The 56965-nt window shown below is 70.6% G+C and carries 56 protein-coding genes and 1 tRNA gene (1 of these 57 cut by a window edge); 44 read left to right on the top strand and 13 right to left on the bottom strand.

Annotation, left to right across the window (positions count from 1 at the left end):
• On the top strand, positions 1-539 hold the 3' portion of the coding sequence (locus DEI91_RS12995) for a histidine phosphatase family protein (RefSeq protein ID WP_111052689.1). Its footprint begins 64 nt before the window's first position; only the last 539 of its 603 coding nucleotides appear in the window; the start codon falls outside the window, past its left edge; its stop codon occupies positions 537-539.
• 36 nt (positions 540-575) lie between these two features.
• Here the strand turns inward: DEI91_RS12995 and DEI91_RS12990 are convergent, their stop codons facing one another.
• The gene (locus DEI91_RS12990; RefSeq protein WP_111052688.1) at positions 576-1079 is read right to left on the bottom strand and encodes a GNAT family N-acetyltransferase; all 504 of its coding nucleotides are present in this window, start codon (positions 1077-1079) and stop codon (positions 576-578) included.
• A 22-nt stretch (positions 1080-1101) separates the two neighbouring features.
• Between DEI91_RS12990 and DEI91_RS12985 the strand changes: the two genes are divergently transcribed.
• Both DEI91_RS12985 and DEI91_RS12980 read left to right on the top strand, forming a co-directional pair.
• Positions 1102-1848, top strand: a complete 747-nt coding sequence (locus DEI91_RS12985; protein ID WP_111052687.1) for a 4-hydroxy-tetrahydrodipicolinate reductase — start codon at positions 1102-1104, stop codon at positions 1846-1848.
• Positions 1849-1896: 48 nt separating this feature from the next.
• Positions 1897-2304, top strand: a complete 408-nt coding sequence (locus DEI91_RS12980) for a tetratricopeptide repeat protein (protein ID WP_111052686.1) — start codon at positions 1897-1899, stop codon at positions 2302-2304.
• A gap of 15 nt (positions 2305-2319) precedes the next feature.
• On the opposite strand, the gene DEI91_RS12975 is transcribed toward DEI91_RS12980, so the two are convergent.
• Positions 2320-3222 (bottom strand): TIGR01777 family oxidoreductase, encoded by a 903-nt coding sequence (locus DEI91_RS12975; RefSeq protein WP_111052685.1) that lies wholly within the window; start codon positions 3220-3222, stop codon positions 2320-2322.
• A gap of 111 nt (positions 3223-3333) precedes the next feature.
• Between DEI91_RS12975 and DEI91_RS12970 the strand changes: the two genes are divergently transcribed.
• The 15 genes from DEI91_RS12970 (at position 3334) to DEI91_RS12900 (ending at position 18965) form a co-directional block, all read left to right on the top strand.
• On the top strand, positions 3334-4137 hold the full coding sequence (locus DEI91_RS12970) for a thymidylate synthase (protein WP_181439601.1): 804 nt from the start codon (positions 3334-3336) through the stop codon (positions 4135-4137).
• Positions 4137-4679 (top strand): dihydrofolate reductase, encoded by a 543-nt coding sequence (locus DEI91_RS12965; protein ID WP_111052684.1) that lies wholly within the window; start codon positions 4137-4139, stop codon positions 4677-4679. Before DEI91_RS12970 ends, DEI91_RS12965 begins: the two co-directional genes overlap by 1 nt.
• Positions 4680-4770: 91 nt before the next feature.
• Entirely contained in the window at positions 4771-5748 is a 978-nt protein-coding gene (gene dapA / locus DEI91_RS12960; RefSeq protein WP_111052683.1) for a 4-hydroxy-tetrahydrodipicolinate synthase, read from the top strand.
• A gap of 48 nt (positions 5749-5796) precedes the next feature.
• Positions 5797-7473, top strand: coding sequence for a ribonuclease J (locus DEI91_RS12955; RefSeq protein WP_111052682.1), 1677 nt, complete (start codon positions 5797-5799; stop codon positions 7471-7473).
• Positions 7474-7570: 97 nt separating this feature from the next.
• Positions 7571-10522, top strand: coding sequence for a DNA translocase FtsK (locus tag DEI91_RS12950; RefSeq protein ID WP_111052681.1), 2952 nt, complete (start codon positions 7571-7573; stop codon positions 10520-10522).
• Between the two features lie 4 nt (positions 10523-10526).
• Entirely contained in the window at positions 10527-11159 is a 633-nt protein-coding gene (gene pgsA, locus DEI91_RS12945) for a CDP-diacylglycerol--glycerol-3-phosphate 3-phosphatidyltransferase (RefSeq protein WP_111052680.1), read from the top strand.
• The gene (locus DEI91_RS12940) at positions 11132-11662 is read left to right on the top strand and encodes a CinA family protein (RefSeq protein WP_258374425.1); all 531 of its coding nucleotides are present in this window, start codon (positions 11132-11134) and stop codon (positions 11660-11662) included. The genes pgsA and DEI91_RS12940 overlap by 28 nt, the downstream gene beginning before the upstream one ends.
• A gap of 154 nt (positions 11663-11816) precedes the next feature.
• Positions 11817-12125: a helix-turn-helix domain-containing protein gene (locus tag DEI91_RS12935; protein ID WP_110823882.1), complete on the top strand. Its 309-nt coding sequence runs from the start codon at positions 11817-11819 to the stop codon at positions 12123-12125.
• A 67-nt stretch (positions 12126-12192) separates the two neighbouring features.
• On the top strand, positions 12193-12417 hold the full coding sequence (locus DEI91_RS12930; protein WP_111052679.1) for a DUF3046 domain-containing protein: 225 nt from the start codon (positions 12193-12195) through the stop codon (positions 12415-12417).
• 285 nt (positions 12418-12702) lie between these two features.
• Positions 12703-13761 carry a recombinase RecA gene (gene recA / locus DEI91_RS12925; protein WP_110823884.1) on the top strand — a complete coding sequence of 353 codons (1059 nt, stop codon included), beginning with the start codon at positions 12703-12705 and terminating at the stop codon, positions 13759-13761.
• Complete coding sequence (locus DEI91_RS12920) at positions 13758-14804, top strand: regulatory protein RecX (RefSeq protein WP_111052678.1); 1047 nt, start codon at positions 13758-13760, stop codon at positions 14802-14804. Before recA ends, DEI91_RS12920 begins: the two co-directional genes overlap by 4 nt.
• 148 nt (positions 14805-14952) lie before the next feature.
• A complete protein-coding gene (miaB, locus tag DEI91_RS12915) occupies positions 14953-16449 on the top strand; it encodes a tRNA (N6-isopentenyl adenosine(37)-C2)-methylthiotransferase MiaB (protein WP_111052677.1) in 1497 nt (498 codons plus the stop codon).
• Positions 16450-16528: 79 nt separating this feature from the next.
• The gene (miaA, locus tag DEI91_RS12910) at positions 16529-17473 is read left to right on the top strand and encodes a tRNA (adenosine(37)-N6)-dimethylallyltransferase MiaA (protein WP_220038091.1); all 945 of its coding nucleotides are present in this window, start codon (positions 16529-16531) and stop codon (positions 17471-17473) included.
• Entirely contained in the window at positions 17470-18360 is an 891-nt protein-coding gene (dapF, locus tag DEI91_RS12905; protein ID WP_111052676.1) for a diaminopimelate epimerase, read from the top strand. The genes miaA and dapF overlap by 4 nt, the downstream gene beginning before the upstream one ends.
• Positions 18361-18404: 44 nt before the next feature.
• Entirely contained in the window at positions 18405-18965 is a 561-nt protein-coding gene (locus tag DEI91_RS12900; RefSeq protein ID WP_111052675.1) for an MOSC domain-containing protein, read from the top strand.
• A gap of 18 nt (positions 18966-18983) precedes the next feature.
• Here DEI91_RS12900 and DEI91_RS12895 read toward each other — a convergent pair whose 3' ends face one another.
• Entirely contained in the window at positions 18984-19595 is a 612-nt protein-coding gene (locus DEI91_RS12895) for a class I SAM-dependent methyltransferase (protein WP_111052674.1), read from the bottom strand.
• Positions 19596-19656: 61 nt separating this feature from the next.
• Here DEI91_RS12895 and hflX point away from each other — a divergent pair, with 61 nt between their 5' ends.
• Positions 19657-21201 carry a GTPase HflX gene (gene hflX / locus DEI91_RS12890; protein WP_111052673.1) on the top strand — a complete coding sequence of 515 codons (1545 nt, stop codon included), beginning with the start codon at positions 19657-19659 and terminating at the stop codon, positions 21199-21201.
• 141 nt (positions 21202-21342) lie between these two features.
• Here hflX and lexA read toward each other — a convergent pair whose 3' ends face one another.
• The gene (gene lexA / locus DEI91_RS12885; protein ID WP_111052672.1) at positions 21343-21987 is read right to left on the bottom strand and encodes a transcriptional repressor LexA; all 645 of its coding nucleotides are present in this window, start codon (positions 21985-21987) and stop codon (positions 21343-21345) included.
• A gap of 259 nt (positions 21988-22246) precedes the next feature.
• Between lexA and DEI91_RS12880 the strand changes: the two genes are divergently transcribed.
• The 17 genes from DEI91_RS12880 (at position 22247) to DEI91_RS12800 (ending at position 37435) form a co-directional block, all read left to right on the top strand.
• Positions 22247-22609 (top strand): LysM peptidoglycan-binding domain-containing protein, encoded by a 363-nt coding sequence (locus tag DEI91_RS12880; protein WP_111052671.1) that lies wholly within the window; start codon positions 22247-22249, stop codon positions 22607-22609.
• A gap of 107 nt (positions 22610-22716) precedes the next feature.
• A complete protein-coding gene (locus DEI91_RS12875; RefSeq protein WP_111052670.1) occupies positions 22717-23823 on the top strand; it encodes a histidinol-phosphate transaminase in 1107 nt (368 codons plus the stop codon).
• Entirely contained in the window at positions 23820-24422 is a 603-nt protein-coding gene (gene hisB, locus DEI91_RS12870; RefSeq protein WP_111052669.1) for an imidazoleglycerol-phosphate dehydratase HisB, read from the top strand. The genes DEI91_RS12875 and hisB overlap by 4 nt, the downstream gene beginning before the upstream one ends.
• Positions 24419-25057 carry an imidazole glycerol phosphate synthase subunit HisH gene (gene hisH, locus DEI91_RS12865; protein WP_111052668.1) on the top strand — a complete coding sequence of 213 codons (639 nt, stop codon included), beginning with the start codon at positions 24419-24421 and terminating at the stop codon, positions 25055-25057. Before hisB ends, hisH begins: the two co-directional genes overlap by 4 nt.
• 20 nt (positions 25058-25077) lie before the next feature.
• On the top strand, positions 25078-25824 hold the full coding sequence (gene priA, locus DEI91_RS12860; RefSeq protein WP_111052667.1) for a bifunctional 1-(5-phosphoribosyl)-5-((5-phosphoribosylamino)methylideneamino)imidazole-4-carboxamide isomerase/phosphoribosylanthranilate isomerase PriA: 747 nt from the start codon (positions 25078-25080) through the stop codon (positions 25822-25824).
• A 3-nt stretch (positions 25825-25827) separates the two neighbouring features.
• Positions 25828-26649 (top strand): SseB family protein, encoded by an 822-nt coding sequence (locus DEI91_RS12855; RefSeq protein WP_111052666.1) that lies wholly within the window; start codon positions 25828-25830, stop codon positions 26647-26649.
• Between the two features lie 103 nt (positions 26650-26752).
• Entirely contained in the window at positions 26753-27631 is an 879-nt protein-coding gene (locus tag DEI91_RS12850) for a ParA family protein (RefSeq protein ID WP_110900771.1), read from the top strand.
• Complete coding sequence (locus tag DEI91_RS12845; protein ID WP_258374424.1) at positions 27615-28508, top strand: ScpA family protein; 894 nt, start codon at positions 27615-27617, stop codon at positions 28506-28508. The genes DEI91_RS12850 and DEI91_RS12845 overlap by 17 nt, the downstream gene beginning before the upstream one ends.
• Positions 28498-29253, top strand: a complete 756-nt coding sequence (scpB, locus tag DEI91_RS12840) for an SMC-Scp complex subunit ScpB (protein ID WP_111052665.1) — start codon at positions 28498-28500, stop codon at positions 29251-29253. The genes DEI91_RS12845 and scpB overlap by 11 nt, the downstream gene beginning before the upstream one ends.
• Positions 29240-30124 carry a hypothetical protein gene (locus DEI91_RS12835; RefSeq protein ID WP_220038090.1) on the top strand — a complete coding sequence of 295 codons (885 nt, stop codon included), beginning with the start codon at positions 29240-29242 and terminating at the stop codon, positions 30122-30124. Before scpB ends, DEI91_RS12835 begins: the two co-directional genes overlap by 14 nt.
• Before the next feature lie 521 nt (positions 30125-30645).
• A complete protein-coding gene (locus DEI91_RS12830) occupies positions 30646-31398 on the top strand; it encodes a pseudouridine synthase (protein ID WP_258374426.1) in 753 nt (250 codons plus the stop codon).
• A gap of 94 nt (positions 31399-31492) precedes the next feature.
• Positions 31493-32644, top strand: a complete 1152-nt coding sequence (locus tag DEI91_RS12825; RefSeq protein WP_375537690.1) for a prephenate dehydrogenase — start codon at positions 31493-31495, stop codon at positions 32642-32644.
• Between the two features lie 164 nt (positions 32645-32808).
• Positions 32809-33504, top strand: a complete 696-nt coding sequence (cmk, locus tag DEI91_RS12820; protein WP_111052713.1) for a (d)CMP kinase — start codon at positions 32809-32811, stop codon at positions 33502-33504.
• A gap of 72 nt (positions 33505-33576) precedes the next feature.
• Entirely contained in the window at positions 33577-35097 is a 1521-nt protein-coding gene (gene der / locus DEI91_RS12815; RefSeq protein ID WP_111052664.1) for a ribosome biogenesis GTPase Der, read from the top strand.
• Between the two features lie 57 nt (positions 35098-35154).
• The gene (locus DEI91_RS12810) at positions 35155-35820 is read left to right on the top strand and encodes a hypothetical protein (RefSeq protein WP_146244295.1); all 666 of its coding nucleotides are present in this window, start codon (positions 35155-35157) and stop codon (positions 35818-35820) included.
• 127 nt (positions 35821-35947) lie between these two features.
• A complete protein-coding gene (locus DEI91_RS12805) occupies positions 35948-36478 on the top strand; it encodes a hypothetical protein (RefSeq protein WP_258374423.1) in 531 nt (176 codons plus the stop codon).
• An 81-nt stretch (positions 36479-36559) separates the two neighbouring features.
• A complete protein-coding gene (locus DEI91_RS12800; RefSeq protein WP_111052661.1) occupies positions 36560-37435 on the top strand; it encodes an oxidoreductase in 876 nt (291 codons plus the stop codon).
• Between the two features lie 79 nt (positions 37436-37514).
• Here DEI91_RS12800 and DEI91_RS12795 read toward each other — a convergent pair whose 3' ends face one another.
• Together DEI91_RS12795 and DEI91_RS12790 are read right to left on the bottom strand one after the other, a co-directional pair.
• On the bottom strand, positions 37515-39653 hold the full coding sequence (locus DEI91_RS12795) for an ATP-dependent DNA helicase RecQ (protein ID WP_181439600.1): 2139 nt from the start codon (positions 39651-39653) through the stop codon (positions 37515-37517).
• Between the two features lie 71 nt (positions 39654-39724).
• A complete protein-coding gene (locus DEI91_RS12790; protein WP_111052660.1) occupies positions 39725-41188 on the bottom strand; it encodes a hypothetical protein in 1464 nt (487 codons plus the stop codon).
• 69 nt (positions 41189-41257) lie between these two features.
• Between DEI91_RS12790 and DEI91_RS12785 the strand changes: the two genes are divergently transcribed.
• The 5 genes from DEI91_RS12785 to DEI91_RS12765 all read left to right on the top strand — a co-directional run bounded on the left by DEI91_RS12785 (position 41258) and on the right by DEI91_RS12765 (position 48343).
• Positions 41258-42094, top strand: a complete 837-nt coding sequence (locus DEI91_RS12785; RefSeq protein WP_111052659.1) for an endonuclease/exonuclease/phosphatase family protein — start codon at positions 41258-41260, stop codon at positions 42092-42094.
• Positions 42091-42741, top strand: coding sequence for a hypothetical protein (locus DEI91_RS12780; protein WP_111052658.1), 651 nt, complete (start codon positions 42091-42093; stop codon positions 42739-42741). The genes DEI91_RS12785 and DEI91_RS12780 overlap by 4 nt, the downstream gene beginning before the upstream one ends.
• Before the next feature lie 138 nt (positions 42742-42879).
• Positions 42880-42953 (top strand) — tRNA-Pro (locus DEI91_RS12775).
• A gap of 290 nt (positions 42954-43243) precedes the next feature.
• Entirely contained in the window at positions 43244-43756 is a 513-nt protein-coding gene (locus DEI91_RS12770; protein ID WP_111052657.1) for a hypothetical protein, read from the top strand.
• 102 nt (positions 43757-43858) lie between these two features.
• Positions 43859-48343, top strand: a complete 4485-nt coding sequence (locus tag DEI91_RS12765) for an ATP-binding protein (RefSeq protein WP_111052656.1) — start codon at positions 43859-43861, stop codon at positions 48341-48343.
• Between the two features lie 142 nt (positions 48344-48485).
• Here DEI91_RS12765 and DEI91_RS12760 read toward each other — a convergent pair whose 3' ends face one another.
• From DEI91_RS12760 to DEI91_RS12750, 3 genes are all read right to left on the bottom strand, one after another.
• Positions 48486-50057 (bottom strand): RNA-directed DNA polymerase, encoded by a 1572-nt coding sequence (locus tag DEI91_RS12760; RefSeq protein ID WP_181439599.1) that lies wholly within the window; start codon positions 50055-50057, stop codon positions 48486-48488.
• 387 nt (positions 50058-50444) lie between these two features.
• Complete coding sequence (locus DEI91_RS12755; protein ID WP_111052654.1) at positions 50445-50867, bottom strand: hypothetical protein; 423 nt, start codon at positions 50865-50867, stop codon at positions 50445-50447.
• 117 nt (positions 50868-50984) lie between these two features.
• Complete coding sequence (locus DEI91_RS12750; protein ID WP_111052653.1) at positions 50985-51275, bottom strand: hypothetical protein; 291 nt, start codon at positions 51273-51275, stop codon at positions 50985-50987.
• 658 nt (positions 51276-51933) lie between these two features.
• On the opposite strand from DEI91_RS12750, the gene DEI91_RS12745 reads away from it, so the two are divergent.
• The 3 genes from DEI91_RS12745 to DEI91_RS12735 all read left to right on the top strand — a co-directional run bounded on the left by DEI91_RS12745 (position 51934) and on the right by DEI91_RS12735 (position 53377).
• A complete protein-coding gene (locus DEI91_RS12745) occupies positions 51934-52083 on the top strand; it encodes a hypothetical protein (protein ID WP_258374422.1) in 150 nt (49 codons plus the stop codon).
• An 84-nt stretch (positions 52084-52167) separates the two neighbouring features.
• Entirely contained in the window at positions 52168-52728 is a 561-nt protein-coding gene (locus DEI91_RS12740) for an MOSC domain-containing protein (RefSeq protein ID WP_111052652.1), read from the top strand.
• 94 nt (positions 52729-52822) lie between these two features.
• The gene (locus DEI91_RS12735) at positions 52823-53377 is read left to right on the top strand and encodes a GNAT family N-acetyltransferase (RefSeq protein ID WP_111052651.1); all 555 of its coding nucleotides are present in this window, start codon (positions 52823-52825) and stop codon (positions 53375-53377) included.
• A 200-nt stretch (positions 53378-53577) separates the two neighbouring features.
• Here DEI91_RS12735 and rbsD read toward each other — a convergent pair whose 3' ends face one another.
• From rbsD to DEI91_RS12715, 4 genes are read right to left on the bottom strand one after another with little or no spacing between them, the layout of a single operon-like run.
• Positions 53578-53961 (bottom strand): D-ribose pyranase, encoded by a 384-nt coding sequence (gene rbsD / locus DEI91_RS12730; protein ID WP_110900751.1) that lies wholly within the window; start codon positions 53959-53961, stop codon positions 53578-53580.
• Positions 53958-54926 (bottom strand): ribokinase, encoded by a 969-nt coding sequence (locus DEI91_RS12725; protein ID WP_220038089.1) that lies wholly within the window; start codon positions 54924-54926, stop codon positions 53958-53960. The genes rbsD and DEI91_RS12725 overlap by 4 nt, the downstream gene beginning before the upstream one ends.
• Positions 54923-55876, bottom strand: a complete 954-nt coding sequence (locus DEI91_RS12720; protein ID WP_111052650.1) for a substrate-binding domain-containing protein — start codon at positions 55874-55876, stop codon at positions 54923-54925. Before DEI91_RS12720 ends, DEI91_RS12725 begins: the two co-directional genes overlap by 4 nt.
• A gap of 51 nt (positions 55877-55927) precedes the next feature.
• Positions 55928-56899, bottom strand: coding sequence for an ABC transporter permease (locus DEI91_RS12715; protein ID WP_110823910.1), 972 nt, complete (start codon positions 56897-56899; stop codon positions 55928-55930).
• Between the last annotated feature and the right edge of the window lie 66 nt (positions 56900-56965).

Genomic DNA, 56965 nt, shown 5'->3' with positions numbered 1-56965 from the left:
ACGGCAAGCTCTCGGAACGCGGCAAGCGCCAGGCGATGCTCATCGCGGACCGACTGGGCGGCGTGCCGTTCGACGGTGTGTGGCACTCCCCGCTCGACGCCCCGAGCGAGACCGCGTCCTTCCTGCAGCAGCGTCTCCCGGCCATCCAGCCGGAACCGTCGACCCTGTTGTTCGACTGCATCCCCTCCGGCCCGACGCCCGACATGCCGCACGCCTACAAGGGGTGGTACGGCGGCGTCACGGAGGAGGAGATCGCCGCCGGGCAGGCGCAGATGGAGGACGCCGTCGGGGAGTGGTTCACACCCGCGATGGAGGACCGCCATGACCTGCTCATCACGCACAACGCCGTCATCGGCTGGTTCGTCCGCGAGGTCTTCCAGGCCCCGGAGTGGCGCTGGATGGGCACGAACGTGGCGCACAGCTCGCTGACGATCATCCGGATCCGCTCCGCGAAGCCCGCCGAGCTCGTCACGCTGAACGACCTCGCGCACCTGCCGGTCGAGCTCCGCACCGGGCTGCCCGTCCCGCAGCCGCTCTAGCGTCCGCGCGGCGCCGGCCCGGAGGCGCGTCGTGCGTCAGTGGACCGGCTTGCGGTACCAGGCGGTCGCGTTCGGGTTGTCGTTGAACGCCGGCACCCGCTCGTAGCCGCGAGCGCGGTACATCGCGCCCGCGGCGACGAGGGAGTCGTTCGTGTCGAGGACGATGCTCGTCGCGCCGTACTCCCTGGCGGCGGTCTCGAGGACGTCCATCACCGCGGTCGCGACGCCGCGGCCCCGGGCCTCCGGCGCCACGAAGACGTGCTTGACCTCGAAGCGCACGTCGTCGCCGTCGTCCGCGATGCGGCGGAGCCCACCGCAACCGACCGCGGTGGCACCGTCGGCCCGGTCGTCGAACGCGACCACGAACACCCCGTTCGGCGGCACGAACTCGGCGGCCGGCGTGCGCTTCCGCGAGTAGCGGCCCTGCGCGCTCGGGAACGTCGCCGCACGTTCGTCGAGGTACCGGTCGAGCAGGTCGTCGACCTCCGGCAGGTCGGCGGGGACCACGCGGACGGTGACCTGGCTGCGATCGTCGGACATGCTCCGATCCTAGGATGGGGGCATGGTCACTCCCGTCGCCGTCGTCGGCGCCTCCGGTCGGCTCGGGTCGCTCGTGGCCGCCGTCGTCGAGGAACTGCCCGACTTCGAGCTCGTCGCCCGGTTGTCCTCCCGCGACAGCGCGCACGACGCCCCGGGTTCCGTTTTCGCCGGTGCGCGGATCATCGTCGACGTCACCGTCCCGGCGCTCAGCCCCGCCATCGTCGAGAACGCCCTGGCCACCGGGGCGAACGTCCTGGTCGGCACGTCCGGCTGGTCGGGGGAGCGGCTCGGCAAGCTCCGGGCCTCGCTGACCCAGCGCCCCGACCAGGGTGCCTTCGTCGTGCCGAACTTCTCGATCGGGTCGGTGATCGGCACCCACCTCGCCACGATCGCCGCCCCCTGGTTCCCCTCGGTGGAGATCGTCGAGAGCCACCACGCCGGCAAGATCGACTCGCCGTCGGGCACGGCGGTCCGCACCGCCGAGCTCATCGCCGAGGCCCGGCGTGACGTCGGACCGGTCGAGGCTCCGCACGTCGACCAGCGTGCGCGCGGCCAGCAGGTCGCGAGCGTGCCGATCCACTCGCTCCGGCTGCCGGGGGTGACGGCCGTGCAGGACGTGGTGCTGAGCGGCCCGGGCGAGACCCTGACCATCCGGCACGACACCGGGGCCGATACCGCCTACCTGCCGGGCATCCGCGCGTCGCTGCAGGCGGTCGGGGCGATGCGCGGCCTGACGGTCGGCCTCGGTTCCGTGCTCGGCATCGGGTAGGCGACGCTCGTGCGAGGCCTGCGGTCACCGCTCTGGGGCGTCCTGCTCATGACCGTCCTGCTCGTGGTGTACATCGTGCTCGTCGGGCAGCGGGCGGTGGCGTTCATCGCGACCGGCCTCCCGGTCGGCATCGGCATCGGTGTCGCGCTGGTCGTCGTGGCCCTGGTCGGGGCACTGCTCCTCGTGCTGGAACTCCGCTTCGGGCTGCGCATCACCCGGCTCGGAACCCGGCTCGAACGGGACGGCGGTGCACCCGACGACGTCGTCCCGGTGCGCCCCTCCGGACGTCCCGACCGCGCAGCCGCCGACGAGTTGTTCCCGCGGTACCGCGCCGCGGTCGAGGCCGCACCGGACGACTGGCGCGCCTGGTACCGCCTCGGGGTCGTCTACGACGCGGCGGGCGACCGGAAGCGCGCCCGTGCCGCGATGCGCACCGCCCTCGCACGGGCGCGCTGACCGGGCCGAGGCGGGTCAGAACGCCGCGTCGACCGCGTCCTCGGCCCGCGTGTACCGGAACGTGTAGCCCGAGTCGAGCAGCTTCCCCGGGACCATCCGCTGGTTCGACAGGAGCATCTCGTCCGCCGCGTCCCCGAGCAGCTTCCGGAGCGCGAAGGCCGGGACCCGGAACAGGTACGGGCGGTGCAGGTCCTCCGCGACGCGCTTGGTGATCCGGTCGGCCACGGCCGGATCCGGGCCCGACAGGTTGACCGGACCGGACACGTCGTCCGCGGTGACGAGGTGCACGATCGCGCCGACCTCGTCCTCGAGCGCGATCCACGGCCACCACTGGCCGCCGGTGCCGAGGCGTCCGCCACCGCCGGCCTTCGTCAGCGGGACGAGCGGGGCGAGGGCGCCTCCGCCCTGACCGATGACGATGCCGGTGCGCAGCAGCACGACGCGGACACCGTCCGGCGCGCGGCGGGCGGCTGCCTCCCACGCGGTGCAGACGTCGGCGAGGAACCCGCTGCCGGCCGACGCGTCGTCGTCGAGGACGTCCGCGGGTCGGTCGCCGTACACGCCCGACGCGGAACCGGACAGGAAGACGCGGGGCGGCGTCGTCGCGGCACGCATCGCATCGACCAGGGTCGTGGTGGCGTCGACGCGGGAGGTCCGGATCTCCCGGCGGTAGGCGTCCGTCCACGGCAGCTTGCCGAGGTTCGCACCGGACAGGTTGACCACGACGTCGGCGCCGTCGAGGACGGCCGGGTCGAGCGGCCGCTCCCCGGGGGCCCACCGGAACTCGGTCGGCGTCCGCGGCTCACGTCGCACGAGCGTCGAGACGTGGTGCCCCGCCTCGCGCAGGGCACGGACGAGCGGCGTGCCGATGAAGCCGGACGCGCCGGCCACCAGGATCGAGAGCGGCTGTGACGTCATGCCGCCACGCTACTCACGCAGCTGACGGGCAGCCGTGGCGCCGCCGGGAGGCCCGTCCCCCGTCGGTCACCCGGCTCGCCTCCGTCGCGGCGCACGCCTAGGCTCGACGTCGTGACCGAGATCCCCACGCCGTACGAAGACCTGCTGCGCCGAGTGCTCGAAGAGGGCTCCCCGAAGGGCGACCGCACCGGGACCGGTACCCGCAGCCTGTTCGGTGCCCAGCTGCGCTACGACCTGTCGCAGGGGTTCCCGCTCATCACGACCAAGCGCGTGCACATGAAGTCGATCGCGTACGAGCTGCTCTGGTTCCTCCGCGGCGACTCGAACGTCCGCTGGTTGCAGGAGCACGGTGTCCGGATCTGGAACGAGTGGGCGGGCGAGGACGGCGACCTCGGGCCGGTGTACGGCGTGCAGTGGCGCTCCTGGCCGACGCCGTCCGGCGAGCACGTCGACCAGATCGCCCAGGTCATCGACCAGATCCGCACGAACCCGGACTCGCGTCGTCTCATCGTGTCGGCGTGGAACGTCGCGGACATCCCGAGCATGGCGCTCGCCCCCTGCCACGCGTTCTTCCAGTTCCACGTGAACGACGGCAAGCTCTCGTGCCAGCTGTACCAGCGGAGCGCGGACATGTTCCTCGGCGTCCCGTTCAACATCGCCTCGTACGCCCTGCTGACGCACATGGTCGCGGCGCAGACCGGGCTCGAGGTCGGCGACTTCATCTGGACCGGTGGCGACTGCCACGTCTACGACAACCACGTCGAGCAGGTGCAGGAGCAGCTGACCCGGACGCCGTTCCCGCTGCCGACGCTCGAGCTCGCCGCGCGCGACTCGATCGACGCCTACGAGTACGAGGACATCACCGTCGTCGGCTACGAGCACCACCCGGCGATCTCCGGCAAGGTCGCGGTCTGATGACGGACGACCGGGCCGCGTCCGGGACGGAGCCGGCGTCCTGGACGGAACCGGTCAGGGGAGTCGGGCTCGTCTGGGCGCGGTCGGCGGACGGCGTCATCGGCGCGGACGGCGGCATCCCGTGGCACGTGCCGGAGGACCTCGCGCACTTCCGCGAGGTCACCGGCAGCGCCACCGTCGTGATGGGCCGCCGCACGTGGGACTCCCTGCCGGACCGGTTCCGCCCGCTCCCCGGTCGCCGCAACGTCGTGCTCACCCGGGACGCCGCCTGGTCCGCCGAGGGGGCCGTCGTCGTGCACGACCTGGCCGGCGCGCTCGACACCGACGACGACGTGTGGGTGATCGGCGGCGGAGCGGTCTACGCGGACGCCGTCGCGTTCGCCGACCGCGTGTCCGAGACGGTCGTCGACGTCGAGGTCGACGGGGACACCTCGGCACCGACGCTCGGCGAGGACTGGACCCTCGTCGACGAGGGCCCCTGGCAGGTGTCCCGCGTCGACGGCGTCCGCTACCGCTTCCTCGAGTGGCGCCGCCGCGCCTGAACCCTCCTGTCGGAGGTGATCCGGGCCTCCCGTCCGGGCACCGTCCGCGTGGACGGACGCCCGGTCCGTCGCGCCCGGTACGCTGGACTCCGTGTCCACGCGTGAGAATCCCTTCGGCCAGGTCCTCGTCGCGCTCGTGACCCCGTTCACCGCCGACGGCGAGGTGGACTGGCCGGGCGTCGAGCAGCACATCGACGACTGCATCACGGCAGGTGCCGACGGCATCGTCGTGACCGGTACGACCGGCGAGACGTCGACCCTGACCGACCCGGAGAAGCTCCGGCTGGTCGAGGTCGGGAAGTCCGTGGCCGCTGGTCGCGCGAAGATCATCACCGGCGGTGGCTCGAACGAGACCGCGCACGCCATGCAGCTCTACAAGCAGAGCGAGCGCGCCGGTGCCGACGGGGTCATGATCGTCACGCCGTACTACAACAAGCCGACCCAGGCCGGTGTCCTCACGCACTTCCGGATGATCGCCGACGCGACCGACCTGCCGGTGATCCTGTACGACATCCCCGGCCGCACCGGCATCCCGATCACGTACGACACCATCCTGCGCGCGTCGAAGCACCCGAACATCCTCGCGGTGAAGGACGCCAAGGGCGACTTCGCCGAGGTTTCGCGGGTGCTCAACAACACCGACCTCATGTACTTCTCCGGCGACGACACGAACGTGCTCCCGCACCTGTCGATCGGTGCCACCGGCCTCATCGGTGTCACGGCGAACATCACGAGCACGCCGTACCGCACGATCGTCGACGCCGTGAACCGCGGCGACCTGGCCACCGCGACGGCCGAGCACAAGCGCCTCGAACCCCTCGTCCGCGCGGTCATGACCCACGTGCCCGGCACCGTCGCCGCGAAGTACGTCCTGCACGGGCTCGGCCGCATCGGCAGCCCGCGTGTCCGCCTGCCCCTCGTCGGGCCCGAGGACTCTGAGGCGTACGCCATCGAGACCTCGCTCGAAGCCGTCCGGGACGTCCCCGGCGCCGGCTTCTCCAACTTCCGCCCCGACCGCAACGCAGCGGCCGGCGGCGCACTACCGAAGGTGCCAGGCACCACCCGCTAGACGAACACCGCGGCGCACGACGTGCGTCGCCCGAATCCGTAGGACCGAATGCCCACACAGATCTCCACACCGCAGCCGCTCGAACCCGGAACGCTCCGAGTCATCCCCGTCGGGGGACTCGGCGAGATCGGTCGCAACATGACCGTCTACGAGTTCGAGGGCAAGATCCTCATCGTCGACGCCGGCGTCCTCTTCCCGGAGGAGCACCAGCCCGGGGTCGACCTGATCCTGCCGGACTTCTCGCCGATCCGGGACCGCCTCGACGACGTCCTCGGTGTCGTGCTCACGCACGGGCACGAGGACCACATCGGCGCCGTCCCGTACCTGCTGAAGCTCCGCGGCGACATCCCGCTCATCGGCTCCACGCTGACGCTCGCACTCGTCGAGGCGAAGCTCAAGGAACACCGGATCAAGCCGTACACGCTCAACGTCGCCGAGGACCAGACCGAGCAGCTCGGTCCGTTCCACCTCGAGTTCGTCGCCGTGAACCACTCGATCCCGGACGCCCTCGCCGTCGCCATCACGACCCCGGCCGGTCGCGTGCTGCACACGGGCGACTTCAAGATGGACCAGCTGCCGCTCGACGACCGCATCACGGACCTCCGTGCGTTCGCCCGTCTCGGCGAGCAGGGCGTCGACCTGTTCCTGCCGGACTCCACCAACGCCGACGTCCCGGGCTTCACCGCCCCGGAGCGCGACATCGGCCCGGTGCTCGAGAACATCATCACGCGCGCCCGCAAGAAGGTCGTCGTCGCGAGCTTCTCCTCGCACGTGCACCGCGTCCAGCAGGTCCTCGACGCCGCCGCCGCCGCCAACCGCAAGGTCGCGTTCATGGGCCGATCGATGATCCGCAACATGACGATCGCCGCCGAGCTCGGGTACCTGCGGGTCCCCGAGAACGTGCTCATCGACACGAAGAAGGCGAAGAACGTCCCGGACGACCAGATCGTCTACATGTCGACCGGCTCCCAGGGCGAGCCGATGGCCGTCCTCGCGCGGATGGCGAACCTCGAGCACCAGATCGAGATCGGCGAGGGCGACACCGTCATCCTCGCGTCGAGCCTCATCCCCGGCAACGAGAACGCGGTGTACCGCGTGATCGACGGGTTGACGAAGCTCGGCGCGAAGGTCGTGCACAAGGGCAACGCGAAGGTGCACGTCTCCGGGCACGCCTCGGCCGGCGAGCTGCTCTACTGCTACAACATCCTGCGCCCGCGCAACGTCATGCCCGTGCACGGCGAGCACCGCCACCTGTTCGCGAACGCCGACCTGGCGATCCAGACCGGGGTGCCGCCGCGCAACGTGGTCCTGGGGGAGGACGGCACCGTCGTCGACCTCAAGGACGGCGTCGTGACCGTCGCCGGGCAGCTCGACATCGGGTACGTCTACGTGGACGGATCCACCGTCGGCGAGATCACCGACGCCGACCTGAAGGACCGTCGGGTCCTGGCGGAGGAAGGCTTCATCTCGGTCTTCTGCGCCGTCGACTTCACGACCGGCCAGTGCGTCATCGGCCCGGAGATCCAGTCGCGCGGCTTCGCCGAGGACGACTCCGTCTTCGACGACGTCCGGCCGCAGATCGCCAAGGCGCTGACCGAGGCCGCCGCCAACGGCACGCGTGACCAGCACGCCTTCACCCAGGTCGTCCGCCGGACGGTCGGCCGCTGGGTGAACACGAAGCACCGACGACGCCCGATGATCGTGCCGGTGGTCATCGAGGCCTGAGGCGCGCTGCCCCGTCCTGGAGGCCCGCCGCACGTCCGCACCGGACGCTGCGGCGGGCCTCCCGTCGTTGTCCTCGGGAAGGATTAGGGTTCTGCCCATGGCCGGAGGCACCAAGTCGACCACGCGCTCGCGCGCGTCCTCGTCGTCGACCCGTGGAGGCGGGTCGCGCGGGACGTCGCGCACCCAGGCCACGACGAAGAAACTGCCGCAGGCTGCACCCACCCCGGTGTTCCGCGAGCAGAACCCGCTCGTGACCGCATGGCTCGGCATGGCGCACGGCGTCGGCGCCGGCTTCCGGCTGCTCGGCAAGGAGTCGCTCGAGAAGGACCAGCGGCGCGACGGGTTCCCGTTCCTGCTGTTCGTCCTCGCGGTCCTCGGTGCCGTCGTGGAGTGGCTGAACCCCACCAACCCGGTGTCGATCGGCCTCGACGCGTACACGTTCGGCGGGCTGTTCGGGCGCCTGGCCTTCGCGCTGCCCGTCATCATGGTCGTCTTCGCCGGCTGGTTGTTCCGGCACCCGGCGTCCGTGCACGACAACACCCGGATCGGGATCGGCCTCGGCCTCATGCTCGTCTCGATCGCCTCGCTCTGCCACGTGTTCGGCGGCCAGCCGAGCGCCGCGGACGGCATGCCCGCACTCGCCGCAGCCGGCGGGGTGATCGGCTGGGTCGTCATCGGCTGGCTCGTCGCCGTCGCCACCGTGTGGGTCGCCGTACCGGTCGCGGTCGTCCTGCTCGCGCTCTCGCTCTTCATCATCACGAAGACCCCGCCGAACAAGCTCGGTCGGCGGCTGCACGAGCTGTACGCGTACCTCTTCGGCGCTCCCGGTCCCGCCGCCGAGACGCCCCTCACCGAGGACGACACCGCGTCGGCGACGAAGCCGACCCGCAAGCGGAGCCCGAAGGGACAGTCGCAGGACTTCCCGCTGTTCGAGGACCTCGGGTTCGGCGAGGACGGCGCTCCGGGCGAGGACGGGGCCGACGAGCACCTGCCGTGGTGGCGCCGCAACAAGTCCGGCCGCGAAGAGGACCCGGCGTACGACAGTCCCGTCATCCCGCCGACCGGTGTCGCTCCGGCGGCCGCCCCGGCACGGGGTGCCGCGGCGGGCCTCCGTGACCTGACGCCCGCCGAGCCGGTCTCGGTCAACCTGAACGACTCGGTCGAGCAGGACGTCGCCGACGACCTCGACCGCGCGGAGCAGGCACTGCGCGACTTCGGGTCGCCGGCGCCCGCGTCCCCGACGGAGGCGTTCCGTCCGGACCGCGACGTGGCCGCTGCCGTCGCCACGGGCCCGGCGACCGGACCGGCGCCCGTCGCTCCGGCGAGCGTCCCCGTCGTGTCGGCGGAGTCGGACCTCGGCGACGTCGGCGTGGACGACGAGCCCGAGGGCCTGCCGCCGGTCGCGACCGAGGAGGACCCGGCGCACCCGTACCGGCTGCCGGCTGCGACGACGCTGAGCCCCGGGACCCCGTCGGTCGCCCGCAGCCAGGCGAACGACGAGATCGTCGCCGCCATCACCGGCGTCCTGACCGAGTTCAAGGTCGACGCGAAGGTCACCGGGTTCTCCCGTGGCCCGACGGTCACGCGGTACGAGATCGAGCTCGGCCCGGGCGTGAAGGTCGAGCGCGTCACGGCGCTGTCGAAGAACCTGTCCTACGCGGTCGCCTCGAACGAGGTCCGCATCCTCTCGCCGATCCCCGGCAAGAGCGCGATCGGCGTCGAGATCCCGAACACCGACCGCGAGATCGTCTCCCTCGGTGACGTCCTCCGGTCGAGTGCGGCCACCAAGTCGAAGCACCCGATGACGATCGGCGTCGGCAAGGACGTCGAGGGCGGCTTCGTCGTCGCGAACCTGGCGAAGATGCCCCACCTGCTCGTCGCCGGTTCCACGGGGTCCGGCAAGTCGGTGTTCATCAACTCGATGATCACGTCGCTGCTCATGCGCGCGAAGCCGTCCGAGGTCCGCATGGTCCTCGTCGACCCGAAGCGCGTGGAGCTGTCGATCTACGCCGGCGTCCCGCACCTCATCACCCCCATCATCACGAACCCGAAGAAGGCGGCCGAAGCGCTGCAGTGGGTCGTGAAGGAGATGGACATGCGGTACGACGACCTGGCGTCGTTCGGCTTCCGGCACGTCGACGACTTCAACAAGGCCGTGCAGAACGAGGAGATCGTGCTGCCGGCCGGCAGTGAGCGGAAGCTCAAGCCGTACCCGTACCTGCTCGTCGTCGTGGACGAGCTCGCCGACCTCATGCTCGTCGCCCCGCGCGACGTCGAGGAGTCGATCGTCCGCATCACCCAGCTGGCCCGCGCTGCCGGCATCCACCTGGTGCTCGCGACGCAGCGCCCGTCGGTGGACGTCATCACGGGTCTCATCAAGGCGAACGTGCCGTCGCGCATCGCCTTCGCGGTCACGAGCGTGACGGACTCCCGCGTCATCCTCGACCAGCCCGGAGCCGACAAGCTCATCGGGCAGGGCGACGGGCTGTTCCTGCCCATGGGGTCGTCGAAGGCGGTCCGCGTGCAGGGTGCCTGGGTGCAGGAGACCGAGGTCGCCGAGGTCGTCCAGCACGTCACCCGGCAGGCCCAGCCCGAGTACCGGCAGGACGTCGCCGCGGTGGTCGAGCGCAAGGAGATCGACGCCGACATCGGCGACGACCTCGAGCTGCTCCTGGCCGCCGTCGAGCAGGTCGTCTCGACGCAGTTCGGGTCGACGTCGATGCTGCAGCGCAAGCTCCGGGTCGGTTTCGCGAAGGCCGGACGGCTCATGGACCTCATGGAGTCCCGCGACATCGTCGGGCCGTCCGAGGGGTCCAAGGCGCGCGACGTCCTCGTGACGGGGGACCAGCTGCCCGCGGTGCTCGCGAAGCTCCGGGGCGAAGAGCCGCCGACCGCCCCCGCCGCGCCCGCATCGGCAGCAGGGGCACCGGCCGGGGACGGGGCCGACGACCGGTACGGGGACGACCCGGTGGCAGGCATGACACGTGGGTACGATGAGGTGGACGGCGACACCGACGAGGACGCCTGGGGCCTGACGGGCAGGGAGTGAGACCATGACCGCCTCCGACGGCACGACGAACCGGTTCCCGTGGCGCGGCCGGATCCTGCGCAAGGGTCCCGGCCCCGCGTCGACCGCGAACGTCGCCAACATCATCACCGTGGTGCGCATCCTCATGGCGCCGCTGTTCTTCGTCCTGCTGCTGGCGGACGCCGGCGCCGACGGGCCGGTGCGCATCTGGGCCGCCGTGCTCTTCGTCGTGGCGATCGTCACCGACAGCGCCGACGGCATCATCGCCCGTCGGCAGGACCTGGTCACCGACTTCGGGAAGCTCGTCGACCCGATCGCGGACAAGGTCCTCATCGGCGGTGCCCTCGTGGCGCTGTCGATCCTCGGGGAACTGCCCTGGTTCGTGACGGTGCTCATCATGCTCCGCGAGATCGGCATCACCGTCTTCCGGTTCGCGGTGCTCTCCGACCGGGTGATCCCGGCGAGCCGCGGCGGCAAGGTCAAGACCGTCCTGCAGGCCGTCGCACTGACGCTCGCGCTGTTCCCGTGGTGGCACCTGGTCGGGGACGTCGCCCACTGGGTGAACGGTGTCTCCATGACGGCCGCGTTCGTGGCGACCGTGGCGAGCGGTGTCGACTACCTCGTGCAGGCGTGGCGACACAACCGGACGCCGGCGTGACCGAGGCCGGCTCCCGGGGTACCGCCGCGGGCCTGGTCGCCGCACTGACCGCCCGTGGGGAGACGGTGGCGGTCGCGGAGTCGTTGACGGGCGGGCTCGTCGTCGCGGAACTCGTCGGGGTGGCCGGGGCGTCCGCCGTCGTGCGTGGTGGCGTCGTCGCCTACGCGACCCCGGTGAAGGCGACCGTGCTCGACGTGGACGCCGAGCTGCTCGCGGACCGTGGCGCTGTCGACCCCGAGGTGGCGCGGCAGATGGCCGCGGGTGTCCGGATCGCGCTGGCCGTCGACGGTGTCCCCGCCACGTGGGGGATCAGCACGACGGGCGTCGCCGGGCCGGAACCGCAGGACGGCAAGGCGGTCGGGACCGTCTTCATCGGGATCGCGGACGCACAGGGCGCCGGTGCGGTCGAACTGCACCTGGACGGGGACCGCGGGGCGATCCGTGCGGCGGTCGTCTCCGAACTCCTGACACGTCTGCGGTCCAGACTCGAGGGCGTGGAATAGCGGGCGTGACCGTCAGGTTACATCTCACGCAATCTCCAGCAGGACGGCAGCCGCACTGGCTACCATGCTGCAACCGGCAACCGCAGGGTGGTCGGACCCGAGCTCGGTCATCCGGATCGAGCGGGCGCGGAGATGACAGGAAGGAGGAGTTCTCATGGTTCTCGTTCGTCAGGAGATCGGCGACGTGCTGCGGGACTTCCGCTTGCAGAAGGGCCGGACCCTCCGTCAGGTCGCGTCCAAGGCCAGTGTTGCCCTCGGGTACCTGAGTGAGGTGGAGCGCGGTCAGAAGGAGGCCAGCTCCGAGATCCTCGCTTCTGTGGCGGATGCCCTCGACACCCCCATCTCGACGATCATGCGCGAAGTGGGCGACCGCCTCGCAGTGGTCGAAGGGCTCACCCGTGTCCCGGACACGCTCCCGGACGAACTCGTCGCCGAGTTCGACAACGACCTCGCGGTGCGCTGACCCGTACCGCTCGCAACGCCCTCGCCGGTCCGCCGGCGGGGGCGTTCGCCGTTGTTACGCTGGTCCGATGCGGGTGAGTGAGTTCTGGCGAGCCGTCGACCAGGTGTTCGGGGACGCGTACGGAGCGGTCGTCGCCCGGGACGTCGTGCTCGAACAGCTCGGCGGCCGATCGGCGGCGGACGCCCTCGCGGCGGGCATCGACGCGCGTGCCGTGTGGGACGCCCTCTGCGACTCCCAGGACGTCCCGCTCGAGCGTCGGCACGGCAAGGGTCTCCAGGAACCGCGCGACTGACGCGTGCTGACGCTGGTGGCGCTCGCTCCGCGCGTGGGCGAACGTGTGTTCGGCGTGTCGCTCGAACACGTGTTCGGTCGGTGCTACGTTCCTCCACAGCGACGTCGACCGGGTGCTCCTTCCACGACCTCCGCTCCTGACGGCATGGATGTCGGTGGGCGGCCGTAGGTTCGAGGACATCGGAACACGTCCGAAGCCTTGTCGCAGAACGAGTGGCCTTGCACCATCGGCCGGTCCGGACGCGACAGCCTACAGGCGGCCGTCACGAGCACGAAGGAGCATCCCATGCCATCACCAGTAGACCGCGAGAAGGCCCTCGAGACCGCACTCGCCCAGATCGACCGTCAGTTCGGCAAGGGTGCCGTGATGCGCCTCGGGACCGACGAGCGTGCTCCGGTCGCCGTGATCCCCACCGGCTCCGTCGCGCTCGACGTCGCGCTCGGGATCGGTGGACTCCCGCGTGGTCGCATCATCGAGATCTACGGACCGGAGTCCTCCGGTAAGACCACGCTGACGATCCACGCCATCGCGAACGCGCAGCGCAACGGCGGCATCGCGGCGTTCATCGACGCCGAGCACGCGCTCGACCCGGAGTACGCCAAGAAGCTCGGCGTCGACATCGACGCGCTCCTCGTCTCCCAGCCCGACACCGCCGAGCAGGCGCTCGAGATCGCGGACATGCTCGTCCGGTCGGGATCCATCGACCTCATCGTCATCGACTCCGTGGCGGCACTCGTGCCCCGCGCCGAGATCGAGGGCGAGATGGGCGACTCCCATGTCGGTCTGCAGGCCCGCCTCATGTCGCAGGCGCTCCGCAAGCTCGCCGGTGGGCTCAACCAGACGCAGACCACGATGATCTTCATCAACCAGCTGCGCGAGAAGATCGGCGTGTTCTTCGGATCGCCCGAGACGACTTCCGGTGGTAAGGCGCTCAAGTTCTACGCGTCGGTCCGCCTCGACATCCGTCGCATCGAGACGCTGAAGAGCGGCACCGACGCCGTCGGCAACCGCACCCGCGTCAAGGTCGTGAAGAACAAGATGGCGCCGCCGTTCAAGCAGGCCGAGTTCGACATCCTCTACGGGGTGGGGATCTCGCGCGAAGGCTCGCTGTTGGACTTCGGCGTCGACCACGGGATCGTGAAGAAGTCCGGCGCCTGGTACACCTACGACGGCGACCAGCTCGGGCAGGGCAAGGAGAACTCGCGGTCCTTCCTCATCCAGAACCCGGAGATCGCCGCTGAGATCGAGGGCAAGATCCTCGCGAAGCTCGGCGTCGGTGGGGCGAAGGAAGCGGCGCCGGTCGACTCGATCGCGCCGAAGCTCGCGGAGCGCAAGGGCGCGTGACGACCGACCACGACGGCGACGACCTCGCTCCGGTGACCGATCTGTTCGGAGCGAGGTCCCGTCGCCGTCCTGACGGCACACGTCCCGGTGCCCGGACCACGAGCGCAGCGGACGCCGGGCACCGGCCCGACAGCGAGCGCTCGGAGGACGCCGACCGCTCGCAGGACGCCGACCGCTCGCAGGACGCCGACCGCTGGTCGGACGCGGAGCGCGGGACGGAGACGGAGCGCTGGGCGGACGCCGACCGTTTGGCTAATGACGGCAGCGACGACACCGGTGACGGTTTCGGGCGGGAGCACGCGGCGGCGGTCCCGTCGGACGCGGACACGCCGGTCCCGTTTCCGGTCCCGTTGTCGGTCCGGGGTGCGCAGGACGCCTGGCTGTCCCCGGTCGTCGGGGACGGGTCGGGGCGGAGCGCTCGGGCCGAGCAGACCGGCTACGACGGCGACGAGGCGGACGCGCCGACGGCGTCGGTGTTCTCGATCACCGGCGGCGAGCTCGATCCGGCAGACGCTCCGCGGCCACTCGACGAGCAACGTGCCGATGCGGAGCGGATCAGCATGCGTGCGCTCAGCCGACGCGGCGTGAGCACGTCCGAGCTCCGGGCGATGCTCGGGAAGCAGGACGCGTTCGACCCGGACGTCATCGAGCAGGAGATCGACCGGCTCACCCGCGTCGGGCTGCTCGACGACGTCGCGCTGGCCACCGACCTCGTGGACCGGATGCATGCGCGCAAGGGCCTCGGCCGGCAGGCGATCGTCGCCGACCTCCGTCGCCGCGGCATCGACCAGACCGCGATCGACGCAGCACTCGACGCGGCGGCGGACGACGAGGACGACGAGTTCGTCCGGGCGATCGAACTGGCGACGAAGCGTGCCGGGCAGATGCGCGGCCTCGACCGCGCGACGGCCGAACGTCGACTGTCCGGGTTCCTGATGCGCAAGGGGTACAACGGGGGCGTCGTCCGCATCGCCGTCGAGCGTGCGCTCGACGGCCCCCGCCGTCCGCCGCCCGGCGGTCGTGGAACCGTGCGGTTCGAGTAGTCCGACCCGCACGGCCTCGCCCCGGTCCGGTTCGCACCGTACCGTGGCGGAACCGAGGCGAGACCGGATCGGGACCGGAGCAGAAGCGCCGATCGGTGCGGGTGCTCGGCCCCGGTCCGGTATCCGCCCGGTCCTACACTGGACGATCATGGACACCGCCGTCGCGACCCCGCGGACCTACGAAGTGCGTACCTACGGGTGCCAGATGAACGTGCACGACTCCGAGCGGCTCAGCGGGTCGCTCCGCGCTGCCGGGTACGTCGCCGCACAGGACGACGAGCAGGCAGACGTCGTCGTCATCAACACGTGTGCCGTCCGCGAGAACGCGGACAAGCGCCTGTACGGCAACCTCGGTCGCCTGGCGTCCGTGAAGCGGGACCGCCCCGGCATGCAGATCGCCGTCGGCGGCTGCCTCGCTCAGAAGGACAAGGACGTCATCCTCGAGAAGGCGCCGTGGGTGGACGTGGTGTTCGGCACGCACAACATGGGGTCCCTGCCGACCCTGCTCGAGCGTGCCCGCCACAACGACGAGGCGCAGCTCGAGATCCTCGAGTCCCTCGACGTCTTCCCTTCGACGCTGCCGACCAAGCGGGAGTCGACCTCGAGCGGCTGGGTGTCGATCTCCGTCGGCTGCAACAACACCTGCACGTTCTGCATCGTGCCGTCCCTCCGCGGCAAGGAGCGCGACCGTCGTCCGGGTGACGTCCTCGCCGAGATCCAGGCCCTCGTCGACGACGGTGCGATCGAGGTCACGCTCCTCGGACAGAACGTCAACTCGTACGGCGTCGAGTTCGGCGACCGCCATGCGTTCGGGAAACTCCTCCGCGCCACCGGCCAGATCGACGGCCTCGAACGCGTGCGCTTCACCAGCCCGCACCCCGCGGCCTTCACGGACGACGTCATCGCCGCGATGGCCGAGACGCCGAACGTCATGCCGCAGCTGCACATGCCGCTGCAGTCCGGGTCAGACCGGGTGCTCAAGGCGATGCGGCGCAGCTACCGGAGCGAACGCTTCCTCGGCATCCTCGATCGCGTCCGCGCCGCGATCCCGCACGCGGCCATCTCCACCGACGTCATCGTCGGCTTCCCCGGCGAGACGGAGGCGGACTTCGCGGACACCCTGCGGGTCGTCGAGCAGGCCCGGTTCGCGACGGCCTTCACGTTCCAGTACTCGATCCGCCCCGGTACCCCTGCGGCCACCATGGACGACCAGCTGCCGAAGGAGGTCGTGCAGGAGCGGTACGAGCGGCTCATCGCCCTGCAGGACCGGATCACGACGGAGGAGAACGCCGCGCAGCTCGGTCGCACGGTCGACGTCCTCGTCGCCACCGGCGAGGGGAAGAAGGACGAGTCCACGCACCGCCTGTCCGGTCGCGCCGAGGACGCCCGCCTCGTGCACTTCGCGGTCCCGGCCGGATCGGACGTCCCGCGGCCGGGCGACGTCGTCTCGGTCGAGGTGACCCGTGCGGCACCGCACTTCCTGGTCGCCGACACCGACGCACCGCTGCGCATCCGACGCACCCGCGCCGGCGACGCCTGGGACCGGGCGCAGGCGGAGTCCTGCGGCGTGCCCGTCCCGGCCGCTCCGGGTGCCGGTCCGCGACCGGTCTCGCTCGGCCTCCCCACGCTCCGTGTCGGACGCTGACCCGCGACCCGCGCGAGGGGTCGACGCCGACTCCGCGCCCGACGCCGACGCACGCCCCGGTCAGGAGGCTCCGCTCGACCTGGTCGCGACAGCGGACGTCGTCGCCGTCGTGGGCGCGACCGGTACCGGCAAGTCCGAGCTCGCCCTCGCCCTCGCCGAACGACACTGTGCGCACGGCCGACGTGCCGAGATCGTCAACGCCGACGCCATGCAGCTCTACCGCGGGATGGACGTCGGGACTGCGAAGGTCCCGGAGTCCGAGCGACGGGGCATCCCGCACCACCAGCTCGACGTGCTCGAGGTGACGGACGAAGCGAGCGTCGCGGCGTACCAGCGCGACGCCCGAGCGGTGATCGCCGAGGTCACGGCGGACGGCGGGGTCGCGGTGCTCGTCGGTGGCAGCGGCCTCTACGTGTCCGCCGTCCTCTTCGACCTCGACTTCCCCGGGACCGACCCCGTACTCCGGGAGCAGCTCGAACGGGAGCACCGCGAACTCGGTCCGGCCGTCCTGCTCGACCGGCTCCGCACACTCGACCCGGCGGCTGCCGCGGTGATCGACGCGCGGAACCCGCGGCGGTTGATCCGGGCCGTCGAGATCGCGAGCCGGTCCGACCGCGTCACCCCGAGCCTCCCGTCCGCGCCGCGGCCGTGGCGGCCCGCGCACGTCCTGCACCTGCGGCGCGACCGCGAGCAGCTCGTGGCGGGTCTCCACACCCGGGCGGAGCGCATGTTCGCCACCGGGCTCCTGGACGAGGTCGCAGCCCTCCGGGACCGGGGGCTGGAACAGGGCCGCACGGCCCGCGCCGCGATCGGGTACGCGCAGGCGCTCCAGGTCCTGCGCGGGGAGGCGACGGTCGAGCAGGCGGTGGAGTCGACCAGCGTCGCGACGCGGCGGTACGCCCGCCGGCAGGTCTCGTGGTTCAAGCGGTACGCCGACTCGGGGACGACGCGGGTGGGCGCGGTGGACGTCACGGGAGCCGGGGCAGCGGAGCTCTCGGGACTGGCCCGTAGGATCGTCCCGTGACCGAGCTGCACTTCACCAAGGGCCACGGGACCGGCAACGACTTCGTCCTGTTCGCCGACCCCGACGCCACGGTCGACCTGACGCCGGACCGGATCCGCGCGATCGCGGACCGGCGCTTCGGCGTCGGTGCCGACGGTGTCATCCGTGCCGTGCGCTCGGACGCGCTCCCCGAGGGCCGCGCGGTCCTCGCGGAGGACCCGGCCGCCACGTGGTTCATGGACTACCACAACGCCGACGGGTCGGTCGCCGAGATGTGCGGCAACGGCATCCGTGTCTTCGCCCGGTACCTCACCGAGTCGGGGCTCGTCGACCTCGCACCGGGGCAGACCCTCACCGTGGGCAGCCGGAAGGGCCTCGTCGACATCCAGCGGTCGTCCACGGGCTTCGCCGCCGACCTCGGCCGGTGGCGTCTCGGCATCGACGGGAGCGGCTCCGACGACGTCCTCGTGCGCGCGAAGGACCTCGACCGCGCACGGCCCGGGCTCGGCATCGACGTCGGCAACCCCCACGTCGTCGTCGCGGTCGCCAGCGAGGAGGAGCTCGCAGGCATCGACCTGACCTACGTGCCGGTCCTCGACCCGGCCCCGGCTTCCGGGGCGAACGTCGAGTTCGTGCTCCCCGGGGACCCGCTCGTGACGGACGGGGTCGGCCAGATCACCATGCGCGTGCACGAGCGGGGGAGCGGCGAGACGCTCTCGTGCGGAACGGGCGCGGTGGCCGCGGCCCTCGCGACGCGGTACTGGGCGGGCTCGGCGGCGCCGGACACCTGGCGCGTCCGCGTCCCGGGCGGTGTCCTCACCGTGCGGATGACCGCGACGGAGGACGGCGAGCACGTCTCGCTCGCCGGTCCGGCCGAGCTCGTGTTCTCGGGGGACCTGACGGTCTGACCGGACACCTTCCCCGACGATCGTCCCCGTGTCAGGATCGGCACATGACGGGGGAGCAGGACGACCAGCCGCGCGTGGTCGCGGTGAGCCGCGACCACGACCACCACTTCAGCAAGCCGATCGTCTCGGACATCGTCCTGGTCGCGGGGCTCGGCGTCGAAGGGGACGCGCACGCCGGGGCGACGGTGCAGCACCGCTCCCGTGTCGCCCGTGACCCGCACCAGCCGAACCTGCGGCAGGTACACCTCATCGCCGCCGAGCTGTTCGACGAGGTGGCCACGGCGGGGTTCACGGTCGCCCCCGGCCAGATGGGTGAGAACGTCACGACGCGCGGCGTCGACCTGCTGAGGCTGCCCGAGGGGACCGTGCTGCACCTCGGTGCCGATGCCCGCGTCCGGGTCACCGGCCTGCGGAACCCGTGCCGGCAGATCGACGGCTTCGAGCCGGGACTGTTGCGCCAGGTGCTCGGCCGCGCCGAGGACGGCTCCGTCGAGCGCAAGGGAGGCGTCATGAGCGTCGTGCTCGTCGGTGGGACCGTCCGTCTGGGCGACCCCGTGCGGGTCGAGCTCCCGACCGGGGAACAGGTGCCGCTCCGACCGGTGTGACGGGTCCTGGCGGCGCCGTCAGGACGCGCGGTGCACCCGGAGGACGCGGAAGCCCTTGTCGGTCGTCGCCCGCGTCACGGTGAACCCGTCCGCCAGTGTCTGCTGCAACCAGCGCTGCAGCGAGTCCCCGCCCAGGTCCTTCGACACCACGAGCCAGGCGTCGCCACCGACGGCGAGCCGGGGGATCCACGTGCGCAGGATGTCGTGCAGTTCGTCCTTGCCGACACGGATCGGCGGGTTCGACCAGATCGTGCGGAACGTCGTGTCGGCCGGGACCTCGGTGGGCAGACCCACCGTCAGGTTGTCCGCTCCGGCGGCGGTGGCGTTGGTCCGCGCCAGGTCGAGGACGCGCTCGTTGACGTCGACGCCCCACACGTGCGCGTCGGGGGACTGCAGCGCCATCGTGATCGCGAGCGGACCCCAGCCACAGCCGACGTCGAGCAGGTCCCCGTCGGGGGCAGGAGCGGGGACGTTGCGCAACAGCACGCTCGTGCCGCGGTCGATGCCGTCCGGGCTGAAGACGCCCGCTGCAGTGGTGAAGTCGAGCGTGCGACCGGCGAGCGTCACGCGGATCTGCCGCGGTCGCGCCTGGCTCTCCGGGGTGGCAGAGAAGTAGTGGTCGTTCGCCATGGAAGAACCGTACCGGGAACCCCGTGTGTCCAGAGGGCTCCGGAGGTAGCCTGTGCACAGCATGACGGAATCCCATCAGCAGGACGAACAGACCATCCACGACGACAGCGCAGACGGTGTCGTCGAGCGGGTGCTGCGCAACGCCGACCGGCGCGCGGCATCCTCCATCTTCGCGCCGGCGCAGGCGATCCAGACCCGCTCGGTGGACGAGCAGGGTTGGGATGGCGACGGCGACCAGTACGACCGTGAGGACCGTGCGGCGCTGCGCCGCGTCGTCGGCCTCTCCACCGAGCTCGAGGACGTCACTGAGGTCGAGTACCGGCAGCTCCGGCTCGAGCGCGTCGTCCTCATCGGCGTGTACGCGCAGGGCGACGCCTCCGACGCCGAGAACTCGCTCCGCGAGCTGTCGGCCCTCGCCGAGACCGCGGGCGCCGTGGTGCTCGACGGGCTCCTGCAGCGCCGGCCGACCCCCGACCCGGCGACCTACCTCGGCAAGGGCAAGGCCCAGGAACTCGCCATGGTGGTCAAGGCCACCGGCGCGGACACGGTCATCGCGGACACCGAACTCGCACCGTCGCAGCGCCGTGCGCTCGAGGACGTCGTCAAGGTCAAGGTGATCGACCGCACGGCCGTGATCCTCGACATCTTCAGCCAGCACGCCTCCACGCGCGAGGGCAAGGCGCAGGTCGAGCTCGCGCAGCTCCAGTACCTGCTCCCGCGTCTGCGTGGCTGGGGTGAGTCGATGTCCCGGCAGGCCGGTGGCCAGGTCTCCGGCGGCGCCGGCATGGGTTCGCGCGGACCGGGTGAGACGAAGATGGAGCTCGACCGCCGGAAGATCCACACCCGGATGGCGAAGCTCCGTCGGCAGATCGCGGGCTTCACCCCGGCTCGCGAGGCCAAGCGTGCCGACCGCACCCGCAACGCCGTCCCGAGCGTCGCGATCGCCGGGTACACGAACGCCGGGAAGTCCTCGCTGCTCAACCGGCTCACGAGCGCCGGCGTCCTGGTCCAGAACCAGCTGTTCGCCACCCTCGACTCGACGGTCCGCCGCACGGAGACGTCGAAGGGGCGCGAGTTCACCTTCACCGACACCGTCGGGTTCGTCCGGAACCTCCCGCACCAGTTGGTCGAGGCGTTCCGCTCGACGCTCGAGGAGGTCGGGAACGCGGACGTCATCGTCCACGTGGTCGACGGTTCCCACCCCGACCCGGCAGCGCAGCTCGCGACGGTGCGAGAGGTCATCGGCGACGTCGGGGCGCGCGACGTCCCGGAGATCGTCGCCTTCAACAAGGCGGACCTCATCGACGACACCCAGCGCATGGCCCTCGTGGCGCTCGCGCCGGACGCCGTCTTCGTGTCGGCCCGCACGGGTGCCGGCATCCCGGACCTGCTCGCGGCGATCGAGGCGCGCCTGCCCGAGCCCGACGTCGAACTGACCGTCGTCGTGCCGTTCTCCCGTGGTGACCTGGTCTCGCACCTGCACGACGCGGGTGCGGTGGAGTCGGTGGACTACGTGGCGGAGGGGACGCGCCTCCGGGTGCGGGTCTTCCAGCGGGAGGTCGCGGAACTCGACCCGTACGTGGTCGCGCCGGTCGCGTCCGCCTGACGGCAGGTCCGAACGGACGGGAGGCCCGGTGCACGCCCGCACCGGGCCTCCCGTCCGTCGCGTCCGCGCCACGCGAGGAGGGCGGCTGCCCGCAACGCCGTCGCGTTGCGCGCAGCCGCCCTCGTGGCGTTTCCGGAGCGGTCAGATGGAGCGGAGGACCGCGACGACCTTGCCGAGCACCGTGGCGGCATCGCCGAGGATCGGCTCGAACGCGGAGTTGCGGGGGAGCAGCCACGTGTGGCCGTCCCGCTGACGGAAGACCTTGACCGTGGCTTCCTCGTCGAGCATCGCGGCGACGACGTCGCCGTTCTCGGCGGTCTGCTGTGCCCGGACGACCACCCAGTCACCGTCGCAGATCGCCGCGTCGATCATCGACTCGCCCACGACCTTGAGCATGAAGAGGTCGCCGGTCCCGACGAGCTGGCGGGGCAGGGGGATGATCTCGTCGACGTGCTGCTCCGCGGTGATCGGGACACCGGCGGCGATGCGTCCGACGAGGGGGACGAGCGTCGTGGTGTCGACGTCCGGGCCGTCGGCGCCGGGCGTCGGCTCGTCGACCAGGACCTCGAGCGCCCGCGGGCGGTTCGGGTCCCGCCGGATCCAGCCGCCGAGCTCGAGCTGCCCGAGCTGGTGCGAGACGCTCGACAGTGACGAGAGCCCGGCTGCGTCGCCGATCTCACGCATGCTCGGCGGGTAGCCCCGGCTGGCGATCGACGCACGGATCGCGTCGAGGATCGACTGCTGCTTCGCGGTCAGCGGTTTCTGTCCGCGCAGTTCGTCCGTCACGTCTCGCCCTTCGTCGCGGGTGGAACGTCCGTCTGCGGGAATGTCGGTGGTCCCCCCGAGACTTGTTCCAGTCGCTCGAAACAGTATCCGGTCGGGGAACGCGGACCAAACACCTGTTCGAGCGTGTCGCAGGGAAAACCCTCTCGGTTCGCTCCGGGGGACTTGTGCATTCACCCGATCGAACGTACGTTCGGTACACGACTTCGGTCGGCTCGCTCCGGGCCGATCGGACTCCGACGGCAAGCAGGAAGGCAACGACATGAGCACCAACGCCATCGCGGACACGCAGCACACCGCAGCACCCGCAGTGCGCACGCGCCTCCGTCTCACCCGCCGCGGCCGGGTCGTCTTCACGACCCTCGCTGCCCTTCCGGTGCTGTTCTGCGTCGGGATCGCCATGCTGAACGGTGGGCAGGCGTCCGCCGGTGACCGTGCGGCGGACGTGCACTTCGACACCGTCACGGTGCAGCCGGGCGAGACCCTGTGGCAGCTGGCCGAGCAGACCGCTCCCGACTCCGACCCGCGCGACTTCGTGCAGGACGTCGTGGACCTCAACGCCCTCGACGGCTCGGGCCTGCAGGCCGGCCAGGAGATCGCGATCCCGGCGCAGTACGACCGCTGACGACCGGTCGGTGCTCAGGGGCGCCGCGCACCCGGTTCCCCGGTGACGCGGGCGGAACCGTCCGGACGGGCGGCGGTTCCGGAGGCCGCGCGGCCTACGATGGATCGGTGGCAACCACGCTCGAAGACCTCCCGATCCGCGACGACCTCCGCGGGCAGAGCCCGTACGGCGCTCCCCAGAAGCACGTCCGCGTGCAGCTCAACGTCAACGAGAACACGCATCCCGTGCCGCAGGACGTCGCAGAGGACATCGTCGCGTCGATCCGGCAGGCGTTGACCACGGTGAACCGCTACCCGGACCGCGAGTTCACCGAGCTGCGGGAGTCCCTGGCCGGGTACCTCGGGCACGGGCTCGGTGCGGAGTCGGTCTGGGCGGCGAACGGCTCGAACGAGGTCATCCAGCAGCTCCTCCAGGCCTTCGGTGGGCCGGGGCGGAGCGTGCTCGGGTTCCCGCCGACCTACTCCATGCACTCGATCATCGCGTCGGGGACGGGGACGCAGTGGATCCCGGCCGACCGTGACGCCGCGTTCCGGATCTCGCCGGAGACCGCCGTCGCAGCGGTCACCGCCCACCGGCCGGACCTCGTGTTCCTCTGTGGGCCGAACAACCCGACGGGGACCCCGCTCGACCTGGCCACGATCGAGGCCGTCTACGACGCCACCGACGGCATCGTCATGGTGGACGAGGCCTACGCGGAGTTCATGCCGGTGGGACAGCCGACCGCGCTCACGCTCCTGCCCGGCCGGGAACGCCTGGTCGTGTCCCGGACGATGAGCAAGGCCTTCGCCTTCGCCGGCGCCCGTGTCGGGTACCTCGCGGCGGACCCCGCCGTGATCGACGCGCTCCGCCTCGTACGTCTGCCGTACCACCTCTCCGCCCTGACGCAGGCAGCGGCCGTCGCGGCCCTCCGGCACGCGCCGGAGATGCTGGCCATGGTCGACGAGATCCGGGGGCAGCGCGACCGCATGGTCACGGAGCTCCGTGCGATGGGGTACCAGCCGCACGAGACCTGGTCGAACTTCGTGCTGTTCGGTGGCGTCGCCGACCCGCGCGCTGCGTTCGAGTCGTTGCTCGAGCGCGATGTGATCGTCCGCGACCTCGGCATCCCGAACCACCTCCGCGTGAGCGCCGGGACGACGGAGGAGACCACCGCGTTCCTCGACGCCATGCGCGCGGTCGCCGCCGAGCAGCCGCCCGTTAGGGTTGGAGCATGACCGCGCGTACCGCCGAGATCACCCGCTCGACGAGCGAATCGAGCGTCTCCCTGTCGCTCGACCTCGACGGCACCGGGACGTCCGAGATCGCGACGAGCGTGCCGTTCTTCGACCACATGCTGACGGCCTTCAGCAAGCACTCCCTGATCGACCTGCGCGTGCAGAGCTCGGGTGACACGGACATCGACGTGCACCACACGGTCGAGGACACCGGCATCGTGCTCGGGCAGGCGCTGAAGCAGGCCCTCGGTGACCGGGCGGGCATCGGCCGCTACGGCGACGCCCTCGTCCCGCTCGACGAAGCCCTCGCGCAGGCGGTGGTCGACGTGTCCGGCCGCCCGTTCCTCGTGCACTCGGGGGAGCCCGACGGTTTCGAGTTCCACCGCATCGGCGGCCACTTCACCGGGTCGATGGTCCGCCACGTGTTCGAGGCGATCACGTTCAACGCGGGCATCACCGTGCACGTCCGCGTGCTCGGTGGGCGCGACCCCCACCACATCGCCGAGGCCGAGTTCAAGGCCTTCGCCCGGGCGATGCGCCGCGCCGTCGAACTCGACCCGCGCGTCGACGGCATCCCCTCCACGAAGGGCACGCTGTGAGCACCACCCGCCCGAACGTCGTCGTCCTCGACTACGGATCCGGCAACGTCCACTCCGCCGCGAAGGCCCTGGAACGGGCCGGCGCCGACGTGACGCTCTCGAACGACAAGCAGGCGGCGCTCCGGGCGGACGGGCTCCTGGTCCCCGGCGTCGGTGCGTTCGCCGCGGTCGTCGACCAGCTAGAAGGGGTCCGCGGCGGCGAGATCGTCGACCACCGACTCGCCGGTGGACGTCCGGTGCTCGGCATCTGCGTCGGCATGCAGGTCCTCTTCGAGCGCGGCGTCGAGCGCGGTGCCGACGTCGAGGGCCTCGGACAGTGGCCGGGCGTCGTCGAACCGATCGAGGCCGAGGTCCTGCCGCACATGGGCTGGAACACGGTCGAGGCGCCGGAGGACTCCGTGCTGTTCGACGGTCTCCGGGACGAGCGCTTCTACTTCGTGCACTCCTACGGTGTCACGGAGTTCCCGCTCGAGGCCTACGGCCCGTTCCGTGCCCCGAAGCTCACCTGGGCCGAGCACGGGGAACGCTTCGTCGCCGCGGTCGAGAACGGCCCGCTCAGCGCCACGCAGTTCCACCCGGAGAAGTCCGGCGAGCCGGGCATCCGCCTCCTCCGCAACTGGGTCTCGTCGCTGTGACCCCCGATCCCGACGGGACCATGACCGAGCTCTCCACCACCCAGCCCCTCGTCCTGCTGCCGGCCGTCGACGTGGTCGACGGTCAGGCCGTGCGCCTCACCCAGGGCGAAGCCGGCAGTGAGACCGGGTACGGCGACCCCGTCGTCGCGGCCCGCACCTGGCGTGACCAGGGGGCGGAGTGGATCCACCTCGTCGACCTCGACGCGGCCTTCGGTCGTGGTGACAACCGCAGGGTGATCGCGCACGCCATCCGCGAGGTGGAGGGCGTCTCCGTCGAGCTCTCCGGCGGCATCCGGGACGACGCGTCGCTCGAGGCCGCCCTCGCCACCGGCGCCGCCCGGGTGAACCTCGGCACCGCCGCCCTCGAGGACCCGGACTGGGCAGCGCGGGTCATCGGGCAGTACGGCGAGCAGATCGCCGTGGGGCTCGACGTCCGCGGCACCACCCTCGCCAGCCGGGGGTGGACCGAGGACGCGGGCGACCTCTGGGAGGTGCTCGACCGGCTCGAGGACGCCGGTTGCGCCCGGTACGTCGTCACCGACGTCACGAAGGACGGCACGCTGCAGGGCCCGAACGTCGACCTGCTGCGCCAGGTGTGCGACCGGACCGACCAGCCCGTGGTGGCCTCGGGCGGCATCTCGACGCTCGACGACCTGCGGGCGCTCCGCGAGCTCGTGCCGCACGGCCTCGAGGGTGCGATCATCGGCAAGGCGCTGTACTCCGGGGCGTTCACGCTGCCGGCCGCGCTCGACATCGCCTCGGAGTAGTCCGTGGCGGGCATCTCGAACGGCCGCGGCACCGGGCCGGACCCCGACGACCCTGCCGTCCAGGAGCACGCCCATGCGGCGGACTCCGCCGGCAACCCGTGGGCCGGTCGCACGTTCGACGCGCACGACACGACCTTCGCCGAGGACGACGGCCTGGCCGACCCGGCCCTCGTCGCCGCCATCACCGCCGTCGCGGAGGGTGGCTCGCACGCCGCCGTCGTCGCGGCACTCCGGCACGCACGGCTGCTCATCCCACTCGTCGCGGAAGCGGGCGACGTCGGGGAGACCCCGGACGGACGCGTCGTCGACAAGACACAGGAACTGTCGATCGTGACGGTCGCGGGCCCCGACGGCCGGGCGGTCATGCCCGCCTTCACCTCGGTCGAGGCGATGCGCGCCTGGGACGCGGACGCCCGTCCGATCCCGGTCGAGTCCCGGCGCGTCGCGATGGCCGCGGCGAGCGAGGACACCCAGCTCGTCGTGCTCGACCCGACGGCCCCGACGGAGTTCGTCCTCCGCCGACCCGCGGTCTGGGCGCTCGGGCAGGACCTGCCCTGGACGCCGTGCGCCGAGGACCCCGAGGTCGCCCGCGCCTTCGCCGGCACGGTCGAGACCGAACCCGCCGTGGTCCGCGTCGAGCTGTCGCCCGGGGACCCGCTCTCCCGGTTCGCCGGGCCCGAGCTCACGGTCGGTCTCCGGCTCCTCGCCGGGCTGGACCGCGACCAGGTCGGCGAGCTGGTCGGCCGCCTGCAGCAGCGGTGGGCGGCGGACCCCGTCATCGCGGAGCGCGTGGACAGCATGCGCGTCGCCCTCCGCGCGGCCTGACACCGCCCGACCGGCCGGGAGGCCCGCCACGACTCCGTCCTGCGCCGCGCCCCGATCGGCGGTGCGGCCCGGCCACGCGCAGCCGCGCCGGTACGATGGCCCGGTGAGCAGCATCCCGACGACAGCCTCCGGTACCGGCGACATCGTCACGGGTCCGACCGGTCGGCCCGTGCGGGCGTTCCCCGTGCCGGACGAGCTGGACGGCCACGGTCCCGCCCGCATCATCTCCCTGTGCAACCAGAAGGGCGGGGTCGGCAAGACCACCACCGCGATCAACCTCGGCGCCGCACTGGCCGAGTACGGGCGGAAGGTCCTGGCGGTCGACTTCGACCCGCAGGGCGCCCTCTCCGCCGGCCTCGGCGTGCGCACGCACGACATCCCCACCGTCTACGACCTGCTCATGGGCGCCGTGAAGGACCCGAACCAGGTCATCCAGCCGACGAACGTGCCGCTGCTCGACGTCATCCCGGCGAACATCGACCTGTCCGCGGCCGAGGTGCACCTGGTCAACGAGGTCGCCCGGGAGCAGATCCTCGCGAGCGTGCTGCGGAAGGTGTCGAACGACTACGACGTCATCCTCATCGACTGCCAGCCCTCGCTCGGCCTCCTGACCGTGAACGCCCTGACGGCCGCGCACGGCGTGCTCATCCCGCTCGAGTGCGAGTTCTTCGCCCTCCGCGGTGTCGCGCTCCTCATCGAGACCATCGACAAGGTGCGCGACCGGCTCAACCCGGCCCTCACCCTCGACGGCATCCTGCCGACCATGTACGACTCCCGGACCCTGCACTCGCGTGAGGTCATGGAGCGTGTCGTCGAGACCTTCGGGGACCGTGTCCTCGACACGGTCATCGGTCGCACCGTGAAGTTCCCGGACGCCACGGTGTCCGCGCGGCCGATCACGCAGACGGCTCCCGAGCACGCCGCGGCGCATGCCTACCGGCAGCTGGCCCGAGAGCTCGTCCAGCGTGGCGCCGTCGCCTGAGGACCCGGCCCCGAGCCTCCCGTCCGGCACGCCCGGACCCGTCGACGGCGCGCGCGACGCGCCGGTCGGCACCACGACCGCGCCCGGGTTCCGGGTTCGGCTCAGCAACTTCGACGGACCGTTCGACCTGCTGCTCTCGCTCATCACGAAGCACGAGCTCGACATCACCGAAGTCGCCCTCAGCGCGGTCACGGGGGAGTTCATCGCGTACGTGCGACAAGCCGAGTCGAGCGACGAACTCGACGAGGCGAGCGAGTTCCTCGTCGTCGCGGCGACGCTCCTCGACCTGAAGATCGTCGGACTGCTGCCGCAGGGCGAACTCGTCGACGCCGAGGACGTGGCACTCCTCGAGGCCCGCGACCTGCTCTTCGCACGGCTGCTGCAGTACCGGGCCTTCAAGCAGGCGGCGGAGTGGTTCGGCGACCGCTGGGGCGCCGAGTCCCGGCGGCACGTCCGGAGCGTCCGGCTCGAGGAACGCTTCCGCGCCCGGACCCCGGAGCTCGTGTGGACGCTGTCCGTGCAGGACTTCGCGGCACTGGCCGCCCTGGCGTTCGCGCCGCGGGAGATCCCGACCGTCGGACTCGACCACCTGCACGCCCCCGCGGTGAGCATCCGGGAGCAGGCCGCCATCGTGGTGTCCCTCCTCCGCACCCGAGCCGACGAGGGGTCCCCGGACGTGACGTTCCGCGAGGTGATCGCCGGCGTCGACCAGGCGGGTATCGTGGTGGCTCGTTTCCTCGCGATCCTGGAGCTGTACCGGAACGCCTCCATCTCGTTCGAGCAACTCGAACCACTCGGGGAACTGATCCTCCGGTGGACCGCCCTCGACTGGACGGACGAGAGCCTCGCGAACCTGGGAGCCGACTATGACGGATGACGTGCACGCTCGCGGTGCTCGTGCCCGCGCTGGAGGTTCCGCCGAACCCGGCGGGTCGGACGAGATCGAGGACGCCCGGGCCCTGGAACACGAGTTCCGCGCAGCCGCCGCCGCCGCCGCAGCCGCCGCCGCGGCGGAGGCCGATGCGCCTCCTGCAGCCGTGCCTCCCGTCGAGGTCCCCGTCGACCGTCAGCTCGAAGCGATCCTGATGATCGCGGACCAGCCGCAGTCGCTCGTGGCGCTCGCCGCCGCCGTCGGGGAACCGGTGGCCGTCGTCGGGCAGGCGGTCGACCGCCTGGTCGCCGACTTCGACGGCGTCGACGGCACCGTCCGGCGTGGATTCGAACTGCGCGAGGTCGGCGGTGGCTGGCGCTTCTACGTCCGCGCCGAACTCGACGCGGTCGTCGAGCAGTTCGTCGAGGCCGAGCGTCCCGCCCGCCTGTCCCAGGCAGCCCTCGAGACCCTGGCCGTGGTCGCCTACAAGCAGCCGATCACCCGCTCCCAGATCGCCGCGATCCGGGCCGTCAACGTCGACGGCGTGGTCCGGACCCTCGTCGCGCGCGGCCTCATCGAGGAGTCGTTCACCGACGCCGAGACCGGCGCGATCAACTACGTCACCTCCGAGCTGCTGCTCCAGCAGCTCGGCATCAACTCGCTCGACGAGCTTCCGCTCATCTCGCCCCTCCTCGAGGACGGCGCGGACGGCTTCGGGCAGACCGAAGGGATCCCCGATGGCCGGGTTTGACCAGAACGACAGACCACGACGAGACGACGACCGCCGCGGCGGCTCCGGGCGCGCGGGCGGTGACCGGCCGGGAGGCGCGGGCCGCCGGGACGACGCACCGCGCGGGCGCGACGGGGCCGGTCCCGGCGGGTACCGCGGGCGCGACGAGCGCAGCGCGGGTGCGGGTGACCGTGGTGGGTACCGCGGGCGTGACGAGCGCGGTGCCGGTGACCGTGGTGGGTACCGCGGCGGGGACGACCGGTCCTCCGGCGGGTTCCGCGGGCGCGACGATCGTGCCGGTGGCGGGTTCCGTGGACGTGACGACCGCGGAGGGGACCGTCCGACCGGCGGGTACCGCGGGCGTGACGAGCGTGGTGCCGGTGACCGTGGTGGGTACCGCGGCGGGGACGACCGGTCCTCTGGCGGGTTCCGCGGGCGCGACGACCGTGGCGGTGACCGTCCGACCGGCGGGTTCCGCGGGCGCGACGATCGTGCCGGTGGCGGGTTCCGTGGACGTGACGACCGCGGAGGGGACCGTCCGACCGGTGGGTACCGCGGCGGGGACGACCGGTCCTCCGGCGGCTTCCGCGGGCGTGACGACCGTGGCGGTGACCGTCCGACCGGTGGGTACCGCGGCGGGGACGACCGGTCCTCCGGCGGGTTCCGTGGGCGTGACGACCGGGGCGGCGAGCGTGGGGTCGGCGGGTTCCGTGGGCGGGACGACCGGGGCGACGGGGCGGCGAGCGTGCCTCCGGCGGGTTCCGTGGGCGCGACGACCGTGGCGGCGACCGTCCGACCGGTGGGTACCGCGGCGGTGACGACCGGTCCGCCGGCGGGTACCGCGGGCGTCCGGACCGCGACGCACGCGGTTCGGACCGTGGCGGCTGCGTGAGCCGGGACGACGACCGTGGACGCTTCGTGCGCCGCGACGACCCCGACCGTCGGCCCGGTGCCGGTGGTCGCGACGACCAGCGCGGCGGGTACCGCGGCGGTGACCGGCCGCGCGACGACCGCGGTGCCGGGGAGCGTGGCGGCCACCAGGGCCGTGAGCCCCGCGGCGGTCGTGACGACCAGCGCGGTGGGTACCGCGGGCGTGACGACCGCGGGGCGACCCGTCGTCCCGACGACCGCGGCGCCGAGCGAGGTGGCGACCCGCGCCGCGAGGACCGCCGGAGCCCCGACGGTGCCCCGAGCAGCGTCTGGCACAACGGCCGTCGGTACGTCGGCGGCACGACCAGCCCGCGCAACGACCCGGCGCGGAAGCGCACGACGCCGCTGCCCGCCGGCGCACGCGACGACGAGGGGCGACCCGCCGAGGGAACGCCGGAACGGCCGATCATCCCGGACTGGGACCCGGCGGACGGGACGACGACCGACGGAGGCGAGCCGGACCTCCAGGAGGGCGGTGAGCGTCTGCAGAAGGTGATCGCCGCTGCCGGCGTCGCCAGCCGTCGTGTCGCGGAGAACCTCATCGCCGAAGGGCGCGTGACGGTGAACGGCGAGGTGGCGGACATGCTCGGTCGCCGTGTCGACCCGGACACCGACGAGGTCGCCGTCGACGGGGTGCCGGTGCAGACCGACACCTCGCGGCGGTACGTCGTCCTCAACAAGCCGACCGGCGTGGTCTCGAGCATGCAGGACGAGCACGACCGCCCGGACCTGTCCCGGTTCGTCGACCGGTTCGAGGAGCGCCTGTTCAACGTCGGCCGCCTCGACTACGACACGGCCGGCCTGATCATCCTGACGAACGACGGAGCCCTCGCGCACGTGCTGGCCCACCCGTCGTTCGGCGTGACGAAGACCTACGTCGCGAAGGTCGACGGCACGATGACGCCCTCCACGCTGCAGTTGCTGCTCGACGGCGTCGATCTGGAGGACGGGCCGATCGCCGCCGACAAGGCGCGCCTGCTCGAGTCGTCGCGCGGGGAGTCGCTGGTCGAGATCACGCTGCACTCCGGCCGCAACCGGATCGTCCGGCGGATGCTCGAGGCGATCGGACACCCGGTCCTCGAGCTCGTCCGACGGTCGTTCGGACCGCTGCAGCTCGGCAGCCTGGCACCGGGGCAGGTGCGTGAACTCACCACCGTCGAGCTCGGCAAGCTGCTCGGGATCGCTCGCACCGCGGGCACCCGCACGGGCGACGACGGGGCGGAGAGCACGGACTGACCGGAGCACGGACGGCGCCGGCGCAGGTGGGGGAGTCCTCCACAGGCCCGGCGCCGTCCCGCTGCCGGGCAGCACCGCTCGCTAGGCTTGCCGCGTGACCGACCCCACTCCGCCCGCCTCCGACGCGACGGTCCCCGCTGACCGGCAGCCGTCGGCGATCGACCGGCGACTCCGTGGTCCGGTGCGGATCGTCGGGACCGGTCTGCTGGGCGCCTCGATCGGGCTCGCCCTCCGCGACAAGGGGGTGGACGTCGTCCTCGACGACGTGTCCCCGGCGGCGTTGGCGCTCGCCGTCGACTACGGCGCCGGACGTCGCCCCGCACCGGGCGACGCCCCGGAACTCGTCGTGGTCGCGGTGCCGCCGGACGTCACGGCGGCCGTCGTCGAACGCGAACTCGCCGCCTTCCCGGACGCCGTCGTCACGGATGTCGCGAGCGTGAAGTCGGGGCCCCTCGAACGACTCCGCGCCGTCGGCGCCGACGTCTCGCGGTACATCGGCTCGCACCCGATGGCGGGACGGGAGCGCAGCGGTCCGACCGCCGCCCGGGCCGACCTGTTCATCGGCCGTCCGTGGGTGATCGCCGGACACGACGACATCAGCCACCAGCGGGCCGCCGCGGTGGAGCACCTGGCGCTCGACCTCGGTGCGACCGTCGTCCCGATGGACCCCGCGTCGCACGACCAGGCCGTCGCGGTCGTCTCGCACGTCCCGCAGTTGGTGTCGACGCTCATGGCCTCCCGACTCCGCGACGCTCCGGGGGAGGCCCTCGGGCTCGCCGGCGGCGGGGTGCGCGACGTCACGCGCATCGCCGCGAGCGACCCGGGTCTCTGGGTCCAGATCATCGGCGCGAACGCCGCCCACATCCGCCCGGTCCTGACCGACCTGCGGGACGAGCTCGACCGGGTCATCGACGCGCTCGCCGACCCGACGGCCGCCGGGTCGCCCCGGAGCCTCGCGGAGACCATCGCAGCCGGCAACCGCGGGGTCGAGCGGCTGCCCGGCAAGCACGGGTCGACCGCCCGGTTCGCCCGGGTCGTCGTCCTGATCGACGACCGGCCCGGACAGTTCGCCGCGCTCCTCACCACCATCGGGGAGCTCGGCATCAACCTCGAGGACCTGCACCTCGAGCACTCGCCACGGGCGCAGATCGGCATCGTCGAGGTGTCGGTCGTCCCCGAGCACGAACAGCGACTCGTCGAGGAACTCGAGGGTCGCGGATGGAGGATCCCAGCAGCATGGGCCTGAACGAACACGACACCGCTCTCGAGTCCGGTGTGACGGGGGGCCCGGACGGCCCCGACGCCGGTCTGCCGACCCCGGCCGACCAGCCCGGACCCCTCGGCGGCGGCGACGTCACCGGTGGTCCGGACGGCCAGGGTGCCGGTGAGCTCGGCTCCACACGTGACCCGATGCCCGCGGGGCTGCCCGCCGGCGCGTTCGTCGCGAAGTTCGTCATCGCCGTGGACGGGCCCGCCGGCAGCGGCAAGTCGAGCGTGTCCCGCGCCGCGGCCCGGGTCCTCGGCTTCGGGTACCAGGACACCGGTGCCGCCTACCGTGCGCTCGCCTGGCACGCCCTGCAGCAGGGCGTCGACCTCGACGACCCGGCCGCGGTGCTGGCCAGCTGGGACGACTTCGACTACGCGATCGGCACCGACCCGGACGACTACTTCGTGCGCGTCGGCGACGTCGACGTCACGGACGCCATCCGGACGCCCGAGGTCACGGCCGCGGTCGCACACATCGCGAAGCTGCCCGACGTCCGCGCCAAGCTCGTCGCGCTCTTCCGACAGGTCATGCGGATGGCCGACGGACAGGGCATCATCACCGAGGGACGCGACATCACGACGGTCGTCGCTCCGGACGCCGAAGTCCGCATCCTGTTGACCGCCGACGAATCCGTTAGGATGGCACGTCGGTCGGCAGAGGTCACCACCCAGTCGGCCGAAGCGACCTCGGCCGCCCTCGCCCGTCGGGACGCTGCCGATGCGAAGGTCGTCGACTTCATGAACGCCGCAGACGGCGTCACCACCCTCGACTCCACCGACCTCGACTTCGACCAGACCGTGCAGGCGGTGGTCGACCTGGCCCGCTCGGCCACGAACTGACGACGAGGCGGCCACACGGCCGCACGTGAACCACGAACACGCGGCCGACCGGCCGCCGGCAAGGAACCCACCATGGCGCAGCTGGACGACCGAAGCGACGACGACTTCCCCGAGTACGACGACTCCCTCGGCGAGCGGCTCGCCGACATCGACGAGGCCGAAGCGGACCAGCGTGCGAGCGCCCTCCGCGCCGGACTCGAGGACTACGACCTCGACGAGGAGGACATCGCCCTCCTCGAAGCCGGCAAGCTCGGCGTCGACGGGGTTGCCTACCTGCCGGCCCTGCCGGTGCTCGCGATCGTCGGCCGTCCGAACGTCGGCAAGTCGCAGCTCGTGAACCGCATCCTCGGCCGGCGTGAGGCCGTCGTGCAGGACACCCCCGGTGTCACGCGCGACCGCGTCAGCTACAAGGCCGAGTGGAACGACAAGCGCTTCACGATCGTCGACACCGGTGGATGGGAGCCCGACGCGAAGGGCATCAACGCCTCGGTGGCAGCGCAGGCCGAGGTCGCGATCGACCTCGCCGACGCGGTGCTCTTCGTCGTGGACGTCACGGTCGGCATCACCGCGACCGACGAGCACGTCGTGAAGATGCTGCGCGGCACCGACCGACCGGTCATCGTCGTCGCGAACAAGTCCGACGACGAGCGCCGCGACCTCGAGGCCCACGCGCTGTGGAACCTCGGGCTCGGCGAGCCGCACCCGGTGTCAGCGCTGCACGGTCGTGGGGTCGCGGACCTGCTCGACCTCATCATCGCGACGCTGCCGGACGTGTCCGCCGTCGCGAAGCAGGAGATCGGCGGCCCGCGTCGCGTCGCGATCCTCGGTCGTCCGAACGTCGGCAAGAGCTCGCTGCTCAACAAGGCCGCCGGCGAAGAGCGCGTCGTCGTCAACGAGCTCGCGGGCACGACCCGCGACCCGGTGGACGAGCAGATCGAACTCGGCGGCAAGACCTGGCGCTTCGTCGACACCGCGGGCATCCGCAAGCGCGTGCACATGCAGCAGGGCGCCGACTTCTACGCCTCGCTCCGCACGACCGCGGCGCTCGAGAAGGCCGAGGTCGCGGTCGTCGTCATCGACGTCACCGAACCGGTGTCGGTGCAGGACCTCCGCATCATCGACCTGGTGCTCGAGTCGGGCCGGGCGCTCGTCCTGGCCTACAACAAGTGGGACCTGCTCGACGACGAGCGCCGCCGTTACCTCGAGCGCGAGATCGAGCAGGACCTGGCGCACGTGACGTGGGCACCGCGCGTGAACATCTCCGCCCGGACGGGCCGTCACCTCGAGAAGCTCGTGCCGGCGCTCGAGACCGCGCTCGAGTCGTGGGACACCCGCATCCCGACCGGCAAGGTCAACGCCTTCGTCGCCGAACTCGTGCAGGAACACCCGCACCCGGTCCGCGGTGGCAAGCAGCCCCGCATCCTGTTCGCCACGCAGGCGTCGACCCAACCGCCGACCTTCGTGCTGTTCACGTCGGCGTTCCTCGACCCGCAGTACCGCCGGTTCATCACCCGGCGCCTCCGCGAGGTCTGGGGCTTCGACGGCACCCCGATCATCGTCAACATGCGCGTCCGCGAGCGCCGGAAGCGCTGACCGGTCATGGCCGCGCCGCGAGGGGAGCGATCGACGTCACCGCGTCGAGCGCCCCTCGTGGTGGGGCTCGTGCTGCTCGTCGCGGTCGGCGGAGGGGCGGTCGCGCTGCGGTCCGCCCCCGACGGCCCGACGTCGGCGTCCGCCACCGCTCCGTCGCCGAGCACGGAGAGCACGGACGGACCCGACGTCTCGATCGGGCACGGCTTCATCCCGGACGAACCGACACCGCACGACGCGGACGACACGAGCAGCACCAGCACCGGCGGCGGTGACGCGACCGTGGTCGACGCTGCGACCGGACTGCCGGTCGACGACGCGCAGGTGTCGGCTCCGTGGTGGCGCCGAGCCCTGCCGATCGCGGGCGACCTCGTCCCCGTCGACGGCGACGTCCACGGCAGCGTCCGACTCGAGGTCGTCGGGGAACAGGTCGTCCAGGTGACCCTCACCGGTGTCCGCGTGAAGGCGCAGCCGGGCTCGACCGGCTCGTACCTGGGCGCCGTGCGCGTCCGGCTCTCCTCGGGTGACGTCGTCGGTGCCGGGTGGGCCGAGTGGATCGGCGACGACGTCCCCGTCGACGTCGGCTCGTTCACCCCGGACGGCGAACACACCGTGCTGGTCATCGTCGACCCGCAGGACCTGCCGCCCGTAGTGCACTCGGTCCTGCTCGTCGATGCGAACACGGGGGACGTCCTCGCCGGTGCCGAGCTGTTGCCCGCATCCTGACGGTGCACCACGGCTGCTGCGAGGCGCGGCAGCGGGCCGGACGGCCAGGAACGCGCAGCGACCCCGGGGCCGAAGCGGCCGGACGCACGCGCCCCCACCGTCCGGCGGGATGCGGCACCATGGGACGGTGACGCCGCATCCTCCCGCCCTCGCCGCACGCGCCGACCGCGCGTGGACGCGGCTGCGGCTCGACCGTCTGGCGGGCGGCCGGCAGGGTGGATACGTCATCCGGGAGGACATGCTCGCCCACCCGGACACCGTCCGGTCGTTCCGCTGGATCCGGTGGTTGCTCGTCGCGGAGACGGTCGTCGGCGTGACCGCCGTCGTCGTCGCGGTGCTGCTGTCGCACGCGGGCCAGACCGTGCCGTGGGCGGTCTGGTTCCGGGCCACCGTCGTGCTGCTCATCACGCTGACGCTGTACGTCTTCGCGTGGCGGGCGCAGCTCGGGTACTACTGGGCGTACCAGCGCCTCCGGCTGTTCAGCCGCGTCTTCCCGATCGTGACGCTCGTCATCGCGGCGATCCCCGGGCTGTACCCGTTCTGGATGGTCATCGAGCAGATCGTCTTCTCGGTGCTCATGGTCGGGATCGGGGACGTCCTGACGAACGACCACATGCGCGGCACCTTCCCGAAGCCGGCCCGCGCCGACGTCCGGTAGGGGGGGGGCGGTCCTGGTCCGCGTCCTCCGGCGCTGACGAGACCGCGTGCCGACCGGACCGCGAGGAGCATCGTGGGTCGTATGACCACGACATCCCTCCCCGGCGGGACCTTCCGGATCGCCGACGACCTCGACCTCACCCGCGTCGGGTACGGCGCCATGCAACTGGCCGGACCGCACGTGTTCGGTCCGCCCGCCGATCGCGACGAGGCCGTCCGGGTGCTCCGGACCGCCGTCGAACTCGGCATCACCCACATCGACACGGCGGAGTTCTACGGCCCCCACGTCACGAACGAGCTCATCCGCGAAGCACTCGCGCCGTACCCGGACGACGTGCACATCGTCACGAAGGTCGGTTCGGTCCGCGACGCGAAGGGCAACTGGGTGCCGACCCGACAGCCCGACGACCTCGTCGCGCAGGTGCACGAGAACCTCCGCACCCTGGGGCTCGACCGGCTCGACGTCGTGAACATCCGGATGGGCGGTGTCGACGCTCCGGAACCGGGGTCGGTCGCTCCGCAGGTCGAAGCACTCGCGCGTCTGCAGGAGGACGGGCTCGTCCGCCACATCGGTCTGTCCACCGTGAGCGCCGAGCAGCTCGCGGAGGCGCAGAGCTACGTCCCGATCGTCTGCGTCCAGAACCTGTACAACGTGGCCCGCCGACAGGACGACGCCCTCGTCGACCTGACCGCGTCGCAGGGGATCGCGTACGTGCCGTACTTCCCCCTCGGCGGGTTCTCCCCGATCCAGTCCGGAGCGCTCGACCGGGTGGCGGAGCGGTTGGCGGTGTCGCGGCTCACGGTCGCCCTGGCGTGGCTGCTCCAGCGGTCCCCGAACATGCTGCTCATCCCGGGGACCTCGTCGGTCGCGCACCTCCGGGACAACGTCGCGTCTGCCGGGTTCGTGTTGCCGGACGACGCCGTGGAGGAACTCGACGCGATCGGGACGACCGCGTAGGGGCGGGGACGGACGGGAGGCGCGTGGCGACCCCGCTACGCCCCTCCCGGCCACCGTCGGCCGGAAGGACGACCGTCGTTCAGGCGACGGTCGCGAGTGCGAACGGCAGCACGGCCGATGCCCCGGCCTGCCGGAGTGCTCGCCCCGCGACCGTCATCGTCCACCGGCTGTCGACCAGGTCGTCCACGAGCAACACCGGCCCCTCGTGCGCCTGCAGCGCGGCGGCCAGCTCCGGGCCGACCACGAAGGTGTCCCAGACGCCGGACAGGCGGTAGGCGCTGTTCGTCGCGCCGTCCCCCCGGGGCACGCCGCCGTCACGGTCGAGCGTGCCGAGGTGCTGCAGCCGCCCGATCGAGGACAGCGCCTGCGCGAGCGAGCCCACGAGCTGCGGGCGGGATCGGGAGGACAGGGCCACCACCCCGGTCGGTCGGGCCTCCCACGGCCAGTCCTTCAGCGCCCGGACGCACCCGTCGACGAGTTCGCGGGACACCGGCCCGTCGGGGGTGCCGGTCGCGAACAGCGCCCGGAGCGGCCCGCCCCACCCGAGGTCGGTGAGTCGTGCGACCGCACGGCCCGGTGCCACGAGTTCCCCGGCCGGGATCTTGCCCTTCACCGCGACCCCGAGCGACGCCATGCCCGAGGGCCACTGCGCACGCGGAGCGATCTCGACGCCGACCTGGTCGAGCGCGGTCGCGGCGCCGGAGCGGTCCGCGTCGGAGACGTCCGTCGGGTACCAGGCGCCGGCGCAGTTGTCGCACCGGCCGCAGGGCTCCGCCGTGGGGTCGTCGAGGTCTTGCTGGAGCAGTTGCATCCGGCACGCGCTCGTCGACTCGTAGGCGAGCATCGACGCGGCCTCGGCGGCACGGGCAGCGGCGACGCGCTCGTAGCGGACGGCGTCGTACTCCCAGGGGCGCCCGGTCGTGACCCAGCCGCCGCCGACCCGACGGACGGCACCGTCGACGTCGAGCACCTTGAGCAGGAGTTCGAGCGTCGAGCGCTTGATGTCGACGAGGCCTTCGAGCGCGACGGTCGACATGGCGCTGTCGGGGGAGAGCGCGCCGAGCACGGCCGAGGCGCGGGACTCGGTCGGCATGGACGCGCTGGCGAAGTACTGCCAGATCTCCTGGTCCTCGCGCCCGGGCAGCAGCAGCACGTCGGCGTTGTCCGTCGCGCGGCCCGCACGACCGATCTGCTGGTAGTACGCGACGGGCGAGGACGGGGCGCCGACGTGCACGACGAAGCCGAGGTCGGGCTTGTCGAACCCCATGCCGAGCGCACTCGTCGCGACGAGGGCCTTCAGGTCGTTGTCCTTCAACATCCCTTCGAGCTGCTCGCGTTCCTCGTTGTCCGTGCGACCGGTGTACGCGCGCACGGCGTACCCGGACTCGCGCAGCAGGCGGGCGATGTCCTCGGCCGCGGACACCGTGAGCGTGTAGATGATGCCGCTGCCGGGCAGGTCGCCGAGGTGCGCGAGCAACCAACCGAGCCGGGCGCGGGCGTCGGGCAGCGTGAGCACGCCGAGCCGCAGGGAGGCGCGGGCGAGCGACCCGCGGATGGTGAACACCGGGTCCTCGGGGCCGGCGGTGAGCTGCTCGGCGACGTCCTCGACCACGCGTTCGTTCGCGGTCGCCGTCGTCGCGAGGACGGGCACGCCGTGCGGCAGGGAGCGGATGAGTTCGGCGAGCCGCCGGTAGTCGGGTCGGAAGTCGTGCCCCCAGTCCGAGATGCAGTGTGCTTCGTCGACGACGAGCATCCCCATCCGCCCGATGAGCGCCGGCAGTTGCTCGTCCCGGAACTTCGGGTTGTTGAGCCGTTCGGGGGAGACGAGGAGGACGTCGACCTCGTCACGGGCGAGTGCCGCCTGCGTCTCGGTCCACTCGTGCGCGTTCGCCGAGTTGATCGACACCGCTCGGACCCCGGCCCGCGCGGCCGCGGCGACCTGGTCCCGCATGAGCGCGAGCAGCGGGGACACGAGCACGGTCGGCCCGCCGCCCCGGCGTCGGAGGAGCAGGGTCGCGAGGAAGTACACGGCCGACTTGCCCCACCCGGTGCGCTGCACGACGAGGGCGCGCTGCCGGTGCTCGACGAGCGCGGAGATCGCCTCGAGCTGGCCCGGGTGGAAGACCGCGTCAGCCCGCCCGGTCAGCGCCTGCAGCGCCTCGTGCGCCTCCGCAGCGATGGCGGCCGACGGGACGGAGGTGACAGCAGGCGAGTTCATGCCCCCATGCTGTCAGGACCGACCGACGGAACCGGCCCCGAGCTTCCGATCTGTGGACGACGCGCGAGCACTCACTGGTAGGTGACCAGCGAGGGGGTCGGCTGCACCTGCGACATCGTCTGCTCTGGCGTCAGCATCGGGGTGTCCTCGTCGTGGAAGTTCTTCCACCCCCAGTGCAGCCCCTCCGGACCGCCCTCGTGCAGCGCTTTCCAGGTCGCCTGCTTGTCCGGCTGCGCGCCCTGGCCGTCGACGTGCACGAGCAGGTCGAGCTCCGGGTGTGACGCGAGCGAGCCCCGCTCGGCGATCATCGACAGCCGGAACTGGTGCAGCACGAGGGCCTTCGGCGGCAGGCCCTCGCGGCGGACGAGCTCGGCGAGCCAGTCGGACACCGCGTCCACCTCGCGCGCACCGACCGAGCCGATCTGCTCCAGCGGGACCTGGTCCGGGCCGAGCCGCCACTCCGGGTCGAGCGCCAACCACACGTCCGGCCGCCGCAACAGCGACTCGTACCGCTTCGCCTGCGACAGGAAATCGCTCCGCCCGGGCTGCAGGTCGATGATCGTCGGCATGCCCGCCTCGTGCGCGGCGTCGACGTACGGCTCGAGGGTCGACACGGGCAGCTCGCGCGAGAAGTCGCCGTCGTCGCCGGCCTCACCGGCGGCGACCGTCGCGATCACCTCGAACGCGGGCCGCACGGGCACGTCCGACAGTCCGCGGTACTCCCGTGCGAGTGCCTCCGCCCGCCGCACGCTCGCTGCCGGGTCCTGCTCGCCGAGCACGCCGAGCACCGGTGCACCGGGAGCGCCGTACAGGGCCGTGTACCGGTGCCCGTCGAACGGCCGCTGTCCACCGTCACCGATCCGGTACCCGGTCTGTGCGGCCCGGACGACCCAAGCGGGGTCGCCGAGATCGGCGAACGCGGCACCGAGCAGCAGCGTCGGCCGACCCTTCGCCGCGTGCAGCGCCTGGACGACCTCGCCCGACGCGGCGGGATCCGACACGCCCGAGGGCATCTCCACCAGCTGAGCGCCGGCAGCACGAGCGGTCGCCACCGCGGCGGCGTCCACCGACCGGTCCGCCACGAGCACCGTCTGCCGGGAGGCCCGCCCCGCCTCCGCACGCCGGCCAGCCTCCGGTGCGTCCCGCTCCGCGACGTCCGTGTCGAGCGACACGTCGCCGACCGCCTGGTACCAGGACGCGTCGAGGCGATCGAGTTCGTCGTCGACCACCTCCGGGTCCGAGCCCACGAGGAGCGCCGGCACGTGCGCGCGCACCGCGGCGCTCGCCGCCTCCCGTACGGCGTCGGCGTCGGCCGCGGACGCCACGACCGCCCCGGGAGCGGACCGGAAGAGCGTCCGACTCGTCATGACCGACCGTTCGGCGGCGGAGTCCTGCGCGACCACCGTGACGGCGTCCGAGGCCGCGCGGGCCAGGGTCGGTCGCGGGTCCGGCGCGGCACCGGAACAGGCGGTGACACCGAGGACGAGGCCGGTCACCGCGAGCGCGAGCAGGGGACGAACGGGTCGGGAACGCATCGAGCCACCATAGGAGCCGGACGACGGCCAGCCTGGGAACCGGGTCAGTCCGGTCGGTAGAACGGGAGCATGCTCCGACAGGCCGACGACCGACCGACCATCGGGCCGGTGTCGCCTCCCGATCTGCACTGCATGACCCTCAACCTTCGCCGCCAGGTCCCTCGCCCTGCCGGGCACCCGGACGCGTGGGAGCACCGACGGGACGCCGTCGTCGCGCTCGTCGCCTCCGAGCAGCCGACCGTGCTCGCCGTCCAGGAGGCCCTGCGCCCGCAGGCGGTCGACCTCGCCACCGGCATCGGCGAACGATGGGAAGCCGTCCTCCTCGGGCGGGACCGCCACGGGGACGGCGAGGCCGTCGGGGTCCTCGTCGACACCGAGCGCTGCACCGTCGTCGAACGCCGCTCGTGGGCGCTCTCCCGCCGACCGCTCCGCCCCGGCAGCCGCGCCTGGGCCACCGCCTTCCCCCGCCACGCGGTCGGCGTGGTCCTCGACGTCCACGCCACCGGCAGACGCTTCCTCGCCCTGGCGACGCACCTCGACGTCGTCTCGCCGTGGGCGCGGCTCCGGTCCGCGCAACTCCTCGGCAGGATCGTGGCCGAGTCCGGGCTGCCGGCCGTCGTGATGGCCGACTTCAACAGTGCGGCAGGATCCGCGCCGTGGCGTGCGCTGGCGGACGCAGGTGTCCCCGACACCTGGGGGCGGGCCTCCCGTCCGGAGACGCCGGAGGTCGGGACGTACGCCGCGTACCGGGAGCCCCGCGCCGACCGGCCGCGCATCGATGGCGTGCTCGCGACCGAGCACGCCGTCGTGTCCCGCGTCGCCGTGTCCACCAGGCGGCCCGGGGGAGTGTGGCCCTCGGACCACCTCGCCGTGCACGCCGTCCTGTCGTTCGGAGCGAGCGCGTGATCGCCACCCTCGGGCTGACGTTCCTCCGCCGACCGCACGGCGCCGTCTGGGCCGCCGACCTGCTCCGGATCGTGACGCTCGTCAGCGTGCCCGTCGCCGCCGTCGGGTGGGGCGCCGTGGCGTTCGCCGTGATGGCGCTCGCACTCCTCGGAGCCGTCGTCCCACGCATGCTCGGCCTCCGCCCGACGTTCGACGCAGCGGTCGTCCTGCTGAGCCTGGTCGCCGCGTGGAGCAGCATGCTCGACTGGTACACGACCGTGTTCCTGTGGGACAAGGTCGTCCACGTCATCCTGGTCGGGCTGCTCGCCGGACTGTTGTACGTCATAGCCTCGGACGCCGGGGTCATCGCCTCGGCCCCGCGTGCCGGGGTGCTGCTCTCCGCCCTCGTGGCGCTCGCCGCGGGGATGGCGATCGGCTCCGTGTGGGAGATCGGCGAGTGGCTCGGGCACAACTTCGTCGACGAGACCATCGTCGTCGGCTACGACGACACCATCGGCGACCTGGCAGCGGACGGGGCCGGCGCGTTGCTCGCCGGGTTCGCACTGCCGTGGTTGTCGCGGGATCGGCGGGTCGTGCGACCTGGTCACGCTGCCCAGGGTGTCGGCGCTCGCCGCGAGGGCACGTCGGCGCTGCACACACAGGGCTGACGCGCGCGGGCTGCGGGCCGTGGCGCGGTGGGGCTCGCGCTTCCGCTATGCTGGATGGGCTGCTCCGCGCTCGGTCGGGTGGGGAGCAGGGCCTGCAGTGTCCTTCGTGGACGCGGGGTCTGGGTCCGTACGGACTCACGGGCTGTGGCGCAGCTTGGTAGCGCACTTGACTGGGGGTCAAGGGGTCGCAGGTTCAAATCCTGTCAGCCCGACCGGAGGGGCGGGTTAGTAATCGTGTTAAGAACTGTTCACAACGAAGAAGCCCACCGAGAATCTCGGTGGGCTTCGTCATTGTAGTCGGGCTCGTGCTGGGATGCGCGGCACTTGTCGTTGCTGCTTTCCTTGTAGTCGACACAGACCGAACACGACGAAGCCCTCCCTAACCGGGAGGGCTTCGTCGTGTTCCCACCTATCCATGGCTCGCTGCCTCCGGCTGGCAGCAGCAACGGGCTCCTGCGAACGGTTTGAGCTGAATGTCGGATGTGTCCTGGAGATTGCTTTCATGACCGACATCATCGGCGGAACCATCGGCCCCCTCATCGACGGCGCTATCGGAAGCACCCAGCGGCGACAAGACGACGAACGACAACGCCGCCGTGCGGCGGCAGCTGAACTTCTCGCGTGGATGGTGCCGATAGTCGAGCAGCTGCATCACCTGCGCGACCGCCGCGACACCGCATTCTGGGTCGAGGCCATCCCGATCGCTTACCGCAGCCTGGACGCGATGAAGATCCGGCTCCCACGTCAATGGAGGCACCTCAAGCGTTCCATGCGCGCTTGCCTTGGTGAAGCGCTCGGCAACGGCCTCGTCTTCCTCGACACCGGAGACGACGTCCTCAGCGACTCCATCGACTACAGCGCCCGATGGTCCAGCTACGCCGCCGACTACCTCGCGCTGTGCCTCTCGCGGATCCGTGAGTGGGAGCACGAGTGGAGTGCACGCTCCGCACAGCGTATTGCGATCCCGGACTTCGACGACTGGCTACGAACCACCGAGCGGCACCCGATGTACTGACTCCTGCCCAGCAGTGCTCTGCGCAAGGGGCGCGCGGGATAACCTCGGCGCGCTCAGCTACGACGGGAGGGGAGTGCTGCGCGCGGTCCGGAGGAGGAGAGAATGGAAGCTGTGACGCACAGGGAGGGTGGGGCATCGGCCAGCCGCAAGGTCGGCGCTAGTGGTGGAACAGCGGACAAGTTAGGAAACCGGTACGAACTCGCTCTCGCGGTCCACGAGGCGCTGTGGTGCCTTCAGGACGAACGCCGACACATCACTCTCGAGGACCTTGATCCTGACCTTGCCGATGGCTCCGAGTTCACGCTTGAGGATGAGCATGGGGTGACGACCGTTACGCAGGTGAAGCGGCAGAAGAGCGCTAGTGACAAGTGGACGGTCTCTTCGCTGCAACGCCTGGGTATCTTCGACTCAGCTAGCCGGCATATCGAAGCGGGCCGTCGATACTTGTTCAGTTCGATGACGCCGACCAGTCAGCTCCGTGTGCTTGGTGAATGGGCCCGGCAGTCTGCGAGCGCAGGCGAGTTCCTCACGCGGCAGCTCACGAAGGACCTCACTCCGACGTTCGATCAGCTCGCCGCACCGAAGGTCTTCGGGACGGCGGTTCGCGCATGGCAGATGCTCCGCGGCATGCGTTTCGAAGTTCAGGATGAGGACCGCCTATCGGCAACGAACGCTGTAATCGCGGCCACGATGCTCGAAGGTGCGGAGCAGTCGGTCATTCCAATTGTCATCGGATCGGTGCTGCTCGACAATCTTCACGTGCGACTTGGGCGGCACGAGCTCCTCGTTGCCCTTGCCCGGCATGGCATCGAGCCACTCAACGCTGTCGCGTCGCGCACCGCTCGCGACGGAATCAAATCTGCAACGTCGCGTTGGCAGAAGGGTGTCGAGTGCGAGCTGCTGATGCCGCGGATCATACGCGAGGAGGAGACGCAGCTCCGCCATTCGCTCAAATCGTCCCCGTTGACGCTCGTGGTGGGGAGTGCGGGTAGCGGCAAGTCAGCCGCCGTAGAAGCCGTCGCGCGACAATGCGACGCCGAGGGATCCGAGGTCCTCGCGTTTCGCCTGGATCGAATCGATAAGCTTACATCGACCGTTGGCCTCGGCCAAGATTTGGGCTTATCGACTTCACCCGTAGTAGCCCTCCGGATGGCTGCAAACGACCGGCCGTCAGTATTGATCATCGACCAGGTCGATGCCGTGTCACTCGCATCAGGCCGACTCTCGGACAGTTTCGACGTAGTCGCCGAATTGGTCGAGGAAGCCGCGTCGACTTCGAGTATGCGCGTGGTCCTCGTCTGCCGCCTCTTCGATGTGGAAAACGACCACCGCATACGCCAGCTCGTAGCGGATAACGATGCTCACCGGATCGCGATTGGCCCCCTGACCGACGAAGCCGTGCTCCAAGCCGTCAACGCGCTGGGGCTCGACAGCGCTTCCCTGTCGCCCACCCAAATCGCCCTTCTGAGGTCACCCCTGAATCTCGTCCTGTTTCAAGCCGTGGCGGCGCAGTCCTCGGCTGTTGAATTCACGTCCCGACGCTCGCTGTTTGACGCATTCTGGAACCGGAAGCAGGGCGCCATCCGCACACGCCATCTGGAAGTTCGTTTCGAGGAGACGCTCAGCGTCATCGCGACAACGGCTAGCGACCGACAAACGCTGTCAATCCCGATTGCAACAGTTGAGTATCGGGGCTACCGACACGATGCGGAAGTGCTCGCGTCCGAGCAGCTAATCACCATCGACGACGGCCATGTTTCGTTCTTCCACGAGGCATTCTTCGACTACACCTTTGCGAGGCAATGGCTCAATCGCGGGCAGAAGCTCGTCGACTTCTTGACTGAGCAGGAACAAGAACTCTTTCGACGGGCGCAGGTCCGCCAGATTCTCGAGCTCCTGCGCGACTTCGACGCTGAACGGTTCCGTACGGAGATCCGAGGTGCTGCGACTTCGCCGGATGTTCGTTTCCACATCAAGGAAGCCGTCGTCTCGGTGTTCGCGAACGTCCAAACGCCGACCTCATCAGACCTCGATCTCTTCCTGGAGTTGGTCGCCGATCAGCCAAACCTCGCTCCACACCTCTGGCGGCAAACCACTCGGTCCAGTTGGTTCGGCGTGTTCCTCGAGCGTGGTCTCATCACCAAATGGATCGACAGCGACGTTCGAGCGGATCGGGATCGAGGTGCAAGTTGGCTCGCCGCCGCTGGGCCCGAACACTACGCAGTGGTGGCAAATACACTCGCGGACCGTCGCTGGCATGCCGAGTTCGCTCTGTGGCTGTCCGGGGTCGCGCGGCGCACTAAACTCCACCAGAACAGGCCCATCTTCCAACTCATCCTCGACGCTGTCCGAAGCGGGACAATGAGCCCGGACTCCGCCGACTTCTGGCTGTCGATGCACGACCTCGCAGTCCACGAGCCGCTTTGGGCCATTGAAATCGTGCACACCGCTCTCGACGAACATCCCCGGGCGCTGGACCTCAGTAAGGACGGTGATATCCGATTCCTCAAAACTCAGGACTACAGCCTCACGCAGCTCATCAAAACATCGAGCGAAGCTAAACCGGACGCGTTCGTCGTCGCGATTGTTCCGATGCTCCTGCTCGTCATGCGCACAACCGAGATGGACGGACCGCCAAAACACCTTCGATATGATCGCCACTACGGACTCCGCTGGCCGGGAACGCGCGAAGATGATGTCGATGACGTGCTCTACGAGTCTGCCGCTAGGGCGCTCGCGCCTGTGGCTCGGAGCCAGCCACGCATGCTGCAGCCTGTCTTGCAAGCGCTCGCGGACGACGACCACCACGCGGCACAGGCGCTGCTCTTCCGGACGATCACGTCGGCGCCCGACCCGTTCGTGGACTGGGCGGCTCAGCTGATCCTCGAAGGGGGAAACCGACTAAATGTTGGCTACGCCTCGGACAGCCACTGGCTCTCGCGAGAACTCGTGCGCGCGATCGCGCCACTCGTAACAGACAGCACACACACGGCGCTCGAAGGCCTACTCCGGGATCTCCGAAACCCACACGAACAGGGCCGATCCTTCGGCTACACGGCCTTCAAATTCCTTACGGCACTCGATGCCGAGCGGCTCTCGTCCACCGGGAAACGCAGACTCGCCGAGTATCAGCGCAAGTTCGAGAGGATCGAGCCCGAGCCGGCGACTGGGGTCACCAGCTACTCGGTCGGGTCTCCGATCGACGACGCCGCGGCTCAGCACATGTCGAACCAGCAGTGGCTCCGAGCCATAGCGAAGTACGACAACGATGAACGAGACGGGTCCGAACCATCCGTTGGAGGCGCGTCAGAACTTGCTCAGGTGCTCAGACGGCGAACCACAGCGGACCCGACCCGTTTCTGCCATCTCGCGATGTCCTTCGGGCCGACGACGAACGCCGCGTATCCGAGCGCGGTCCTGCTCGGGCTGGGGGATGCCACCATCGCGCCCGATACCCACGGTGCTGTATTCGAGACCATCCGGCACATCGCGCAACGGCACTTTCCCGAAACCGATCGTTGGCTCGGGTGGTCACTCCGAAACCTGCTCGACAGCACCCCACTGGACATCGTCGAGATCCTCTGTCGGCGAGCGGTCGAAACAGAGCAGCTCAGCCAGGTGTCCAGCGATGAACGGTCGCTCCGCGGGCTCCAACATCACGGCATCAACACCGCACGGGGAAGCCTTGCAGAGACCCTCGGCGACCTCCTCGTCCACGATCGCGACGGTTCCCGCACCGCAGTCGTCACTCCGCATCTGAAGACGCTCGCCCACGACCCCGATCTCGGAGTTCGTACCTGCGTCGCCCACACCATCGCGGCGTGTCTGCGCCACGACCGCCCCGCCGCGTACGGAGCGTTCGACGCACTCATCGAGACGGACGACCTCCTTCTAGCGACGGCCCCCGTTCAACGACTCATGAACTACATCGGCAACGTTGACCCTGAACTCATCGACCCGGTCATCGATCGAATGATCAACTCGACCGATCCTGACACTCGGAAGTCGGGAGGCGAGCTCGGAGCGTTCGCAGCAACAGAGTGGCAACGCCCTGAACTGATGCAGCGCATCTTCGACTCCGAACCAGAAGTCCGCGTCGGAGCAGCATCACTGTGCGCAGCCCGCGTATCCCGCGCCGCCGACTCAGCCCCCTTGATCTCGGCGTTGACAAGGCTCAGTAGAGACCCGGATGAGCTGGTCAGGAAGGCCGTCAGCGAGGTCGTCCGCGAGCTTCGCGACCAACCCTTGCAACCGCTGCGGCAACTGCTCGGGGCTCTTATCGATTCGCCGACCTACACCTACGCCACACCTCAGTTGCTGATCGTTCTGCAGAACGCGAAGGACAAGGTGGATGACCTGGTCGACAAAGCCGCGCACGCCTTCCTCGACGTGCATCGGGAGGAAGTCTCGGACATCCGCACTGGAGCCGCTGCCGATGCGCACTACGTTGCGGACCTCGTCGTGCGGGGGTTGGCGCAGGCTAGCGACGCGAAGCGGGTATCGAGCTTGCTCGACATCCTGGACAGGCTAGTGGAGCTCGGAGGATACGGGGTCGACCGCGCGATCGAGAGCGCAGACCGAGCATGACGGCTACGCGATTGGGGCCGAGCGCTCTCCTGCGGACTGCCGCCAGTTGGCCACGAGACCTGCAGCAGTCGCGCTGGTTGATCTTCGACCAGTACGAGTGTGCCGAGATAACCACGAAAGTCGAAATGACGAGTCGCTGTCTTCAGTCAACTGTCACCGTCCCTGGCTGCGCGCCCTCTGTTCCAGCGAAGTCGTCCGGCACGCTTGGCAGTTTCCACTTGTGGTTGACCAGGTAGCGGGTAAGCAGCTTCAAGGATGGCGTCCGGTTCAAGTGCTCGGTCACCGCGGAGATCGGGGCGCCGCTGGCCAGGAGACCGAGTGTTAGGAGCCGTACTTGAATTGGGTCGTAGACCCCGTCAATACGGCTGCGGAGCGCTCGTCGCGTCGCCTGTGGTTCGATGCTCGCGAGGCGCTGCACCGCGACCGCTAGCTTTTGCGCGTTCTGGGAATCCGAGAGCCACGAGCGGAGCAAAGCGACAGAGTTCTCGCTCATCGCGTCGGCGGCGATCGCGGTCGCGTGTTGCGCGGCAACCCAGTCCGTGTGCGGCCAGTTTGACGTGTGCTCATCGACGAACCAGGTGTTGAGCGCGTCGACGGTAACGGCACCGGCGTTGCCCGCTTCGCGGAGATAGCGGCTGAGGTGGTCAGCTCCATGCGGTATCCACCGCGACGCGTCTATCCATTCGGCAACTCGCCCGAACCGCCGCGATCTCCAGAGGCTACGAAGGACAAGTCCGAGCTCGCTGCGGCTTTGGCTTTTGGGCTTCGTCAGGACGGCGTCTTCAGCTGCGAGGAGCTCCGCGTCGGATATCAGCGTCATCGTGAGGTCGGGATAGTCATCGTCGACGACGTCTACCTCGGTGCGAATGATGCGTTGATTCTCGCGCTCAAACTCAATCGATTTCTGCTGTGCCGATGTGATGTGCGTCTTGGATGCGTTGATCTCAAGGCCGGCGTTGCGCGCGGCTGCTTGCACTTCGAGGAGAAGCCGGTACACGTCGGCATAGCTCCCTTCGAAGCTGATGTCGTCCATCCATCGGCGCGCGGCGCTGATTCTGCCCTGTTCGAGTGCGCGGCCGATTACATCGTCGACGGGACTGAGGGCTACTTGCGCCAGGATGGAAGAGGCCGTGCTGCGTTGAGGCAGTCCCGACCGAAAACTCAGTCCGTCGTGTCGCGTCAGAACTCGTTCGATGATGTCGGCGGGAACGCTGGAGCATCCGAGGGCACGCATCGTCTCGAGCAGTTTCGGCACGTTCACGCTCGCAAAGAACGATGTGATGTCGGTCTCACCTGAGAACGCCGCTTCAGGGAGCTGCTGCTGCGACTGCCGGTAGAGGTCGCGTTCCTCGGAGTTGTTCGCTCGCGCACCGTCGCGGTAGCGCCATCCATACGACCAGTCGGATAGCTCCGCCTCGAGTTGTACCGCGAAGCGCTGCACTGCGGCGGCGAACAGGAGCCGGGAAACCGGATCGAGAAGGACAGCGGGCCGCTGACCGAAGAAGCTCTTCGGAATCTCGAACGAGTGGAAACTCGGCTCGAACTCCCACCTTGCACCCTTGCCGACAATCAGACCAACATCGGCCGGGTCAAGGTCCTCCATCTCGCTAACCCGAAGTTCAGGCCAACCCCATGGGTCGCGATACCAGTCGCCAAAAATTTCCGACTCCACCAGGCGCGCGGCGTCTGCAAAGTCCATGCCGAGATGACTCATGGTCGAAAGCCTACGGTCCGTTCGCGTTAAGGCGGGGCAGGTTGCTGAGGCGCCACTCCTGCCACCACCGCAGTTGCTGACGATGCCCATTGAGTGGACCACGCGACAACGGAGAACGTCGCCGTGTCGCCGTTACGCTACAGCGGGCGTCCTCAGCGATGTGCGCGCCGGAAGCGCCCGTCCGCTCACCGCCGCACTCGCCAGCCCAGCGCCGCGCCACATTGAAAGGACGGCACCTGACCCGAGCGGACGATGCGCTGGAAAGCCACCTTCGCGCCGGGGCAAGCCAGCTTCACGGGGAGCGACGCGTCCACGCCAGTCCTGGGCTGAAAGAGCATCACAGACGACCCGGTGGTTCGGCCATCGGTCCGCGAGGCAGCGGGACGTCTACGATGTCAGTCCGTCGTCCTCGAAGTACGCGTAGCGTTGCGAGGGAATACCCTGTCCGGAGTTCATCGCGACCTTCGCGAACGTGTCCTCACCGAAGACGTGGTGGTGCAAATTGGTCAAGTCGTCCGGGAAGAGCTTTAGGCCCGCGCCCCCGATATAGCCGTAAGCGTTCCGGTGCATGATCTTCTTCAACTCCGGGGCGAGAGCCATGCCGTACTTGTTGCCCGCGACCGCCGCGGTGACGCTTCCCGTCACGAGGTCCGCGAGTTGCAGGTGCTCATGGTGGTGGGACGGCGCGGTCAGGATTGGCAGCACAATCTCGTCCGGCTTAATGAACTCGGTGCCATAGGAACTCAGTTCAAGCGTCCCACCGATCCATGCGTCTTCGTCTTGGTGGTCGCCGCCCGGCTTGTCGAACACGACTACTCCGAGATGCTTGCGGGCGAGCGACTGGAATCCGCTCGTAGAGGTACTTGAGAACCATCTCCTTGGCCTTGTCTTCCGACACGTACATCCGGCCCAAGTCGAGCACGACGACTACGGCGTGCGCCTCATACTGCGCCGCGAGTTTGAGCATCCGGCTACGGACCTTATCTTGGAGACCGTTTCGCCGCGCTGACGGAAGTAGTTCTTGTCTCTGCCATGGGGCATGGCCCACTTGAGTTCTACATCCCGAGGGATTCCGAGTTCGTCACGCATCGCGTGCATGGCCTCGGAGAAGGGTCGCAGTTGCTCCTCGGCGAAGAGCACGGCGCCGAGACTGAGCAGATCGCCCATTCCGGAGCGCAGGCCCTTCTGCTTCGAATCATCCACGAACGCGAAGTGCATACCGGCCTCTCTAACTCGGAACGTCCGAGTCATTCTCACGATAGGCGACTACATCGTCGATCGATCGCCCCCGTCGTGGTGTCACAGTCAAATCGAGTGATCCGAAGCCGTTCCGAGCCTCAGTTGGATCCCGGGACCGGGCGAACAGCAGTTCGAGGCGGAGAGCAGCGAGCACGGCGCGCTGTGCGTCGATCGGTGCGTCCAGGAAGGTCTGACTGGGATCGAGAGAGCGTGGAGCACCGACGACGACGCGAACCGACGGGATCCTTTGGCGAGCCGAGTGCCCACCTTCGCCGGCTCGGATACTTCGGTGGCGGCGGTCCTTGCCGCTGCTGCGAGAGATTGAAGGAGCTCTCGATAACGAATGCCTGGTCAGCACCCGATCGCGGGTTGCGCGGCACAATCCAGAGGATAGGTCCGACCCGCTCAGGGGATAAGGACTCCGAACTAGCCGCTGTCATGCGCGCTGGCTCAAGGATCCGGAGGTTCTTAAGACAGCCCACCGGACCGAACAGCCCCGACGGAACCAAGTTCCGTCGGGGCTTCTTCGTTCTCCTGACGCGATTTTCGTTCGGTGACGGGTGCGAGCTCGGCCGCGTCCGGGTGGCACTTCCGCCACGGCGGGAGGTACGACGTCACGCTGGTCGCAGACGCCCACATGACAACGGACGCCGAACACGACGGGGTGGTCATCACCGGCGCGCAGATCGTGGCCCACACGAACATGTACTTCGCCGGACCGCGCTACCCCGGCCGACAGTTGGCCGCCGTGTCGCACGACGCCGTCGCCCTCTCGTCCGCGCGGTAGGCGACCATCCATCGCGGGGCCGGCCTCCGCGTCACCCGGGTCGCGGTGTTGCCGTCGCTCGCTCGCCTGGGGCAGGATCACCACATGACGGGGGAACGCGGAGACCGAGCACGGGTGGTCGCGGTGGGCAGGGACAGCAGCCACGACTTCAGCAAACCCGTCGTGGACGAGGTGACGCTCGTCGAGGGCCTGGGCGTCGAGGGTGACGCACATGCGGGACGCACGGTGCAGCACCGATCGCGTGTGGCTCGGGACCCATCGCAGCCGAACCTGCGCCAAGTGCACCTGATCCACTCCGAGCTCTTCGACGAGGTGGCTGAGGTCGGCTTCGCGGTCGCGCCGGGCGAGATGGGCGAGAACATCACGACGCGGGGGATCGACCTCCTCGGACTGTCGACCGGTGCACTGCTCCACCTCGGAGCCGACGCCTGCGTCCGCGTGACCGGGTTGCGGAACCCGTGCCAGCAGATCAACGACTTCGAGCCCGGTCTCCTCCGCGAGGTGCTGGGTCGCGCCGAGGACGGCTCGGTGCGACGCAGAGGCGGCGTCATGGCAGTCGTCGTCTCGGGCGGAACGGTCCGGGCCGGCGATCGCATCCGTGTGGAGAACCCGGCGGGCAACCACCAGCCGCTCGGCCCGGTGTGACCGCGGCCCGCAGGGACCGGCGTCACGTCGCTGGTCCGTGTCCTTGCGATCGCCCCACCGAGGACTGCATCATCGGCCCTGCGAGGGTCGACACGTGATCCTCCACGGAGCGCTGACGACGCTCGAACCCATCACGCCGGAACTCGCAGCTCGTGTCGTCGCGCGTGACGAGCGTCCTGGTGATGACTGGCACGCCGAGTACCCCTTCGTGGATGAGCTCGACCCGCTGCGGTCGTTGGCGACCGCGTCCGAGGTGGACCCCGACTTCACGATGTACCTCGTCCGGCGTACGTCGGACGGTCTCGCCGTCGGCGGGTTCGGCTTCTTCGGCCCACCGGATGCGACGGGGACGGTCGAGTTCGGGTACGGCCTGGTCCCGTCGGCTCGGGGCGCCGGTCTGGCGACGGAGGCAGTGGGACTGGCTCTCGACCGTGCGGCCGTCTGCGGCGCGCGGGTCGCGGTGGCGGACACGGACGTGACGAACACCGCGTCGCAGCGTGTCCTCGAGTCGAACGGCCTGGCGGAGGTCGACCGCCGTGGGTCACTCGTGTTCTACCGGCGCGACCTTCCCACCCGCCGTGCCCACGGCGAACAGCGCGCCGCCCGCGACGAGCACGGCGCTCGCGGCACCGAAGCAGCGGGGGAGTAGTCGGCGCCGGAGTCGAGGAAGCGGCGCCGCATCGGTGCCCCCTTCGGTGCGACCTGGGCGGTGCCCCTCGCGATCGGCGTGGCGGTCACCATCCGGCAGGCAGACACGCGCCGTCGCCGCATGGCCCTCGCGAAGCCCCTAGGGACAGCGCGGAAGCGGTGGTGGTCCCGGCCGAGGGGATGACCCGGCCGGGACCCCGGTCAGAACGGGACGCCGCAGACGAGCACGGCGTTCGCGAACGCCGTGGCTTCGCCGGTCCGGACGAACAGGCGGGCGCCGGCCGACAGCGTCTTGAGCTCCTCGTGCGACACCGCACGCCGCTCCGGGAACCGGTCGGCGAGCCACCCGTCGGCCTCGGTCCCGGCGGCCTCGGTCGCGGCGATGCACTCCTGGAAGACGGCGTCCCCGAGCAGGGCGTCGAGGACGTCCACGAACCGGGGCACCCCGTGCACGAGCGCGAGGTCGACGACCGGCACGCCGGGCGGGATCGGCAGGCCGCAGTCCGCGACGACGACCAGGTCACCGTGGCCGAGCCGACTGAGACCGGCGTTCAGCTCGGCGTTGAGGATGCCGCCCTTCTTCACGACGCACCCCCGGCCGGAGCAGCCGGAGCAGCCGACCCCTCAGGCAGGTCGACCGAGGGCAGCACGTCGTCCAGCGTCGGGTAGGACGGCTGCGTCCCGGCCCCCTGGACGGCGAACGCCCCGACCCGGACGGCCTGCCGCGCGGCGTCGAGCAGGGAGTCCCCGCCCGCGAGCCCGGCAGCGAGGGCACCGACGAACGCGTCGCCCGCACCCGACGAGTCGACCGCGGTCACCCGCGGGGACGGGACCGCGACGAGGTCGTCCCCGTCCGCCACGAGTGCACCCCGCGCGCCGAGCGTCACGACGACACTCCGCACACCGAGTGCCCGCAGCGCGGCGACCAGTGCGGGTTCGTCCGCCGGCACGTCCGCACCGGGGTCGAGCTGCGCGAGGACGAGTGCCGCCTCGTGCTCGTTCACCACGAGCGGGTCGGCCGCGAGCACGACCTCCCGGTCGACCGGCACGACGGGCGCCAGGTTGAGGAGCACCCGTCCGGTCGCGAGTTCCGCGGCGGCGGCGATGCCGTCCGCCGGGATCTCGCCCTGCAGGACGACCACCGCGGCCGACGCGACGACCGGGGCGGCGGTGAGGAGGGCCTCCCGGTCGGTGGCACGGTTGGCGCCCGGGACGACGACGATCGTGTTCTCGCCGCTCCGGTCGACGGTGACGGTCGCGAGCCCGGTGGGGGCGTCGACCGCACGGACGTGCGTGACGTCGACCCCGCTGTCGGCCAGGAGGCTCGTGGCGACCTGCGCCGAGCCGTCCCGTCCGACGCTCCCCACCATCGCGGTGTGAGCGCCGCGACGGGCGGCGGCGACGGCCTGGTTGGCGCCCTTGCCGCCGGGCAGCAGGGACATGGAGGTCGCGACGAGGGTCTCGCCGGGCGACGGGTGCCGCTCGACGGTCACGACCTGGTCGACGTTGAGCGAACCCACGACGACCACGGTTCCGGTGGAGCGGCTCACTTGGTGAAGTCTCCGACGTTGCTCTTGGTCACCGACACGACCGGCACCTGGACGGTCTTCTTCGCCTTGCCCGAGGCGGCCTTGATCGCCTGGTCGACCGCGAGGGCGCCGAGCTTCGCCGGCTGCTGCGCGACGGTGCTGCTGAGCGTTCCGTCCTCGATGGCGCTGAGACCGTCGGCCTCGCCGTCGAACCCGGCGACCTTGACGTCCTTGCCGGCCTTCGCGCCGAGCGCCTTGATCGCGCCGAGGGCCATCTCGTCGTTCTCGGCGAAGACGCCGACGATGTCGGGGTGTGCCTGCAGCAGGTTGGTCGTGACGTCGAGCGCGGTGGCGCGGTCGAAGTTCGCGGTCTGCTTGCCGACGACCGTGATGTCCGGGTACGCCTTGATGCCCTCGGCGAAGCCCTTGCCGCGGTCACGGCTGGCGGAGGTACCGGCCTGGCCCTGCAGGACGAGGATCTCGCCCTTCTCGCCGATGGCCTTCGCCAGGTCGTCGGCGGCCTGCTTGCCCCCGGCGACGTTGTCGCTCGCGATGAAGGAGTCGACGTCGGCGCCGTTGACGGTGCGGTCCACGGCGATGACGGGGATGTCGGCCTTGTTGAGCGCGGTCACGCTCGGGCCGGCGGCGTCGGAGTCGACCGGGTTGACGATGACGGCGTCGGTGCTGCCGCTCGAGGCGGTCTGCAGCTGGTTCGCCTGCTGGGCGGAGTCGTTCTGGGCGTCGACGACGTCGAGTGTGACGCCCTGCTTCTTCGCTTCGGCCTTCGCGCCGTCGCGGACCTCGACGAAGAACGGGTTGTTGAGCGTGGAGAGGGCGAGCGTCACCTTGGTGTCGCTGCCGCCGCCGGCCGCGCCGCTGGTGCTCGTGCGGTTGCACCCGGCGGTACCGAGGACGACCAGGCCGGCGACGACGCCGACGGTGGCGACCTTCTGGAAGGAGGAGAACTTCATCGTTGGTTCCTTTGTGCTGGTGGTGTGGGGGAGGGTGGAAGGAGTGGGAGGTCAGCTGCTGCGCGTCTTGCGGCGCAGGACGTCGAAGCCGACGGCGATCGCGATGACCAGGCCGATGACGACCTGCTGCCAGAACGAGCTGACGTTGAGCAGGTTCAGGCCGTTGCGGATGACGACGAGGACGAGTGCACCGATGAACGTGCCGGAGATCCGACCGACACCACCGGCGAGCGAGGCGCCACCGATGACGACCGAGGCGATCGCGTCGAGTTCGTACCCGCTGGCGGCCTGCGGCTGCGCGGAGTCGAGGCGGCCGGCGAGCAGGAGGCCGGCGAGTGCGGCGAACAGGCCGGACAGGGCGAAGACGACGACGACGATGCGCTTGACCGGCAGGCCGGACAGGCGTGCGGCCTCGGCGTTGCCGCCGACGGCGTACATGCTGCGGCCGATGACGGTGCGGTTGAGGATGAACGAGGCGACGAGGGCGGCGAGCACCAGGACGATGATCGGCACCGGGACCGGGCCGATGTCACTGCCGAGGAACGACACCTGCGGGGAGGTGGGGACCGGCTTGCCGTCGGAGAGCACGAGGGTCAGACCGCGGGCGACGCTGAGCATGGCGAGGGTCGCGATGAACGACGGCAGCTTGCCGTAGGCGCTCGCGAGGCCGTTCACGACGCCGGTGGCGAGTCCCGCGACGAGCCCGCCGACGAGGGCGAGCCACCCCGGCAGCCCCGCGGTGGCGAAGAACCAGCCGGAGACCATGGCGGACAGGGCGGCGACCGACCCGACGGACAGGTCGATGCCGCCGGCGACGATGACGAACGTCACGCCGAACGCGAGCACCGCCACGGTCGACACCTGGATGCCGATGTTGAGGAGGTTCCGGCCGGTGAGGAAGTCGGGCGTCGCGATGAAGAGCGCGATGCAGAGCACGACGAGGCCGACGAGGGCGCCGTTGTTCGCGAGGAACTTCGTGAACGAGGAGGACCGCGACGGGGCCTTCACAGTGGTCGATGACATGCGGGTGCTTTCTGGGAGGTACTGCGCTGTACGCGGGGGAGGGGACGGCGGCGGGAGGTCCGGTGG

Origin of the sequence: Curtobacterium sp. MCBD17_032, assembly GCF_003234855.1 — a bacterium.
GTDB lineage: Bacteria > Actinomycetota > Actinomycetes > Actinomycetales > Microbacteriaceae > Curtobacterium.
This window is presented reverse-complemented; position numbering and strand designations above follow the sequence as displayed.

Excerpts from the sequence above, each read along its gene's own strand:
- DEI91_RS12990 (WP_111052688.1), bottom strand. The coding sequence starts at position 1,079 with ATGTCCGACGATCGCAGCCAGGTCACCGTCCGCGTGGTCCCCGCCGAC.
- DEI91_RS12985 (WP_111052687.1), top strand. The coding sequence starts at position 1,102 with ATGGTCACTCCCGTCGCCGTCGTCGGCGCCTCCGGTCGGCTCGGGTCG.
- DEI91_RS12980 (WP_111052686.1), top strand. The coding sequence starts at position 1,897 with ATGACCGTCCTGCTCGTGGTGTACATCGTGCTCGTCGGGCAGCGGGCG.
- DEI91_RS12975 (WP_111052685.1), bottom strand. The coding sequence starts at position 3,222 with ATGACGTCACAGCCGCTCTCGATCCTGGTGGCCGGCGCGTCCGGCTTC.
- DEI91_RS12965 (WP_111052684.1), top strand. The coding sequence starts at position 4,137 with ATGACGGACGACCGGGCCGCGTCCGGGACGGAGCCGGCGTCCTGGACG.
- DEI91_RS12955 (WP_111052682.1), top strand. The coding sequence starts at position 5,797 with ATGCCCACACAGATCTCCACACCGCAGCCGCTCGAACCCGGAACGCTC.
- DEI91_RS12950 (WP_111052681.1), top strand. The coding sequence starts at position 7,571 with ATGGCCGGAGGCACCAAGTCGACCACGCGCTCGCGCGCGTCCTCGTCG.
- pgsA (WP_111052680.1), top strand. The coding sequence starts at position 10,527 with ATGACCGCCTCCGACGGCACGACGAACCGGTTCCCGTGGCGCGGCCGG.
- DEI91_RS12935 (WP_110823882.1), top strand. The coding sequence starts at position 11,817 with ATGGTTCTCGTTCGTCAGGAGATCGGCGACGTGCTGCGGGACTTCCGC.
- DEI91_RS12930 (WP_111052679.1), top strand. The coding sequence starts at position 12,193 with ATGCGGGTGAGTGAGTTCTGGCGAGCCGTCGACCAGGTGTTCGGGGAC.
- recA (WP_110823884.1), top strand. The coding sequence starts at position 12,703 with ATGCCATCACCAGTAGACCGCGAGAAGGCCCTCGAGACCGCACTCGCC.
- miaB (WP_111052677.1), top strand. The coding sequence starts at position 14,953 with ATGGACACCGCCGTCGCGACCCCGCGGACCTACGAAGTGCGTACCTAC.
- DEI91_RS12900 (WP_111052675.1), top strand. The coding sequence starts at position 18,405 with ATGACGGGGGAGCAGGACGACCAGCCGCGCGTGGTCGCGGTGAGCCGC.
- DEI91_RS12895 (WP_111052674.1), bottom strand. The coding sequence starts at position 19,595 with ATGGCGAACGACCACTACTTCTCTGCCACCCCGGAGAGCCAGGCGCGA.
- hflX (WP_111052673.1), top strand. The coding sequence starts at position 19,657 with ATGACGGAATCCCATCAGCAGGACGAACAGACCATCCACGACGACAGC.
- DEI91_RS12880 (WP_111052671.1), top strand. The coding sequence starts at position 22,247 with ATGAGCACCAACGCCATCGCGGACACGCAGCACACCGCAGCACCCGCA.
- hisB (WP_111052669.1), top strand. The coding sequence starts at position 23,820 with ATGACCGCGCGTACCGCCGAGATCACCCGCTCGACGAGCGAATCGAGC.
- priA (WP_111052667.1), top strand. The coding sequence starts at position 25,078 with ATGACCGAGCTCTCCACCACCCAGCCCCTCGTCCTGCTGCCGGCCGTC.
- scpB (WP_111052665.1), top strand. The coding sequence starts at position 28,498 with ATGACGGATGACGTGCACGCTCGCGGTGCTCGTGCCCGCGCTGGAGGT.
- DEI91_RS12835 (WP_220038090.1), top strand. The coding sequence starts at position 29,240 with ATGGCCGGGTTTGACCAGAACGACAGACCACGACGAGACGACGACCGC.
- cmk (WP_111052713.1), top strand. The coding sequence starts at position 32,809 with ATGCCCGCGGGGCTGCCCGCCGGCGCGTTCGTCGCGAAGTTCGTCATC.
- der (WP_111052664.1), top strand. The coding sequence starts at position 33,577 with ATGGCGCAGCTGGACGACCGAAGCGACGACGACTTCCCCGAGTACGAC.
- DEI91_RS12800 (WP_111052661.1), top strand. The coding sequence starts at position 36,560 with ATGACCACGACATCCCTCCCCGGCGGGACCTTCCGGATCGCCGACGAC.
- DEI91_RS12795 (WP_181439600.1), bottom strand. The coding sequence starts at position 39,653 with ATGAACTCGCCTGCTGTCACCTCCGTCCCGTCGGCCGCCATCGCTGCG.
- DEI91_RS12790 (WP_111052660.1), bottom strand. The coding sequence starts at position 41,188 with ATGCGTTCCCGACCCGTTCGTCCCCTGCTCGCGCTCGCGGTGACCGGC.
- DEI91_RS12785 (WP_111052659.1), top strand. The coding sequence starts at position 41,258 with ATGCTCCGACAGGCCGACGACCGACCGACCATCGGGCCGGTGTCGCCT.
- DEI91_RS12770 (WP_111052657.1), top strand. The coding sequence starts at position 43,244 with ATGACCGACATCATCGGCGGAACCATCGGCCCCCTCATCGACGGCGCT.
- DEI91_RS12765 (WP_111052656.1), top strand. The coding sequence starts at position 43,859 with ATGGAAGCTGTGACGCACAGGGAGGGTGGGGCATCGGCCAGCCGCAAG.
- DEI91_RS12760 (WP_181439599.1), bottom strand. The coding sequence starts at position 50,057 with ATGAGTCATCTCGGCATGGACTTTGCAGACGCCGCGCGCCTGGTGGAG.
- DEI91_RS12750 (WP_111052653.1), bottom strand. The coding sequence starts at position 51,275 with ATGCACTTCGCGTTCGTGGATGATTCGAAGCAGAAGGGCCTGCGCTCC.
- DEI91_RS12745 (WP_258374422.1), top strand. The coding sequence starts at position 51,934 with ATGACAACGGACGCCGAACACGACGGGGTGGTCATCACCGGCGCGCAG.
- DEI91_RS12740 (WP_111052652.1), top strand. The coding sequence starts at position 52,168 with ATGACGGGGGAACGCGGAGACCGAGCACGGGTGGTCGCGGTGGGCAGG.
- DEI91_RS12720 (WP_111052650.1), bottom strand. The coding sequence starts at position 55,876 with ATGAAGTTCTCCTCCTTCCAGAAGGTCGCCACCGTCGGCGTCGTCGCC.
- DEI91_RS12715 (WP_110823910.1), bottom strand. The coding sequence starts at position 56,899 with ATGTCATCGACCACTGTGAAGGCCCCGTCGCGGTCCTCCTCGTTCACG.